Annotated in this window: 52 protein-coding genes and 2 pseudogenes (1 of these 54 running past the window's edge); 10 read left to right on the top strand and 44 right to left on the bottom strand. The window is 41.8% G+C overall.

Annotated elements, in window-relative coordinates:
• A protein-coding gene (locus HFM85_RS00260; protein WP_129974721.1) for a carbohydrate ABC transporter permease crosses the window boundary here: on the bottom strand, positions 1-447 show its start. Its footprint begins 507 nt before the window's first position; only the first 447 of its 954 coding nucleotides appear in the window; the start codon lies at positions 445-447; the stop codon falls past the left edge of the window.
• Between the two features lie 72 nt (positions 448-519).
• Positions 520-1887 carry an ABC transporter substrate-binding protein gene (locus HFM85_RS00255; RefSeq protein ID WP_173736754.1) on the bottom strand — a complete coding sequence of 456 codons (1368 nt, stop codon included), beginning with the start codon at positions 1885-1887 and terminating at the stop codon, positions 520-522.
• Between the two features lie 173 nt (positions 1888-2060).
• Between HFM85_RS00255 and HFM85_RS00250 the strand changes: the two genes are divergently transcribed.
• The gene (locus HFM85_RS00250; protein ID WP_118061871.1) at positions 2061-2801 is read left to right on the top strand and encodes an AraC family transcriptional regulator; all 741 of its coding nucleotides are present in this window, start codon (positions 2061-2063) and stop codon (positions 2799-2801) included.
• A gap of 136 nt (positions 2802-2937) precedes the next feature.
• On the opposite strand, the gene HFM85_RS00245 is transcribed toward HFM85_RS00250, so the two are convergent.
• The 9 genes and pseudogenes from HFM85_RS00245 to HFM85_RS00210 form a co-directional block, all read right to left on the bottom strand.
• Complete coding sequence (locus tag HFM85_RS00245; RefSeq protein ID WP_173736753.1) at positions 2938-5637, bottom strand: GH36-type glycosyl hydrolase domain-containing protein; 2700 nt, start codon at positions 5635-5637, stop codon at positions 2938-2940.
• Between the two features lie 96 nt (positions 5638-5733).
• Positions 5734-8148, bottom strand: a complete 2415-nt coding sequence (locus tag HFM85_RS00240; protein WP_173736752.1) for a GH36-type glycosyl hydrolase domain-containing protein — start codon at positions 8146-8148, stop codon at positions 5734-5736.
• A gap of 145 nt (positions 8149-8293) precedes the next feature.
• A complete protein-coding gene (locus HFM85_RS00235) occupies positions 8294-9604 on the bottom strand; it encodes a vWA domain-containing protein (protein WP_243873777.1) in 1311 nt (436 codons plus the stop codon).
• A 247-nt stretch (positions 9605-9851) separates the two neighbouring features.
• The gene (locus tag HFM85_RS00230) at positions 9852-10862 is read right to left on the bottom strand and encodes a leucine-rich repeat protein (protein WP_173736751.1); all 1011 of its coding nucleotides are present in this window, start codon (positions 10860-10862) and stop codon (positions 9852-9854) included.
• A gap of 383 nt (positions 10863-11245) precedes the next feature.
• Positions 11246-11638 (bottom strand): VOC family protein, encoded by a 393-nt coding sequence (locus HFM85_RS00225; protein ID WP_118623640.1) that lies wholly within the window; start codon positions 11636-11638, stop codon positions 11246-11248.
• Positions 11639-11719: 81 nt separating this feature from the next.
• Positions 11720-12688 (bottom strand): carbohydrate kinase family protein, encoded by a 969-nt coding sequence (locus HFM85_RS00220; protein ID WP_456298178.1) that lies wholly within the window; start codon positions 12686-12688, stop codon positions 11720-11722.
• Between the two features lie 78 nt (positions 12689-12766).
• Positions 12767-12925 (bottom strand): annotated as a pseudogene (locus tag HFM85_RS16820) (HPr family phosphocarrier protein); the annotation flags it as partial.
• Positions 12926-12966: 41 nt separating this feature from the next.
• Positions 12967-14325, bottom strand: coding sequence for a GntP family permease (locus tag HFM85_RS00215; protein WP_173736749.1), 1359 nt, complete (start codon positions 14323-14325; stop codon positions 12967-12969).
• A gap of 63 nt (positions 14326-14388) precedes the next feature.
• Positions 14389-16005 (bottom strand): mannitol dehydrogenase family protein, encoded by a 1617-nt coding sequence (locus HFM85_RS00210; protein WP_173736748.1) that lies wholly within the window; start codon positions 16003-16005, stop codon positions 14389-14391.
• 325 nt (positions 16006-16330) lie between these two features.
• On the opposite strand from HFM85_RS00210, the gene HFM85_RS00205 reads away from it, so the two are divergent.
• Positions 16331-17464, top strand: coding sequence for an ROK family transcriptional regulator (locus HFM85_RS00205; RefSeq protein WP_173736747.1), 1134 nt, complete (start codon positions 16331-16333; stop codon positions 17462-17464).
• Positions 17465-17576: 112 nt separating this feature from the next.
• Here the strand turns inward: HFM85_RS00205 and udk are convergent, their stop codons facing one another.
• The 18 genes from udk to HFM85_RS00115 all read right to left on the bottom strand — a co-directional run bounded on the left by udk (position 17577) and on the right by HFM85_RS00115 (position 38213).
• The gene (udk, locus tag HFM85_RS00200; protein WP_173736746.1) at positions 17577-18197 is read right to left on the bottom strand and encodes a uridine kinase; all 621 of its coding nucleotides are present in this window, start codon (positions 18195-18197) and stop codon (positions 17577-17579) included.
• A gap of 159 nt (positions 18198-18356) precedes the next feature.
• Positions 18357-19235, bottom strand: coding sequence for a methylenetetrahydrofolate reductase (locus HFM85_RS00195; protein WP_015526188.1), 879 nt, complete (start codon positions 19233-19235; stop codon positions 18357-18359).
• Between the two features lie 124 nt (positions 19236-19359).
• Positions 19360-19980: a methylenetetrahydrofolate reductase C-terminal domain-containing protein gene (locus HFM85_RS00190; protein ID WP_119241058.1), complete on the bottom strand. Its 621-nt coding sequence runs from the start codon at positions 19978-19980 to the stop codon at positions 19360-19362.
• Between the two features lies 1 nt (position 19981).
• Entirely contained in the window at positions 19982-21946 is a 1965-nt protein-coding gene (gene rsxC / locus HFM85_RS00185; protein WP_173736745.1) for an electron transport complex subunit RsxC, read from the bottom strand.
• Positions 21947-22299: 353 nt separating this feature from the next.
• Positions 22300-22824 carry a hypothetical protein gene (locus HFM85_RS00180; RefSeq protein ID WP_173736744.1) on the bottom strand — a complete coding sequence of 175 codons (525 nt, stop codon included), beginning with the start codon at positions 22822-22824 and terminating at the stop codon, positions 22300-22302.
• Between the two features lie 82 nt (positions 22825-22906).
• The gene (locus tag HFM85_RS00175; protein WP_173736743.1) at positions 22907-23743 is read right to left on the bottom strand and encodes a hypothetical protein; all 837 of its coding nucleotides are present in this window, start codon (positions 23741-23743) and stop codon (positions 22907-22909) included.
• Between the two features lie 54 nt (positions 23744-23797).
• Complete coding sequence (locus HFM85_RS00170; protein ID WP_173736742.1) at positions 23798-24424, bottom strand: response regulator transcription factor; 627 nt, start codon at positions 24422-24424, stop codon at positions 23798-23800.
• The gene (locus HFM85_RS00165) at positions 24372-25715 is read right to left on the bottom strand and encodes a sensor histidine kinase (protein WP_173736741.1); all 1344 of its coding nucleotides are present in this window, start codon (positions 25713-25715) and stop codon (positions 24372-24374) included. Before HFM85_RS00165 ends, HFM85_RS00170 begins: the two co-directional genes overlap by 53 nt.
• A complete protein-coding gene (locus HFM85_RS00160; RefSeq protein WP_243873765.1) occupies positions 25712-27280 on the bottom strand; it encodes a histidine kinase N-terminal 7TM domain-containing protein in 1569 nt (522 codons plus the stop codon). The genes HFM85_RS00165 and HFM85_RS00160 overlap by 4 nt, the downstream gene beginning before the upstream one ends.
• A gap of 210 nt (positions 27281-27490) precedes the next feature.
• On the bottom strand, positions 27491-28255 hold the full coding sequence (locus tag HFM85_RS00155) for a DUF4428 domain-containing protein (protein ID WP_173736739.1): 765 nt from the start codon (positions 28253-28255) through the stop codon (positions 27491-27493).
• 269 nt (positions 28256-28524) lie between these two features.
• On the bottom strand, positions 28525-29307 hold the full coding sequence (locus HFM85_RS00150; RefSeq protein WP_173736738.1) for a hypothetical protein: 783 nt from the start codon (positions 29305-29307) through the stop codon (positions 28525-28527).
• A 36-nt stretch (positions 29308-29343) separates the two neighbouring features.
• The gene (locus HFM85_RS00145; protein ID WP_202020359.1) at positions 29344-30741 is read right to left on the bottom strand and encodes a DUF1254 domain-containing protein; all 1398 of its coding nucleotides are present in this window, start codon (positions 30739-30741) and stop codon (positions 29344-29346) included.
• A gap of 72 nt (positions 30742-30813) precedes the next feature.
• Positions 30814-32640, bottom strand: coding sequence for an alkyl/aryl-sulfatase (locus HFM85_RS00140; protein ID WP_243873764.1), 1827 nt, complete (start codon positions 32638-32640; stop codon positions 30814-30816).
• Between the two features lie 321 nt (positions 32641-32961).
• Positions 32962-33744, bottom strand: a complete 783-nt coding sequence (locus HFM85_RS00135; RefSeq protein WP_173736737.1) for a LytTR family transcriptional regulator DNA-binding domain-containing protein — start codon at positions 33742-33744, stop codon at positions 32962-32964.
• A gap of 87 nt (positions 33745-33831) precedes the next feature.
• Positions 33832-34683: a S8 family serine peptidase gene (locus HFM85_RS00130; RefSeq protein ID WP_330594650.1), complete on the bottom strand. Its 852-nt coding sequence runs from the start codon at positions 34681-34683 to the stop codon at positions 33832-33834.
• A gap of 107 nt (positions 34684-34790) precedes the next feature.
• Positions 34791-36383, bottom strand: coding sequence for a recombinase family protein (locus tag HFM85_RS00125; protein ID WP_005428244.1), 1593 nt, complete (start codon positions 36381-36383; stop codon positions 34791-34793).
• Positions 36380-37969: a recombinase family protein gene (locus tag HFM85_RS00120; protein ID WP_009245397.1), complete on the bottom strand. Its 1590-nt coding sequence runs from the start codon at positions 37967-37969 to the stop codon at positions 36380-36382. The genes HFM85_RS00125 and HFM85_RS00120 overlap by 4 nt, the downstream gene beginning before the upstream one ends.
• A 76-nt stretch (positions 37970-38045) precedes the next feature.
• Positions 38046-38213 carry a hypothetical protein gene (locus HFM85_RS00115; RefSeq protein WP_009245398.1) on the bottom strand — a complete coding sequence of 56 codons (168 nt, stop codon included), beginning with the start codon at positions 38211-38213 and terminating at the stop codon, positions 38046-38048.
• A gap of 343 nt (positions 38214-38556) precedes the next feature.
• On the opposite strand from HFM85_RS00115, the gene HFM85_RS00110 reads away from it, so the two are divergent.
• Positions 38557-40800, top strand: a complete 2244-nt coding sequence (locus HFM85_RS00110; protein ID WP_005428247.1) for a tetratricopeptide repeat protein — start codon at positions 38557-38559, stop codon at positions 40798-40800.
• Positions 40801-41345: 545 nt separating this feature from the next.
• Here the strand turns inward: HFM85_RS00110 and HFM85_RS00105 are convergent.
• The 5 genes from HFM85_RS00105 to HFM85_RS00085 all read right to left on the bottom strand — a co-directional run bounded on the left by HFM85_RS00105 (position 41346) and on the right by HFM85_RS00085 (position 46564).
• Complete coding sequence (locus HFM85_RS00105) at positions 41346-42440, bottom strand: S8 family serine peptidase (protein WP_009245400.1); 1095 nt, start codon at positions 42438-42440, stop codon at positions 41346-41348.
• 115 nt (positions 42441-42555) lie between these two features.
• Positions 42556-44076 (bottom strand): DUF6034 family protein, encoded by a 1521-nt coding sequence (locus HFM85_RS00100; protein ID WP_005428257.1) that lies wholly within the window; start codon positions 44074-44076, stop codon positions 42556-42558.
• A gap of 192 nt (positions 44077-44268) precedes the next feature.
• Positions 44269-44910, bottom strand: a complete 642-nt coding sequence (locus tag HFM85_RS00095) for an ABC transporter ATP-binding protein (protein WP_009245407.1) — start codon at positions 44908-44910, stop codon at positions 44269-44271.
• Positions 44911-44922: 12 nt separating this feature from the next.
• A complete protein-coding gene (locus HFM85_RS00090; RefSeq protein ID WP_005428264.1) occupies positions 44923-45816 on the bottom strand; it encodes a hypothetical protein in 894 nt (297 codons plus the stop codon).
• Positions 45809-46564, bottom strand: coding sequence for a hypothetical protein (locus HFM85_RS00085; protein ID WP_005428267.1), 756 nt, complete (start codon positions 46562-46564; stop codon positions 45809-45811). Before HFM85_RS00085 ends, HFM85_RS00090 begins: the two co-directional genes overlap by 8 nt.
• A gap of 537 nt (positions 46565-47101) precedes the next feature.
• On the opposite strand from HFM85_RS00085, the gene HFM85_RS00080 reads away from it, so the two are divergent.
• From HFM85_RS00080 to mobQ, 6 genes are all read left to right on the top strand, one after another.
• Positions 47102-48019: a ParM/StbA family protein gene (locus tag HFM85_RS00080; protein WP_009245410.1), complete on the top strand. Its 918-nt coding sequence runs from the start codon at positions 47102-47104 to the stop codon at positions 48017-48019.
• Between the two features lie 3 nt (positions 48020-48022).
• Positions 48023-48406: a hypothetical protein gene (locus HFM85_RS00075; RefSeq protein ID WP_005428271.1), complete on the top strand. Its 384-nt coding sequence runs from the start codon at positions 48023-48025 to the stop codon at positions 48404-48406.
• A gap of 24 nt (positions 48407-48430) precedes the next feature.
• On the top strand, positions 48431-49147 hold the full coding sequence (locus HFM85_RS00070; RefSeq protein WP_005428274.1) for a replication initiator protein A: 717 nt from the start codon (positions 48431-48433) through the stop codon (positions 49145-49147).
• Positions 49144-50001 (top strand): ATP-binding protein, encoded by an 858-nt coding sequence (locus HFM85_RS00065; RefSeq protein WP_005428275.1) that lies wholly within the window; start codon positions 49144-49146, stop codon positions 49999-50001. Before HFM85_RS00070 ends, HFM85_RS00065 begins: the two co-directional genes overlap by 4 nt.
• Positions 50002-50170: 169 nt before the next feature.
• The gene (locus HFM85_RS00060; protein WP_005428277.1) at positions 50171-50392 is read left to right on the top strand and encodes a hypothetical protein; all 222 of its coding nucleotides are present in this window, start codon (positions 50171-50173) and stop codon (positions 50390-50392) included.
• 135 nt (positions 50393-50527) lie between these two features.
• Positions 50528-52237 (top strand): MobQ family relaxase, encoded by a 1710-nt coding sequence (gene mobQ, locus HFM85_RS00055; RefSeq protein ID WP_173736736.1) that lies wholly within the window; start codon positions 50528-50530, stop codon positions 52235-52237.
• Positions 52238-52648: 411 nt separating this feature from the next.
• Here mobQ and HFM85_RS00050 read toward each other — a convergent pair whose 3' ends face one another.
• Positions 52649-53314, bottom strand: coding sequence for a PBECR4 domain-containing protein (locus HFM85_RS00050; RefSeq protein ID WP_005428282.1), 666 nt, complete (start codon positions 53312-53314; stop codon positions 52649-52651).
• A 309-nt stretch (positions 53315-53623) separates the two neighbouring features.
• Positions 53624-54004 (bottom strand): TnpV protein, encoded by a 381-nt coding sequence (locus HFM85_RS00045; protein WP_005428283.1) that lies wholly within the window; start codon positions 54002-54004, stop codon positions 53624-53626.
• A 156-nt stretch (positions 54005-54160) separates the two neighbouring features.
• Between HFM85_RS00045 and HFM85_RS00040 the strand changes: the two genes are divergently transcribed.
• Positions 54161-54331 carry a hypothetical protein gene (locus HFM85_RS00040; protein ID WP_005428285.1) on the top strand — a complete coding sequence of 57 codons (171 nt, stop codon included), beginning with the start codon at positions 54161-54163 and terminating at the stop codon, positions 54329-54331.
• Between the two features lie 54 nt (positions 54332-54385).
• On the opposite strand, the gene HFM85_RS00035 is transcribed toward HFM85_RS00040, so the two are convergent.
• The 8 genes and pseudogenes from HFM85_RS00035 to HFM85_RS00005 form a co-directional block, all read right to left on the bottom strand.
• Positions 54386-55222, bottom strand: a complete 837-nt coding sequence (locus tag HFM85_RS00035) for a S8 family serine peptidase (protein WP_173736735.1) — start codon at positions 55220-55222, stop codon at positions 54386-54388.
• A 198-nt stretch (positions 55223-55420) separates the two neighbouring features.
• Positions 55421-55627, bottom strand: a complete 207-nt coding sequence (locus HFM85_RS00030; RefSeq protein WP_244092487.1) for a type 2 periplasmic-binding domain-containing protein — start codon at positions 55625-55627, stop codon at positions 55421-55423.
• Between the two features lie 102 nt (positions 55628-55729).
• Positions 55730-56065 carry a group II intron maturase-specific domain-containing protein gene (locus HFM85_RS00025; RefSeq protein WP_072522116.1) on the bottom strand — a complete coding sequence of 112 codons (336 nt, stop codon included), beginning with the start codon at positions 56063-56065 and terminating at the stop codon, positions 55730-55732.
• Positions 56066-56092: 27 nt separating this feature from the next.
• The gene (locus HFM85_RS00020; protein ID WP_019162843.1) at positions 56093-56527 is read right to left on the bottom strand and encodes a DUF2383 domain-containing protein; all 435 of its coding nucleotides are present in this window, start codon (positions 56525-56527) and stop codon (positions 56093-56095) included.
• 182 nt (positions 56528-56709) lie between these two features.
• Positions 56710-56886, bottom strand: a complete 177-nt coding sequence (locus HFM85_RS16605) for a hypothetical protein (protein WP_243873772.1) — start codon at positions 56884-56886, stop codon at positions 56710-56712.
• A 174-nt stretch (positions 56887-57060) separates the two neighbouring features.
• Positions 57061-57147 (bottom strand): hypothetical protein, encoded by an 87-nt coding sequence (locus HFM85_RS16760; RefSeq protein ID WP_235816146.1) that lies wholly within the window; start codon positions 57145-57147, stop codon positions 57061-57063.
• Positions 57144-57455: an RNA polymerase sigma factor gene (locus tag HFM85_RS00010; RefSeq protein ID WP_243873762.1), complete on the bottom strand. Its 312-nt coding sequence runs from the start codon at positions 57453-57455 to the stop codon at positions 57144-57146. The genes HFM85_RS16760 and HFM85_RS00010 overlap by 4 nt, the downstream gene beginning before the upstream one ends.
• Positions 57445-57671, bottom strand: a pseudogene (locus HFM85_RS00005) (hypothetical protein); the annotation flags it as partial. The pseudogene HFM85_RS00005 and the gene HFM85_RS00010, both read right to left, overlap by 11 nt.

Below are 57671 nucleotides of genomic sequence, written 5' to 3'. Positions count from 1 at the left end.
TATCCAGCCCAGTGAACACAAAATGGAGTTTACAGGTCCGTTTGTGGAAAACATGGTAAAAAACAGAAGTGCAAATGCTGATGCCATGATCAGGTTCGGCAGATAAATTACAACCTTAAAAAACTGCTTACCATGAAGCTTCAGCCTGGCATCAGTAAACCAGCATGCAAGCACCAGTGCAACAACAATCTGCGGAACAAATCCGATCACCCAAAGGATCAGTGTATTCAGTCCGTATTTCAGCATGTCAGAATGCAGAAGACTGACATAATTGGCAAGTCCTATAAAATTAGGACCAATCTGCTTGATTCCAGAACGGAAATATTCAAAAAAGCTGTATCTCACTGTATCAAACAGCGGAATCAGCGAAAAGATAAAATAGATCACAAAAAACGGAAGAATAAATATGTATCCCCATTTTCCGTAATTAACGCTCTTTTTCTTCATAATGCTCTTCCTTTCCAGCAAACTGCAGGATCCAAAGATCCTGCAGCATCAACAATTATCCTCATGTGGTATTTATTCCGGCCACTGGATCTCTGTGATCTCCGGATAACGCTCCTGAATAGCTGTCTCAAAGTTGGCTTTTGCTTTGTCAAAGTCTACTTTACCCTGGAAGTAATCACTGAAAGCGTTCTGGATCAACTCTACACAACCCTGGTCATATGCGGAAAGCGGTGCGATCTTGATATTCTCTGCAACCGGTGCAAAATACTCAAACGGGTTCTGTCCACCAAGGAAATCAGATGCGAAATCTGCATTTGTAGCTGCATCTTTCATACCGGATTTTGTATTTGTAAAATCAGAGTATTCTTTGGAAATCTTAAGAAGATTATCCTGATTTCCCGTCATTGCCAGAATAATATCTTTGACATGTTCCGGATTATCTGTTCCTGTTGCAGCCTGAATGTAAGAGCCACCCCAGTTGTATTCCTGCGGAGGATTTGTAACAGCCCAGTCACCTTCTGCTCCATCCCAGTTTGGTTTCAGAGTAAAGTCGATACCCCATGCCGGGAAGAGGAATGCGAATACCTTGGACCCAGAACTCATTGCCTTGTTCCAGTCATCGTTCCACTGACCTTTTACAGTTTTGTTAAGATAACCTGCATCCAGCCACTCTTTGGAATCTTTTACCCAGTCCATGATCTTTGAATCTACTTTGATCACAGAATCACCGGACTCTACCCACGGATTCTCAATGCTGTTTCCATATAAACGAAAAGTGTCTGCATAAGAAGCAAATGTATAATATCCTTTTTCTTTCAGCTGAGCTGCTGATTCTTTAGCTGTATCCCAGTCTTTCATCTTCTCGCCAACTTCTTTCGGGTCATCAGTACCGAAAACATCTTTCGCAATGTCACGACGATATACAAGGACACCCGGGCAGCACTGCCATGTGGCGCCTCTCTGTACTCCATCCGCATCAGAAGCTGTTGTTTTCGTGAAATCATACTGATCTGCAAGATCCTTGTCCGGATCAATGCCAAGATCAGTAAGAGGCATTGCAACATCTGCATCTTTGTCTGTATATTTGAACACATAATCTGTCTCAGAAAGGAACATGTCTACCTTATCATCTGCACTTGCATCAGCCTGGTTGAGAAGTGCCTCATCCAGTTTCTGCTGATATACGCCATCCTGGTTCGGATTTACGATCCAGTGGATCTCTGTACCATCTTTCAGTTTTGTAACTGTACCATCTTTGGAAGTGGACTCTACTTCCGGATAAATAGCTTCCAGTCTCTGACGGAACTCATCATTCCAGGAATAAATATTGATCACTTTTCCCTCATCCGATCCTTTTGCAGATACACAGCTTACATTTGCTGCCATCATTCCACAAACCATTGCTGCTGCAAGGATCATAGATACCGCTCTTTTTTTCATAGTATAAATCCTCCTTTTTCTGTAGCATCCCCGATGCTTTACCTTTGATGATGAAAATATACCATTTTTTTATCTGCGATTATATTATTAATCTTAACAAAATGTCAGATTCATGTCATAATATAAAAAACCAACACATTCCTTAAACATCAACATATAAGGAGGATATCAATATGTCCATTTCCCAAGACTGGATTACTAATGAGCTGAAAGATACAGAACCGGAAGCTCTTCATCGCTCTCCCTCTGTGGAATATTCTTTTTACAATGCCGTAAGAGCCGGTGATATGGAAACTGTAAACAAAAACTGCGAGGAAGACTCTTTTCTTCATCTGAAGGGAACCGGTATCCTCTCCAAAAATCCTCTGACCAACCTGAAGTATCATTTCGTTGTCACTACTGCCATGCTCACCCGTTACTGTATTGACGGTGGACTGGAGCCTGAACAGGCATATCGTCTCAGCGATTTTTACATTCTGAAAATGGATTCCTGCACCACTGTACGCCAGATTGCAGATCTGCATCATATTATGGCCAGAGATTTTACCGGAAAAATGATCCTCCAGAAAAAAAGCTCTATTCTTTCCAGACCGGTCATGCAATGCGTGGACTATATTTACGGTCACATTAAAGAGCGTATCACCATTCAGGATCTGTCAGAACATACCGGACTCTCTCCCAGTTATCTGTCCAGAGTATTCAAACAGAATCTTGGAGTATCCATAAGTGATTACATCCGCGAGAAAAAAATCGAAAAAGCCACTCACCTGCTCCGATACTCTGATAAAGCAGTAGTTGATATCGCCAATTATCTGAATTTCTCTTCACAGAGTCATTTTATCCAGATCTTTGAAAACTTCACCGGCCTTACCCCAAAGAAGTACCGTGACAAATATTACAAATCCATGTGGTAAACATCTTTATTATTATGGCTGATATTTTTATCAGCATCAAAAACGACATCCCGCAGCTTTTTACAACTGTGGGATGCCGTTTTCCTATTGATACTTCTGTTTCTGTAATTTAACAATTATGTATAACCGATTTCGGTTACATCAGTTCCACTTTGATCCTGTGTGTTTCTTTTACAGAAAGCTTTTCGAGCAGTTCCCGATCTATACGTACACAGGTACTCTGTTTGTTTTTCATTTCCTGTTCATCGCACCATACTGTTTTTATTTTATATTCTGAAGGAAGTTTTTTCTCCGGATTGCAGATACAGATTTCCAGCTTTCTTCCGGCAAATTCCATAGTAAGAGATGCCTGTCCATTCTCATTATACTGCTCCGGCATCAGTGCCGGCGCGATCACCAGATCTCCAAGATCTCCTCTGACGCCAAATACCTCTGTGATCATAGTCAGCATATACCAGCTTGCAGCACCGGTAAGATATGCATACAATCCTCTTCCCTGATTATCAAAATATTCCGGAATTCCAGGATACATCCTGCTGTTCTCAAAATCCATGGCAGCGTCCAGAAGCGTTTCCAGAACCTTATGTCCTTCTTTTGCATAGCCGTTTTTATACAGTGCATTGCCATACATAACAGCCATATGGGAAAATACCGCTCCGTTTTCCTTTTCTCCATAAGCAAATCCGAACATTCTTCCCAGATCAAATTTTTCTTCATGGAAATTGGTATTCAGGCGATATCCTCCTGCCTGACGGTCAAAAAGATATTTATCCGCACTTTTACAGATAGACTCAATCTGATCTTTCTGTGCAGTTTTACTCATGATTGCAAATACCTGACTGGTAAGCATCATACGTACCTGGCTGTTTTCTGCCCTTTCCACAGGACGTTTATGATCATCATAATATCCGTTGAACCAGCCGTTTTCTCCGTCTTTTACCCATTCTCTTCTGCGGATGTTTTCCATCATCCAGTCTGCCTTTTCATCCAGATTCCGGCTAAGCTGGTCCAGACGGATCACAATAGTATTTCCGCTGATATCATGTGCACATTTTTCTGTGTACTGTCTCAGAAGCTGCTGTTTTTTCTCCGGGCTTTCATAAAGCTCACGGTCTCCGGTAAACAGGATTTCCATTTCTTCCGCAACTTCAATCCTGTCAAACATTTCCTTTTCCTGAAGTTTTCTCAGATATTCTGCGATGTTCTTCATATTTCCAGCATATGCACAGGTAAATGCCACACTCTCACCATTTTCCCATGCCATATCCATGGCATCGTTCCAGTCTGCCCCGTGAAGTTTCATCTCGTTGTGCTCTCCTACATCATAAAAAGCACAGATATTTTCCAGCAAAATGTGTTCCAGAACCGTTCCGTAATAAATCTCACCGGATTCTGTTTTCTGATTTTCTCCATAGGCACTGCTCCATTTTTCATCATGCGCAGTTCCTCTTTTTGTCTGAAGATCCTTGAAATATGGAATCTTCTCAAAAAGGACATTCATATCCCCGGTCTGATCCATATAAAGCTGCGTTGTCACAAATGGCCAGAAAGCATGATCCATCCACACACGGGCAATGTTGTTACGGTCTGCGATAAATTCACCCTGTCTGTTTCCGATGATCGTGGCATTGGTTCCATCGATGCGTACTCCACCGTAATTATCGACGATCATCTGACGTACAACAGAAGGCTCCATGATCAGAAGTGCCAGACAGTCCTGCCAGAGATCACGCCAGCCTCTTCCACCTTTTCCATAATCATGATACGGGAGGAATGAACAACCGTAAATTCTTCTTAATATCGGCTGGAAACAGATCCATTTCAGATAATTATCTCTGTCCTCATCACCTGTCTCAAAAGAAACATTCACTTTTTCTGTCCAGTGTTTTTTTACATGTTCAAATTCTCTTGCAACCTGTTTTTCAGTTCTGTAAAACCGTGCAGTCTCCTCCGGCAGCTGATTTCTTTCAGATATTCCCGCTGTCACAACATATACAGCTGTTTCATGTGGTCTCAGAACCCTGGATGCAAAACGAATACCACCGACAGCTTCCTTTCCTTCAATTTCTGTTCCTGCCGGAACACCTTTTTTCTCTTCTCTGACCACCTCCGGAATCAGGAAAGAACCGCCTTCTCCGATAAACATTTCCACATCAGGATAAAAGCTTTCCGGTTCCGTTCCCTCGCCTTCAGATCCATATACAAAATATGCAGTATTATTCTTCTGATGACCTCTTTCATCAAAAGAAAGCACCGGTTTTACTTCAACACCGTACTCCGTTGTTCTTATCCTGTGCAAAAGGGAAGTCACATGCCTGTGATCTCTGAGATTGTCTGCACTTCTTCCATATACAGGTATTACAGCAACCGGTGTGATCTCCTGTTCTTCCTCTTCAATATTGGTAATCTTTACAAGATGGACCTCCGCATCACCTTTCACTGTCACAAAAGACAAAATCTCTGACTGAAGTCCGTATTTCTCAGAAGTTCTGTGCAGCTTCTGCCACATAAATCCGGCTTCCAGGCTGCTTTTATCCTGTTTATCAGTATATTTCTGAAATTCCTGTTCTGCCGAAACTCCGCATGCTGACCAGTAACCTTTTCCTTTTATCTTGCACCAGAAATTTCTGGTGTTTCGATTATTATGAAGATTCTCAATGCTTACCGGTTCCAGCAGAAAATGATTCTGATCCAGTTTGCTGTCTCCTCCCAGAGAAGGGGTGATCGCGGATTTCAATCCGTTTTCTCCGGCCAGAGGTATATATAAACCGTTGTAATTCTCCGGATTTTCTATGGAAAAGCTTCCATTTTTATCCTGAAATTTTATATATTTCATTCTGTGATCTCCTTCCTGCCAAAATAAAACGGTATTTATATTCCATTTTACTTTGTATTCATAAATGTGATCTCCTCGCAATTTATATCCATTATGTCATGACATATAGAATTCAATTTCTGTCTCACCGGTAAGTTTCTCCTGCGGAATATAATTACCCGGAAGTTCTTCTCCATTTACATAGAGTTTTTTACATCCGGCTTCCACATGTCCCGGATTCTTCACAGTGATATGGAGATGACATCCACGGAAATCCTTGCTTATCTCAAACTTCTCCCATTCTTTTGGAATCGATGGTGCTATACGTAAGCCATAGAAATCCGGACGCATGCCAAGAATTCCTTCTACACATCCTACCATCACAGTAGATGCTGTTCCTGTCAGCCAGTGCACATGAGATCGTCCGAAATTCGGGCTTGCTTTTCCTTCTGTAAACTGTCCATAGCAGTATGGCTCCAGCTGTCTGATCTCAGCCCTGTCATTCTGCGCTGCCGGAGCATTCTCCAGGAAATAATTAAATGCACGCTCACCATGTCCGCAAAGTGCTTCTGCCAGAATGAGCCATCCCTGTGACTGTGAAAAGATTCCCGCATTTTCCTTTGTTCCTGCATTGTAGATAACCGCAAGTGCTCCGTCAAAAGCATTTGCATGATATGGAGGATCCATAAGGATTGCACCGTATTCTGTATTCAATCTTTCATAAACCATTTGAAGAGCCAGATCTGCCTGCCGCTCTGTTGCAAGGCCGCTGATCACAGCCCAGCTCTGTGGATTCAGCCACATATTTGCCTCCGGGTCAGTTCTCTTTCCGATAACCTCTCCCCGCTCCGTAAACCCACGGATAAAACGATCTTCATTCCAACAGAGTTCCTGGATCAATTTTCCAAGCTGCTCTTGTTTTTCTTCCAGGTATTTTATATATTTTTCATCTTTTTTGTACTTTGCAAACTCTTTCAGGATAGTCATTGCATAATAGAACTGTAATGCAACGAAAGTAGATTCCCCATCCTTTCCAAGTCTCAGACAATCATTCCAGTCTGCATAAAGTCCGGCCGGCATTCCATGTCTGCCAAGATGGTTCATGGAGAAGTCAATAGCTCTTTTCAGATGCTCATATACAGTTCCTTCATCCCTGTTTGCAAACGGGATCACTTCATCGATGAATGCAAAATTTCCTGTCTCTGAAATATATTTGTATACAGTAGGGAACAGCCAGAGTGCATCATCTGCGCGGTATGCCGGATGACCGGTTTCCTGTACATAGGACGCATCATCCGGTGTATCCTCATGTCCCGGATTATGTGTGAATTTCACAAGTGGAAGACCGCCGCCGTTATCTACCTGTGCTGACAGCATGAAACGGATCTTATCCAGTGCCATTTGGGGTGCAAGATGGATCACACCCTGGATATCCTGTACAGTATCACGGTATCCATATCCGTTACGAAGTCCGCAATAAGTAAAAGATGCTGCACGTGACCAGATAAATGTCATAAAACAGTTATATGCGTTCCATGTATTGATCATGGTATCGAATTCCGGACTTGGTGTTCTGATCTGAAAATGTGCAAGCTGTCCGTGCCAGTAACTGATCAGTTCTTCAAGCTCCACCGCGCATGTTTTTTCACAGTCTGCATAATGTGCTATAATCTCCGCTGCTTCATTATCCTCCTTCATTCCTGCCAGAAAAGCCATTTCCCGACTTTCTCCCGGTTCCAGAGTAATTACAGCTGAAAGAGCTCCACAGCTGTTTTCATTATAATTTCCCTCATTACATAATACACCGGCTTCAACCCCTGCCGGATTGTTGTATCCGTGATATCTTCCAAGGAATTTTTCCCTGTCACCACACCAGGAAGAAACCTTCTCTCCAGCCAGGCCGAAGAATCGGTTGAACACGTTCTTGTTATCAACCTCTTCCCCATCCTTAAGGCCGTCCAGATTCGCATGGATCATCTGACGTACACGATCTCCACAGAATACTGTTCTTGTAATATACTGGGAATACTGCAGATTCACCTGATCCTGTTCATAATTGCTGTTATTTGTAAACTCTGCATATCCGGTCACACTGATCTCACGTTTTTTGTCTGAGCAGTTGGTAACTTTCAGATTCCATACCTCGTAGGACTGCCCAAGCGGTACATAGTATCTCACCTCTGAATGTATCTCGCTGTAATCTGCCATCATTTTAGTATAGGCTGTGCCATGATGACATTCACTTTTATACTCACTGAGATCTTTGCCAACCGGCTGCCAGGATGCTGACCAATAATCTTTTGTGTCATTATCCCTGAGATAAATATATCTTCCCGGCTGATCAAACTGATTAAAAATATATCTCAGGATTCTGCCGTTCGCCCCGGATTTTGCAAAGCTGTATCCCCCTGCATTATTGGAAACGATTGCTCCGTATTCCGGCGATCCCAAATAATTCACCCACGGAGCAGGTGTGTCCGGCCTGGTAATCACATATTCCTTTTTTTCTTCATCAAAATACCCATATCTCATGCCATACAATCTCCTGTTCTGTATATTTTCCGTAACATTGTCTGTTGTTACCTATTTTCTACACTATAACTGATATGCAGATAGCAATATACAAAATAAAAGATTAAAATATCAGATTCATGACATAAGATATGGACATAATTGTTTACAATTCTTCCTCCGTGATCACCAGCTTCATGGCCCAGGCCGGGATATCCACATCCTCAGGCTCCTGCTCCATAAATACAAATGCTGTCCGGTATGGCGGCATCTTTGCCGGAAAAATCCCGTATCCGTCTGTAAAATACACCAGGCCCTTAAGATTTTCAAACTCACGTTTTTCCATCAGCTCTTCCACATAAGCAAAAGCCGGACGGAAATCTGTACCTCCATCACCGTAAAGTTCCAGGCTGTTCATATACTCCTGCAATTCCTCTGCACCGGTGATCTTTACATCCGAATGCACCTTCTCATCACACTGGATAATATGTATATTTACCTTCTGGAAAAAATTCCCGCTGTCGCTTAAGATCCCATAGGTTTCCTCCAGAAATCTCTGTACCAGTTCTCCTGAACAGGACATGGAGGTATCGATCACAATGACAAATTCCGAAACTTTTTTCACTTCTCTGGTTTCCAGGGGTTCGATCAGCGGCATATTCCCGTAAAGGGAAAGCCCGTAGGTATAAAAATTATAATCAAAGCTGTCCGGGTCTACAGTCAGTTCTTCCCGAAATACTGCAAATTTCCGCAGAAATTCCCGATAATCGTATTGTTCCCGGTTCTCTATTTTCAGCTGGTCCAGAAAATCTCCGTCCTGCTCTCCCGCCTCTCTGGAAAAAGTCCCAAGATCTGTCTCGATCCCATCGCTGATATCTCCCCATTTTTTACTCATCAGGGGATTGGGTTTCCGGTCGGGCTGCTGGTTTGCCCAGTATTTATGGTCGTCCACGTAGAATTCTTTTTCCAGCTGTGCCAGTTCTTTTTCCTTTAGAAATTTTTCTTTCAGAATCTTGTAGATTCTTTCTGCATTCAGCGTTTTCTTTTCCTTTTCCAGAATACGGTAGGTTTCCCTCCGGAGAAGACTTCTGGAATATCGGACTGAGCGGTGATAGATCCCGTCGATCATATGCTCCACTGCTATATCACAGCTTAAATTCCACAGACGCTTCTCTATTCCCGGCTTCCCGAAGTGCCGGAAAATGCAGTGAAATACCATGTGGAGATATCCTCGGTTCACAAGAATCCTGTTTTCTTTATAAAGCCCGCCAAGCTGCGCCGGATGGAAGTATATCACAGCCCCGTCTGTTCCAAATGGACTGACCGAGCCATCCATCCGATAAATAAAACTGCTCAGCGCCACGTCCAGAAAACGCATGCCAAGATACAGCTCGTCTCTTGCTGCCTGAAGAATGCTGCTGCCGATGTCCTGGAGACGCTGGGCTGCCTCCTGGGAGTTGGATCCCTGACCGGGCAGGAAGTTATTTTTATTTTTTTCAGTTGTTTCTATGCCTTTCAGGATTTCCACCTCCTCTGATCTGCTGTTGCAGTTCTTTTTTCATTAATTTACCATTATTGTTTACACATAATCTCATAATTCACTTGTAGCTTATTTTTCTCATATTCTCTCTGACACTCTATAAACTTAATTTTTCTGCATAAAGCAAATGTTCGCATGCCATTCTACGCAAGATCTCCTCAATTTGTCATCAGGCTCTTCCAACTTACAGCTGAAATTTCTTCCTCCGTCTCGCTGGCCGCCCATCATTTTCTGTCTCCCCGGCATCCTTCTGCTCTTCCTTCAGCATCCAGCTGCGTTCATTCATCAGAAATGCGGAAATCTCCATATCCTTCTTCCCGGCCGCCACATCAATACTATGTTCCAGGCCCTCTCTGTTCCAGAGTTTTTCCCGAGAAAGCAGCTCCAGACCATTTAAGCTTCCGCTTTCCACCAGAAATCCCCCGATATCCTTAAGATTTCCCCGGATATAATCCTCATACTGCTTCTTCGCCTTTTCGCTCAGCTGCCACGGATAACGAAGCCGCCCGAAGCTCATATCCACCAGGACCTCCAGCTTATCCATCACCACTGCCATATCAAACAGGCTGTCATACTCCGCGAAATCCAGTTCTTTATTATAGAAGCATTGCCGGTAATTGGTCCCTGAGCCATGATACTCCGTAAACAAAATTCTCGCAGGCGTGTTCTCCACCGCCTCATCGTAATGCTCCGGAAAAACCATATGCGCACGTTTTTCACCTGTCTCGCCATTTTCATACAGAAAATCCACATCGATCTTCTGCCACAGCTCACCGAGGATCTCCTTTGCACAGGACTTGAACCCTTTTTTCTGATGGATCACAAGCTCCTTCAGCCCGCTGCAGCCCGTAAACGCCCCGGTTCCCACCTGCATCAGCGTATCCGAAAATTCCAGCCGTTCCAGTTTTTTGCATCCATAAAAAATATATCTTCCGATTTCCTTCAGCGTATCTGGAAAAACGATTTCCTGCACTTCTTCTCCGGCAAGAAGTCTCTCTTCTCCGAACGAAACTACATCTTCGCTCTCCCAGGTTTCTGCATCTTCTTCTCCATCCTTGTGTGCGGAAAATGCATACGGCGCCGCACTGACTACCGGAAGACCATTGATCTCTTCCGGCAGCACCACCCGGCTGTCTGTTCCGTAACAACGGATAATTTCTATTGTATTATTTTTGACTCTGTAATGTATTTTCATAATTCTCCATCATACCAAGAAACAGATACCCGAAATCCATTTCCCGTTTTTATTCTTCAGAAATCATCTCATCTACTGCTGATCCTGATCTTCTATAGCACATCTGCATTTCATTGTAGTCTCATTATCCATTTCATGCAAGAAATTTTCCCATGTCCCTATAGCAATCCTCTAAAATAATGCATCTTAATCCAGCCCATCAGAATGTGAAATCCTGCGTCAGATATCTTTGCCGTGCGTAAATTCTTTCTGATACATAAAACAGCCCGTCAGACATACGATGATCTTTAATTCATCTGATATCTGACAGGCTGTATGCAACACAAAATGAACATCTGCATTATACTCTGTTTCACACCCATGAGCACAACTTTATTTACTTCTTATAAGTACTGGCTAAACTCCACTTTCTCCTTATTCGGGCCTTCAATGGTAAAGAACTTCACGCCATTCTCCCAGAACGGCAGGAAATGGACTTCATCATTGGTAGTATTCAGTCCGGCTGCTGTTACCAGCTCGTGGACTTTCTCCACATCCTTCACATCAATGGCAACATGGTCAATGGCGCCGGATTCCATTTTTGCAGCTTTGTTCTCGTACGTCTCGATCACAAGATTTCCAAGCTTCAGGAAAGCAACCTTCTCATTGGCAGCCTCGTTCACTGTCTGAAAAGCGATCTCAAATCCCAGTGCTTCATAAAATTTAATGGTTGTCTCAATGTCATTGGTCGGCACACCTACGTGCTGAATTCCGTTCATCTGATCTTTTAAATTCATTTCAAAACCCCATCCTTTCATAAATCTGACATGCTCATAAACACAATCGCTTCGCAATTTAGATATAACTCTGCTACAGGTTTATGAATACGATTCCTCTGCAATTCTGCGTTCCACCTGTGCAAGTTCCGGCATTGCCGGGATCGCACCTTTTTTCTCCACGCATAGACTGGCCACTGCATTACCGAAACGGGCAAATCCCTTCAGTTCCTCCTGTGTCAGCTCGTCCGGCTGTTTCTCTGATGTGCTGACCTTATACAGGAATCCTCCCCAGAAGGAATCACCGGCTCCGTTTGTATCCGCAATCTGTTTCACTGAAAATCCCGGCACCATACAGCCTCCATCTTTGCTGTAAATATAAGCTCCTTCACCGCCAAGAGTAACTGCCACAACCTTCACGCCCTGCTCATACAGTATCTTCGCTGCTTCCCGGACATCCTTATGATCTGTCAGAAGCTCGGTTTCCTCATCTGAAATCTTCATGAGATCCACATAGGGTACCAGACTTCTCATATGTTTTTTGGCAATTTTTTCATCCGGCCACAGAGATGCACGGTAATTGGGATCGTAAGAAATCACGCTGCCCTTGTTTTTCGCTCTTTTTACCGCATAAAACGTGGTATCTCTTGCAGGCTGATCAGTCAGGGACAGTGATCCAACATGAAAAATATGGGTATGATCCAGCACATCCACGTCCACTTCTTCCTTCTGGATCTTCGTATCCGCTCCCGGTTTTCTTGCAAAAGAGAAAGTCCTCTCTCCGGTCTCGCTGACTTCCACAAAAGCCAGTGTAGTAAAATAATTTTCGTCCAGAAGCATACCCTTGGTATCCACGCTTTCTTTCTCAAGAACAGATTTCAGGAACTTTCCGTGCATGTCTTTTCCTGCTTTACCGATAAATGCCGTATGAGCTCCCAGTCTGCTGGCTGCAACTGCAACATTGGCTGGTGCACCGCCCGGATTTCTGGCATACAGCATCTGTCCGTCCTCATTAATATCCCGAGAAGTAAAATCGATCAGGATCTCACCAAAGGTTGTGATATCATAGATGGATCTTTTCACAGCATCTCCTGTGTCCACAAGAAGGTTCTGATCAAGCAGCTGAAAAAGGATCTTCTCACATTCTTTCTCATTATCTGTATGTACATGAAGCTCTCCCCCGTCAAACTCAGGCATACTTAAGACCCCAAGCATAGACTTTGCATTTACAACATAACGGCCATAACATAATTCTACATCACATGGGATGGATTCTGCAATACTTACCAACTTTCTTGCATTCTGCATTGTGCCTAAAATTACTTTTACTATCATTTTTGTCCACTCTCCTATGCAAACAGGCTGATCACAACAGCACAAACCAGGCCTGTTACTCCTACGATAGTTTCCATCATTGTCCAGGATTTTAAGGTTGTTTTTTCATCAATCTCCAGAAGAGAGCTTACCAGCCAGAATCCGGAATCATTTACATGGCTGAATGCGGTTGCACCACCGTTGATAGCACAGACCATTGCTGCCAGATAAACCGGTGACAGGTCTGCAACTCCGGGCATAGCGGCCATAATTCCTGCTGCCATTGTCATAGCCACAACTGCCGCACCAACAGATGCACGGATCAGAGCTGCAATAAGAAATGCGACCAGTACAAGCGGAAGTCCGCTTTTTTCCAGGGCAGGTCCTATAATGTTTCCCATACCGCAGTCCTGCAGCACCCAGCGGATGATACCTCCACCTGTGATAACCAGAAGAATCTGTCCTGTAGGCTTCAGAGAACGATCCAGGATTTTCTTAAGCTGCTCTCCATTATAGCCCTGCTTCTTTCCAAGAAAATACATGGCAAGCAATACTGCTATGATCAGTGCCACAAATGGTGTTCCCAGAAATTCCAGAACAGGACGTGCCGCGTCGATTCCCGGAATGTATTCAGAAACTGTATTGCACAGGATCAGTACCAGCGGAACAAGAATGATACATAATACTGTAGAAAATTTCGGCAGATTGGCTTCTTCCTCCTCACGTACCTCCTGGATATTGGAGGGCAGCCCTGTATTGATCTTTTTGCCGATAAATTTGGACCATAAGATTCCTGCAAAGATCAGGGATAAAATACCCACAGGCACACCCACCGCGATCATCACTCCGAGATCCACATTCAGCATATTTGCCACCAAAACAGATCCTGCTGATGGCGGAATGAATGCAAAACCGGTGGCAAGGCCCGCAAGAAGCGGGATCACATAATATAAAGTAGATTTCTTTGTTTTCTTCGCAAGTCCGAATGCCAGAGGAATCAGGATCACAACGCCAGCCTCAAAAAACACGGTGGTTCCAACCACAAGCCCTGTGATTCCAAGAGCGATTCCTGCCTTTTTTTCACCAAATTTGCTTACCAGTGTCTGGGCAACGCACTGTGCGCCGCCGGACACTTCCAATATCCCACCGAACAGAGAGCCCAGTCCGATCAGGAGTATGATTCCCTGTAAGGTTTCTCCTGCGCCGTTTTCCACAGTGCTTACCAGCGTTGGAACCGGCATTCCGGCACCAAGCCCGATAACCAGTGCAGCGATCAGCAGGGATAAAACCGGGTGGATCTTAAATTTTATGATAAGTAACAATAATAATAAAATCCCTGCTGCTGCCGCGATCAACAGTCTTAACGGATCTGCCGCAAATACCGGTTCTGTCATCTTTCCATTTACCTCATTTCTCTTTATTCAATACTTACATAGACTATTTTCGTAACCCTGGTTTTATTTTACGTATTTATGAATAGTTGCCTTTACAGCTCCTGGGCCTGCGATCATCTCACGGAACATATCCTCGATCTTCTCTCCGACACCATCTTTATAAAGATCTGTGAAGAACAGTCTCTCATTGGAAAGGATCGGCTTCAGCTGATCCTTAAAGGTCTCCGGTTTTCCGATCACGATATCGCCAAGCTGCTCTGTGATCTCCTCATTCATCGGGTCCGGTGCAAGCTCAAATTTATTTCCTTCATCATCTACAGCCAGCATGTATCTCAGCCATCCTGCGATTCCAAGCGGGATTGCTGTCAGCCTGGAAGCATCTCCAAATTTCTTCACATATGCTTTTACAGTCTCACCGAAACGGATACCTACCATCTGGGACACATCTACAGCCAGACGGAGGTTGGTGTCTCCAAGATACTCATTCGGGAAACGGTCATTGAAAAGCTCATCCACAAATGCCTGTGGGGAAAGGATTCCTGGATCTGCAACTACCGGAAGTCCCTCGTCATAAGCAACCATACGGGCCATTTTCATCATATCTTCGTTGGTGTTCAGCATATGTGCAAAGAGATCATATCCAAGTACCACACCAAGAGGGCCGGTTGCGGAATGTACCGGATTCAGGCAGACGGTTACTTTCATTCTTTCAGAGAGATTGACGGTATTTCTGTCCGCCATGTATACGCCGAAGCCCTTTTCCAGAGCAGGGCGTTCGTTGGGGAAGCTGTCCTCAATAACAAGATACTGTGGCTTCTCAGCATTAACAAATGGTGCGATGTATGTTTTCTTTCCTGTGATCACCGGCTGCATATCTTCAACTCCAAGGTTCTCAAGGTCTGCTGCGATCTGTTCGCTTGGACGAGGTGTGATTTTGTCGATCATGGTCCACGGGAATGCAACCACCTTCTCATCCGTTACATAATCTACGAAGCCATCATCTACAAAGCCCGCTTTATGCCATTCTTCTGTCATAGTCAGCACAGACTCACGAAGCTTGGCACCGTTCTGTGAGCAGTTGTCCATGGATACCAGGGCGATCGGATATTTCCCTGCTTTATATCTCTCATTCAGCATAGCCACAAGGACTGCCATTGCTCCCGTTGCCTTATCCGGACCGTTTTTAATATCCGCTTCCACAAATGGGAACCATGTTCCGTCTGCTTTCCGGAGTGCATAACCCTTTTCTGTGATAGTGAAGGAAACCAGCTGCAGGGATTTAGCTGTGAAGATCTCCTTCAGACGATTCCACTGTACTGCATCAGAAGACTGTGCTTTCACTGCTTCTGCAAGTGCCCCAAGAACTTTGTACTCACGGGTTCCGTCACCGTGAAGGATAACATTTAAACCAAGATTGTCGTATGGATCGTAAATCTTGTCTACTACATCATAATCAAAGGTTTCTACACATGTGATCCCTCTGTCAAGAACTCCCTCTTCCAGAAGACCATCTGCGATGCCGCCGATAAATACACGGAAAATATTTCCGATTCCGAAATGTACCCAGCCTGGCTCCTTCTTCGCTTTCTCAGTAACTGCCTCTACATCGTATCCCGGAAGATTGATGCCTGCCTTTGTCCAGGCTTCACGTTCTTTGATTCCATTTCTTGTTAATTTCATAATCTTGAACCTCCCTGTTTTCTTCTATTTCGTCATCGTTTGAGTTTTTACTTATGCTTATGTCTTAACTGTAAGTAGAGTATAGAACTATTTTTTCAAAAAATCCATTGACAAAACACCTAATTTTGTTCTTATATTTTTGTTTACTTTTACTTATGCACAAGACATATATCCTTTGCCAATCCATATACTGTTACTTATTATTCCTCGAAAAAACTTTTGTTCTGCTCTGCTTCATGCGCTGACATTGCATTTCCTGCAAATTTATACTAAAATACATTTAAAACTTAAACATATCTATAATTACTTTTATCAGGAGAATCTCATGAGTGAAAAAGGATTAACCACCATCAATTTAAAGAAAATAAACCGCTCCAAGGTTTACCAATATATATACCAAACACACCAGACTTCCAAAATGCAGATCGTCCAGGACCTTCAGATGGGGCTTTCCACAGTAAGCCAGAACCTGAACCTGCTGGAAAAAGAAGGGCTTATTGACAGAAACGGATATTTTGATTCCACGGGCGGAAGGAAGGCACAGGCCATCCAGATTGCCTCGGATTTTCGAATTTCCATTGGCATCGGGATCCTGAAAAACATGTTCCATATCACAGCCATCGACTTATATGGAAATGCTTTTTATACAGAAACCATTGCTCTTCCCTATTCCAACACAGAAGAGTATTACAGACAGCTGACCAATAAAGTACGGGAATTCATCGCAGAGAATCACTATCCGGAAGAAAAGATTCTAGGCGTTTCCATCGCCACACAGGGGATCACTTCTCCGGATAATTCCACTGTGATCTATGGAAACATCATGAACAATACCGGCATGAAGCTGGAGGATTTTTCCCGGCATCTTCCTTACCCCTGCCATCTGGAACACGATTCCAAATCCGCCGCTTTTCTGGAGCTGTGGAATCACCCGGAGCTTGACAGTGCTGTCGTGTTCCTTCTGAACCGAAACCTGGGCGGTGCCATTATCACCAACCATCAGATCCATCAGGGAAGCTCCATGCACAGCGGAACACTTGAGCATATGTGCGTGAACCCGGACGGTCCTTTATGTTACTGTGGAAACCGTGGCTGTCTGGAGACCTACTGCTCTGCCAATGCTCTGGAACAGTCTGCGGGGATGCCTGTGAAGGAATTTTTCACGCTGCTCCGCGAAAAAAAATCTCCCCGGCTTGCTGAGCACTGGGAAGATTACCTGAACCATCTGGCCTTTGCCATGAAAAATCTGAACCTGATCATCGATGCGCCGATCATCATCAGCGGATATCTGGCACCTTATTTTACGGAAGAAGACATCACTTATTTGCTGGAACACATCAACACAGGCGCACCCTTTACCTTGAATAAAGATCAGATCCTGGTCGGTACCCACGGGCAATATACACCTGCCATTGGTGCAGCTTTATATTATGTGGAGAAATTTATACAGAGCGTATGAATACAGGCAGCTTCACCTAAACCGCCCAAAAAAAGCATGTCATACACAGCCAGACGGATATAACTTGATCCGCTTTGTAGTAAAGTATAACATGCTTTTTTTATTTTACTTATTATTTTTTCAGGTCTTTCAGCAGCTGCCCGATCTTTGACACAAACAGATCAAAGGCCACATTATTCTTACCGCTGTTGATCACAATATCTGCTTTCGCCCGTGTAGGCTCCACATACAGATAATGCATCGGTTTTACTGTGGTAAGATACTGATCGATGATTCCGTTTAAATCCCGTCCACGTTCCTCCACATCTCTGGAGATCCGTCTTAAGATCCTCTCATCTGCATCTGCTTCCACATAAACCTTGATATCCAGAAGATCTCGGATACGGGGATCTGCAAGAAGCAGGATTCCCTCTACCAGAATGACCGGTCTTGGTTCGATCTTCAGCACTTTGTCGGAGCGGTTGTGCTGACTGTAATCGTATACCGGACATTGGATGGTTTTGCCCGCTTTGAGTTCTTTCAGCTGCTCTACCAGAAGATCGGTTTCCAGTGAATCCGGATGATCGTAATTCACCTTCACACGTTCCTCAAAAGGAATTCCGTCCTGTCTGCGGTAGTAATTATCATGATAGATCACCACCACATCATCTCCGAAATGCTTCTTAAGTCTGTTTGTAAATGTAGATTTACCGGAGCCTGATCCTCCGGCGATTCCGATAATAATACTTTCCATCGTCTTTTTACCTCTTAAGCTCAAATTCTTCCGGCTTGAATCCCGGGCTATGATACAGAGAAACTTTTTCTTACACAAAAGCTGCCCGGTCGGTGTGCATCTCCTGCATCCGGTTCCGGACAGCTTTTCTGATTATTTTTTATAAAGCAATCGTTCTGATCAGATCTCAGCCTGCTCCAGAAGTGCCGGGATCTTGGACTCCCATCCAAGTGCCATGATATGTACACCCTGACAGTATGGCTTACACTCTTTGATGATACGTGCAGCGATCTCAACACCTGTGATACCGGCTTTTGTTTTCTCTTTGTCTGCTTTCAGCTCCTCGATCATCTCATCCGGAACATGGATGCCGGCTACGTTGTTGTTCATGAACTTAGCCATTCCGGCAGATTTCGGAATGATGATACCAACCTGTACAGGTTTTCCGAACTGTTTTGCTTTTTCCATAAATTTGATGAATTTCTCCGGCTCAAATACAGCCTGTGTCTGGAAGTAGTCTGCACCTGCAGCAACCTTTCTTTCCATCTTTGCAAGCTGAGCGTCAACGGAATCGCTGCATGGAGATACAACGGCACCCTTGGAGAATTTCGGAGGCTCTCCAACCAGCTGGTTTCCTCCAAGATCTACACCGGACTCAAGAAGCTGTACTGTATGAAGAAGAGATACAGAATCAAGATCGAATACCGGTTTTGCCTGCGGATGATCGCCCATCTTCGTATGGTCACCTGTCAGACAGAGGATGTTCTCAATACCAAGCATAGCAGCACTTAAAAGGTCAGATTCCAGTGCGATACGATTTCTGTCACGGCATGCAAGCTGGAAGATCGGGTCCATACCGGCATCTTTGAGCACTTTACACATTGCAAGAGATCCAAGACGCATAACAGAAGACTGGTTATCTGTTACATTTACTGCATGAACGCCTTTCAGGTAAGTTTTGGCTTCTTCTACCAGTTCATCTACATGGATTCCTTTTGGCGGTCCTACTTCTGCAGAAACTACAAATTCACCACGGTCAAATAATTCTTTCATTTTCATATTATATTTGCTCCAATCATTTAAAATTTGGGGTACGGTCCACCAGCTCTGCTGTACACATCGCGGAATACTTCCGGTGAACCGTATCATAATTTAATTTGGCTTCTTAATAAATCTTTGCTTATTATTTCACTTCATCATCTGTAGCAAAATTATGAACCTGTGTCGGACATTTCAGCACATCAAGGCGTCCGATTTCTTTCAGACGTCTGTAGATACGCTCCCATCCGCACTCCATGTCACTGTCCACTTCGCATTTACCATTCTTGGAACCGCCGCACTGGCCGTTAACAAGGCTCTTGGAACATGCTGTGATCGGACAGATTCCGCCGGTAAGATTCAGATAACACTCACCGCACTGATCACATTTATATTCCAGTGGTGTTACACCCTGGAAACCAGGTACCGGGTATGTATCGCAGGCTGCGCATACCATCTTGTCTTCCAGATATTCTGCGATAGTCTGTACACCAACGCCACAGGAGAATACCAGAACCAGATCTGCTTCCCTGATCTTATCCATATGTTTCTGAAGACGTAACTGCATATTTTCCGGATTACAGATATAATCCGTTGTCATGATCCCTGTCACATTTCCTTCAGCGGAAAGCTCCTTCTGAAGTTCAACAGCTTCTTTTTCCGGAAAACGAACTTCCTTGCATCCATGGCAGTTAATGATAAAAACTTTCTTTCCGGCTGCCAGTGATACGATAGTTTCTTTTGCTTTTAACTGGGTAATCAACATATCACTTCATCCCCCTTACTGCATTTTTTCCGGCTTTGATACTGTTAATGATCGGAATCTTGGAAGAACAGATATACTGACAGCATCTGCACTCAACACAGTCCATGATATTCATGTCTTTCATGCCCTGCCAGTTTTCTTCTTTCGCATATTTCACGAAATACAGAGGAGAAAGTTCCATCGGACATACATCCACGCAGCGTCCGCACTTGATACATGGCTGCTCTTTGGTCTCATCTGTATCAATGGCGATGATACCGTTGGAGCCCTTCATCATAGGTACTTCCAGGGTATTCAGAGGGAATCCCATCATCGGTCCGCCCATCTTGACCAGAACATCGTCATCTGTAAATCCACCGCAGTAATCGATCAGCTCTTTTACGCTGGTACCGATCTTGATGATAAAGTTGCCAGGATTCTTGATCTTCTCGCCTGTTACGGTTGCAACACGCTCGATCAATGGCATACCCTTCTGGATCGCATCGGAAATTGCCTTTACGGTACTGATATTATCTACAATAACGCCAACATCTGCCGGAAGGCCGCCGCTTGGAACCTTTCTGCCCATGACGCGCTTGATGAGAGTTTTCTCAGCACCCTGCGGGTATTTGGTTCTTGCAACAAAAACTTCCATATTTCCGATATCGGCAACTTTTTCCTGCATTAATTCGATCGCATCCTGCTTGTTATCCTCGATGACAATGATGCCCTTCTCAGCACCTGTTGTCTTGAGGATCGCTTTCAGACCGAAAATAATGTCATCTGCAAACTCAAGGAGAACCTTGTGGTCTGCTGTTAAATATGGCTCACATTCGCATCCATTGAGTAGAATGGTATCAACTGGTTTGGCTGGTTTCAGTTTGACACAGGTCGGGAAGCCTGCACCACCCATACCAACGATTCCTGCTTCTTTTACAATCTCAATGATCTCATCCGGAGTCAGATTATCAAGGTCACCATGTGGCTGTACGGATTCGTGCAGAGTATTTTTTCCATCCGATTCAATGACAACAGCCATGACTTCACTGCCTCTTGTGCCATGCATACGTGGCTCAACGGCAACTACGGTTCCGCTTACGCTGGAGTGTACCGGTGCGCTGATAAATCCGGCAGCTTCGCCGATCTTCTGTCCAACCTTTACAGTGTCGCCTACTTCTACGATCGGGTTGGCAGGTGCACCGAGATGCTGGGACATGGAGATCACAACAGTCTTCGGATCCGGGAATTTCTTCAGATCGATATGCTCGCTGAATTCCTTGTGCTCTGACGGATGAACGCCGCCATAATATCCGTTCAGTCTGTCTTCTCTGATAGACTTCACGTAATCGTTGATCACCTTGAAGTTAACCTTGGAGTAATCACGTACCTGTACCGGCTGATTCAGGAACTCTTCCAGACGACCCTGTTTTGCCAGTCTCTGGTAGATCTTTTCCCATGCACAGTCCTTATTAGGGTCTACTTCGCATTTACCGTTCTTTGCTCCGCCGCACTGTCCGTTAACAAGACTCTTGGAACAGTCGACGATAGGACAGACGCCTCCGGTAACGTTCAGATAGCACTGCGCACATGCATCACAGCTCTTTTTGGTAAGTGCCATGCCGTGATGGCCTCTGTAGTTAAGTGTGTTACTTGCTGCGATCACCGGCTTGCCGGCCAGATCCGCAACAGTCTGGATACCAAGACCACAGGAGATCACAACTACATTCTCTGTACCTTCCGGCAGCAGATCCTGTAATTTTCTTTCTGTGTGCATCTTGTTACACAGAAAATCAAATTTCGCACTGCCTGTGACGGTTTTTCCCTGCTCCGCAGCAAATTTCAGGAACTCTCCGCAATCTGGTTCGTCAACAGTTTCAAATTCTTTGAAACACTTGTTGCAGGCGATCACAAACAGATTGTCTCTGCCACTCAGCACTGAGGTAAGTTCATCGCTGCTTTTCAGCTTGTACTTAGTATAGTTTTCCAATTGCTCACCTTCCTTATGAAATATTTGAACCTGTATACTTATCACTTTTATCCTTTCTTTCCCCTCTGCACTGTTAAGAAAAAAACAATAAATTTTCGATAATCTGGTTCTATAATTACTGTCTATATAAATGTAGCACAAAGCACTCATTTTATCCAGATATTATTGTATATTTTCATCAAAAAAAATGGCTTTTTTATAAAATATAGTTTTTATAAAGCGAAAAAAAAATGTTATTTTTTAAACATTATTGTTATTTTTTTAGCATAACCAACAATTTAAATCCTTCCCATTACAACCTCATTCATGAGCAATCTACTATTCTTTTTCTTCTTTCCCTCACAAAGCTTTTGTCATTGAATAAGACGCTGTCCGCAATACTCACAATTACTCAGACGGCCTTTTATTACCTGATTCTTTGCGCCACAGCCCGGACAGGTAACTGTTATATAAATCTTTTCATTTACGCGTCTGTTTGGTGCGGTAATCATAATAAATTTTCCTTCTCTGTCTACCTGGATATTTCTGATATATCCCCCGGCAATAAATTTTTCAAGTTTTTTTACTGCCCCTTTTCCCATCTCCTGCTCAAGCTTCTCAAATGAAACTGTATTCTGGGCATAAGATTCAAACCAGATAGCGATTTCTCCGGCTTTTTTCTTTTTCAATGCTTTCTGGATTCCCCTGAAAGTCGGATACAGAAACAACAGGCCAAGTATAACCTCTGTTGCTGCCATTCCCCATCGTCCCTCACCAATATACTTCTCCGATGCCCCAATGGCTCCCAGGGAAAAAAGTATACAGAAGCCACAAAGAACCCATTTCAGTTTTCCCAGTATTCCTGCTTTTTTATTCTTTTCTGTCAAAAAATCATTCATGCTTACTTCCTCTTTCTCTGATCGATCAAACTTCTGTGATATATTGGTGATTCTTCCGTCATCTCACACCAAACTCCTTCTTTCAGCCGGCTCCCAGCAGAAGCCATGCATCACCTGACGGATCATAGTAATAGACCACATTGTCTCCTACTGCATAATAATTTTCTTTTGTAAAATGATCCTCATGATCTGTTCCCAGAACAAATACCGGACAGTTTTTCCCCTCAATATACTCCTCAGTGCCTGTATACCACAAAGACATTCCAAGACCGAGATAATAGCTGACTTCATCTGTTTGCGAAAGCTGTTCCCGGGCAATCCTTATATCTAATTCCGTATCGTACTCTTCCTGAGCATACATGGAAAAGTCATAACAATAGGCTTCCTTTGCAAGATGTCCATCCTTTAATGACACCATTGGATGGTATTGCACATTCATATTCTGTTTCTGCACAGAAACCATCACAGTGGAATGAATCTCACTCATATTGCATCGCAGGATGATGACTTCATTCTCCTGTCCCATATACCATGGAGCATTCAGATCATCCGAATATTCCCCTTCTTCCGCAGCCTGAGCCGGATAGATACTGATCCTGCAATCATCCCCCGGAACAACGGCATAAATTTCAAAGCCTCCTGCATCAACAACTGTCCCATCCTGTAAAAACGGATATGCCGCTGCCAGTTCTTCCTGTCTGGTATATTCAAGTATCTCTGAAGCATCTGCAGCTTCATTTGTATATCCAAGAAATGCTATTCCGACCTGACATTCATTTTCCCTGATGATGTCCTGCAGAATTGCCAGGTTTTCTTCTGCCCCGGGCGTTTTGGCAGACACTTCTCTCATACCTTCACCATGCATGCCAAAAGAAAACAATACTACACAAACACATGCAGCAACAGAAATTTTTTTCATACTCTTATCTCCTCCTTTCTGTCAGGATATGTCTCTCTGCATTCTGCAGTTTTTCTATTTCAGTGTGGTTACAATCAATTTACTTTCCAGTGCAGCTGCTATCAGATCTTCTTTACAGCTGTATCCTGCCTTGGCAATCATTTCCTGGAAATTCCACCTTACCCCGGAAGTAGAGCAATCCATTCTTTTCGCGATCTCTGAATATGACATTCCCTGGATGTACAGGCGCAGCATCTCCAGCTGTCTCGGACTGATATCACCACTTGTGATCCAGTTAAGCTCTACCTTCGGTGTTACATCAGGAAATACGCGCTCGCCATTTAAGGTTCTGTAAATCACACTCTTTATTTCCTCTTCACTGTGATCCTTATACCAGAGACTGTCTGCACATCCGCTTTTTGCTCTTTCCAGCACCTTTGGATCGATCAGGGAGGTGACAACCAGCACCTTTGTATACGGATACTTCTCCCTGATCATTTTTCCTGCACTCAGCCCATCATGATTATGAAACGTCTGCACATCCATAATCACAAGATCAATTACCGCATAATCACAGATTTTTACAGCTTCACGGGCATCCGTGACTGTCTGGACATGTCGAAATTCCGGTTCCTGCATAATAATATATTCAAAATATTTCTGCATGATCTTCTGATCTTCTACTATCAATACCCGTACCATCGAATCTCATCCTTTCCGCCAGCGGCATCTTCAATATCAGACAAAACTCAGGGGAAAAAGAAACCTGCATCCTGCATTTCTCTGCTTCAACCGCTTTTCTCAGTGCAGACAAGCCACCGCCTTCTTCTGAATTTTTTTCAGGTACATCTCCATCATTGGTGATCCGTATATTATATTCATTTGCACATTTGTCTATCTTCACAAAAACAACACTGCCATGGGCATGCCTGGCACAGTTTGTCACACATTCACGGATTGCTCTGTCTGCCAGAAGCCTGTAAGCTGGATACATAGGAACGTTTCCACTGATCTGAACCGAAATTCCAATTTCTTCTGCATGTTTAATCGTATCCTCATACAGCTTTTCCATACTCTCAACTGCAGAACCGGTAAGAATATAAACCAGATGTTTCAATGCAGACAACTGTTTATCCATTTTATCCTGATTTTCTTTTCTTTCCAGTATTCTGCGTATTAGCAGAAGACTTCGGCCGAAGCTGTCATGAACCTGCATTTTCATGGCAAGTGTCTCCTGCTCTCTGATTTTATCTCCGATTTTTTCGTACATTTCCTCCAGCTTATGGTTCAGAATCGCCAGCTTTTCATTATTTGCCCTGATTTTTTCACCATTATAATATATTTCTGATACATTAACTGCAATTGTCTGACGGTATCCCGCAAAATCCGGCTCCTGCAGACGATATTCCTGGAACATCCAGACAGAAGCATCCGGAAAATAAAACACGTCACTGTCTCTGCTCAGTCTGAAAAAACCTTCCGCTGCCGGCTCATCATCAATCGCTTTTCGCAGTGTATCATAATCCTGCAGATAAGAACCCGTCATTACTTTGCACAATTCCTGCATCTTGGTATTGCATAAAATGATCCTTCCGAATGAATCCGAAAAACATACTCCGCAGGGAACGTCATCCACAGCTTCATTTACAGACCAATATGACAAGGAATGACTATATCTGCGTCTCTCGCTCCAGATTGCCCGGCAAAGATAAAATGTCAATGCAATAATCACTGCCGTTAAAAGACTAACCGGATAATCCTGAAGCATTGGATGATATGCACTTTCTCCCAGGCAATATCTGTGATCATTCATTAAAAGAAACATAAGGAAAAAGGAAACCAAAAAAACAGTCATTGCCGTTATAATTTTCTTTTTTCCGGAAAAACCGGTAATTCTTGTCAGCAGGAGAATAAATTCCAGAATCAGGCAGATTTCAAGAAGAATCATCAGGAAATTCTGCATTGCCATGCCACATTCCACAAAACTTTTCATCTGATGTCTTCCTTTCTTAATACGATACAACTAACAAACCATTCGTTTTCATCTTCCTGCTGCACTTTTAATTCCGGTCTTTCTGACATTAAAACACCCAGATCTGTTTCTGATACAATATGAACGGAAATCCGAAGAGCATCATCGATCTGTGACACCCGGTAAAATACAGACTGCATAACATCAGATAACCGTTCCACAAGCCATTCAAAGGTATCATAGCATTTTAGTATATCCTCTGCATTCAGCTGCACATTCCCTTTTTCCACGTAATACGCAGCCCGGATCCTACATAATTTTAAACTATCACAGGATTCCGCCAGACTTTGTCTTAGGTCTTCCATTGTAAGCAGATTTCTATCTGACGTATATTGTGTCAATACCAGATTTTTTCTCCGCTTCAAATAAGTACCAACCACTACAATTTTGCCGAGGATCCAATCATATTGTTCCCTTGATTCCGTCCTTTCCAGTTCATCCATCAGCTGTGACAGCAATTCCAGCTGTCCGGCAGTCTGATTCTGTATCATATTTAACAGGCGATTCTGTTCTTCTGCCTTTCTCCGTTCAGCCTCTTTCTGATAGGTTTTCTGCAGCAGTCTGTTTCTGGTCGTCAGTTCTTCCTGCTGTTCCCGAATATCCTGATATTGGTCCAACAATACTGAAATATCTTCCGACCAAAACAGATGTCCTCCTCTTATAGGAATGTGATTGATCCGGATTCCCTCTTCCTGCACAAATGATCTGTCAATAATAATTGCTCGCAGTTCAGGCGTAAGCTCAGGAAAATTCCCGGAATGATAATAACGCTGAAAAGAATAATCTGTGATTTCTGCATCCAGGCCTCCGGAAGTCTGGAATAATTCAAAATATCGACTGTTCGTCTGTATCAATCCGCACAATATACAGCCCTGATAAATTGCAGCCATTAAAAGGCAGCATACTGCCGTCATATCTCCTGCAATGACTTTGATAAAAGGCAGACGGAAAATGTTTCCGATATTCCATCCCAGAAGTAATATTCCCGGAATAAGCGGCATCCAGAACTGTTTCTTTCCCGGAATTCTGCTTTTTCTGATCAGAATAATTTCCATCCCTGTCAGACAGAGCAACATCCATGCCTGAATCACCATAAAAAGAATTCCATAGCTATAATCCATATCCGAAAACGGGGGCTGTTTGGAAAAGCGAAACACCAGCTGATGCAAATCGTTTGTAAAAACACTTACAATTAATACTGCCGCCACAATCAACAGCATTATGATTTTTCTGACTGTTTTCTCTTCATCCTTTTCAACAAAAAACAGTGCTGCTGACAAACCCAAAACCGGAATCAGAATCATCGGAACATAATACAGATACCAACAGATATGTTCTCCCAGAGGTTCATAAAAAATATGAAACTTTACTGTTCTTATGAAAAACCAGAACACCATCAGGCAGCCAATTCCAGTCAGACACCTGCGCATTTTTTTATGTACTACATGCTTTTCCAGATAAATCACCCAGGCACAGTACATGCCCTGATAAATACAGTTACGACACTGGTCTGCAAGATTTCTCATAAAAACATTTTCCGATTTCACCAGTCTGCAGATATAAGCCAGCAACACGCTTATCAGAATTACCCCATATGACAGCGTCCTCTTTTTGCTGTATTTCATAAAAATTCCTTTCTTGTCAATGCACTTTTGTAAATATTATACTGTAAAAGCTTTTACTGTCATATAGTTTTCATTAAATTTATTTATTTTCAGCAAGAAACAAGATCTTTCTTAAAATGGTCTCTGCATACCACAGTATTCACAAAACCTTCCCGTATTTTCTGCACCACACTGACATTTCCATGAACTGCCTTCCGACTGCCTTCCCACATTCATATTCATCCCTGTCATTCCCGGCTGCATTCCTTCGTTCATATTCATCCCTGCCATTCCCGGCTGCATTCCGGCTGCATTTGGTGTCAGTGCAGCAATTATCTGGTATCCTGTCTGCTCCACTTCCATCAGTTCGGCTCTTCTTTCACTGCTTATGGAGAAAGTATTCAATCGAAAATCCATATCATCAAACCAGGGTGTATTGACCCGGATACGCATGGTATAATCAAACTCATAGTTATATACCGGTGGCTGATAGCTTACGGTCTTTCCATCCTTTGTATATGTTTCCTCATTCTGCTGTCGATCCACCTCTACTCTGCACTGTACAACAGCTGATAAAGGAACTATATCCGGATTTTCACTGATATCCAGTTTTCGTGCAACAGTAAAGTTGTTCTTATGATCATCAATAAAAACAGTATAGTTTCTGGTATTGATCTGACGGGTTATGCAAAAGTCCATTACCGCCTTTTTGTTTTTTTCGCGATATTCCAACTGACGTTTTATATCCTCTACCGTACTGTTACGCCGCTCCTCAAACCATGGCGATAATTTTCTGGCACAATTTTTACACAGATTTCCGTCATCTAATTTTCTATTTCCCAGTAAACCTATTTTTTCTCCGCAGATATCACAGATCTTCTTATCAAATAATCCCATACCATACCTCTCTCTCCTTGACATAATTGTGTTCTTGTTTATCTTCATAATACGTGTATACTCAAATATTTACACTAGCATTTCTGACAGTAACTGAGCCCATATCGTTATCCGTGTTACTATTGGTAGTGTCTCTCCATGTATATGCTCCATACCAGGTGGTGAAAGATCCTGACCGTATCATAGCGACAAAAAAAACAGCCTGTATTTCTACAAGCTGTTCTTTGTCTATCTCACACTGCTTTCGCACTTTTTCCTCAGCATTTATTTTATTTACAGTCCGCAGGATTCCAGGAATCATTATCCAGTTTGTTCAGCATTTCCTTCAGCTCAACTGTATATGCCACCTTTACATCGCTGTCTTTTTTGACGATAAATTCAGATAGTCCATATTCTGAGCCGTTGTCTGCCCAGTCATATGTATATCCCAGTCTCGTCCATGGATATTTCCCGTCAAAATAACTGGAGATAATATTTGAATCAAACCATTCTTTATAGTCCTCATCAACTTCTTCTGAAAATGCATCTGTCATTTCTATTGTTCCGATATCTGAGACATATGCCGGGCGGAAAACGTCTTCCGGTTTTACCCACATAGCCGTAAAATAATCGGATTCATTATCCGGGCGCAGACCGATGAGTTCTTTTATTCTTGTCTGCCAGTCTGTCACATTCTCTTTATTTTTCTGATACCAATCTTCCAGTTCGCCGCCTGTAAACGTCCATACATTTCCCCATTCCAGTTTTACATCTGCGCCATCCGGATAACTGTCAGGATATTTATGAAATGTATAAAGAAGGATTCTGCCATCCTGATCGTAAACAGCATATGGTTGTCCCTCCTCCAGACTTACTACGGGAAGGATTTCATCCTTATCAATGATCATTGCATCTTCAACCGCATCATCGAAGAGAATCTGCTGATCCGTTTCACTTTCTGCTGAAATATCTGTTTCTTCTGCATGAACGCTTACCGTTGTTTTGCCTGACAATATAATTGCAGAAATCAGGATGCTGTTCACGATCATTATTTTCCATAATTTATTTTTCATATATTATCTTTCCTTTCTGTATAAATATGAAAATATTTAGTTCACATTTGATGGATAAATCTCAGTAATGGTCGGTGCCATCCACGTCTCCAGGGCGTCCATATCGGGCGTATAGATACGCATAAACAGATGGAAGCCTCCAGCACCCACAGGAAGCCAGTTTGTGGTGTCCTTTGGGGCATCTTCAGACAAAATAATATCAACGGAACCATCATCATTTGCCTGTAAACCGGAACGGTCATTTATGCAGTAACGATCAATAGGATTATCGATCAGGAAATCATCGTCCCCATATGCAGTCACAGACCAGAATCCCCCTTCAAGAACCTGCGGATAGCTTTCGAAATGAAGAATATATGATTTTTCTCCTGTGAGAGTATTTCCATCCGCATCCTGCTCTATCTTTGGATACAGCGCAACTTCAACTGTATTGGCACCAAGCCCTGCAAGAGCTACCAGTGCACGATAAGCATATTCTGTATTGAAATCTCCGATCGGTTCACCAAAATAGTCCCACTGACCAAGCTTTTTTGAGAATTTCTGGCCCTCTTTGATAAGCTTTAGCCGAACTTCTGTCAGCATTGTCTTCCAGTTTTCTGCAACATCACCGGTAAGAACAGAAGTGTCAAATTCCATACCAGGACCTATATTCACAGCTGCTATTTTTTCAAGCATTTCCTTATCTGCAGCTGCCGGAGGATTTTTTACCATCAACTCATTGGCCTTATTAAAAAATGTGATCGGATCCATGGAAAGAACCTTATCAACAGGAATATAATCATTCTCTTCGCTGTAGCTTCCCCTCGGAGGTTCATAAGTGTCTCCGGATATATAATCGGAAAGCGGCATAAGTTTCATTTTTTCCTGGATGGCATACACATTTGGAAGATCCTCTTCTCCTGATAAAACGATTCTGGTGATGGACCATGCCATAGATGTAGGAACATCTATACGGGTAACTCCCTCAGGCAGTTCCCCTTCCCACGTAGAAAGAGTAATTGCATATGCACCAGCCTTATCAAGAACCGCGGCAGTATTTGTCCATCCATCCAGTACCTGAACCTTACAAAAACGATCTGTTTCCGGAAGCTCATAGACCATCGGTTCCTCGCTCAGATCATACCATACCTGTGAATAAATCGTATCCACATTAGGAGTTACCACATTCCTGAATTGTGCATTTGCCAGTGCAACACTGTGTATAAACTGATTTACAGGTGCTTTTCCGGTAACAGCCTCCTCTGTGTTTGTTGCCGAAGTCTCAGTCGCATCCATAAGCACCAGTGGAAATGCATAAACATAAGCATCTTCCACAGTCTCCCATATATTTTCATCTGTCTCACTGTCAGCAACTGCTGCAAATACCTGCACATTGCTGGAATAGCCTGACAGCACCAATGCTGCGCTGGCTATAAGGGCTGCAAATCTTTTCATATCCATATCCTCCTGTAACCATTTATGATTTTTCGAAAATTCTCTAGCCACTCGCTTTACTCCATAAAAATTTTATGGCTCGATAATATTAAAATATTTATACTCTGAGGTAACAGTAACCGCATCCATCAATCGTGTCAGGCAGGTCTCATCACCCTCCTGCTGTATCAAAGCTGCAACATTCTCCGCGTTTTTCTGAACAATAGACAGCAATCCGGCACGTTTGGTAGTCCATGTCACATCAGCATCCGCATCCTGTGTATCTTTCTGATAAAGAAGTACGCCATTTTTCACACGGAGTACATAATTACCTTCCGGTAATATAAGATTTGCTGTAAATGTCAGATCCGGAACCTTCGTTGTATCTACAAGAATTCCCAGATAATCCAAAATCATTTCAGGTGTCATATGTGAAACAACATCACCGGTACCCTTACCTCGCGTTGCATCATCGGTATTTGTACCATTTCGCAGCTCCTGTGCAGCACAAAGGTAAGCACTGCGCCATGGACCTGATTCTGCCTGATATCCCAATTGCTCCAATGCATCCGCACACAGATAACGTGCATCCGTATTTTCCGGATCAGCAAAAACCAGCGTGTTGGTAATCTGGGCTACCCACTGATATTCTCCCTTGGCAAAATCTTCTTTTGCTTTTTCAAGAACCGCATCTGTATCACCGAAATATTCTACCAGCTTTTGGGCATAATCCGATGGTGTAAGTTCAGCAAGATGGACAGGATTACCATCATACCAGCCCATGTATTTCTCATATACTGCCTTCGAATTATGAGAAACTGTGCCATAATACTGACGGGTATACCAGACTTTCTCCAGTTCCTCGGGAAGCTGGATCATATTGGCAATCTCTGTTTCCGTATAACCTTCATTAATATAAAGCAATGTCTGGTCGTTAATAAACTTATATACAGCTGCAGTATTGGTCATATATTCCTGAATAGTATCATTTCCCCAATGTGGCCAGTTATGGGACTGGAATACCACCTCTGCCTTATCACCATAAAGAGCCAGAGATTCCATGATGTACTCTGCCCATGCGTTTCCGTCACGCACCTGGGCTCCACGGAGTGTATACAGATTATGGAGTGTTCCTGTACAGTTTTCAGCCATCCACAAAGCATTTTTCGATCCAATCCAGAAGTTCATCTCTGCCGGTGCTTCGGTTCCCGGAGTAAGCTGGAATTCAATTTCCACTCCATCAATAGTATGCTTCTCACCAGTTTGTGTGATTTCAAGTGTAGGAGAAATATAACTTGTGTTGCCCTTGGACTGTCCCATACCAATACCAATGGCAAGGGATCCTGTTTCACCACCCTCAAGCATTGTTCCATACTGGTAACTTGCCCTTCGTCCCATAGCAGTACCTGCATAAATATTCTCGCTGACAGCATACTTCTCAAAGCCTTCCGGTGCGATTACCTGCACATTGCCGGCTTGTACCTCTTCTTCTGAAACAATTCCCTTGACTCCACCGAAATGATCAACATGGGAATGGCTGTAAATCACTGCCTTTACAGGAAAAGTGCCTAGATTCTCTTCTACCAGAGCAAAGGCCGCTTGTGCACACTCTACACTCATCAACGGATCTACTACAATCCATCCTGTATCACCTTTTATGAATGTGACATTGGACATATCATAGCCACGCACCTGATAAATTCCATCAGTTACTTCAAAAAGGCCATAAATATGGTTCAACTGTGTGTCTCTCCAAAGGCTGGGATTCGCTGTATCCGGAGCGTCCTGATCCAGAAAAGCATATGCCGTCTGACTCCATACAACCTTCCCGTTTTCATCACAAATATCCAGAGTATCCGAAGAAGCAAGCAGACCTTTGGTCGCATTCTCAAACTCTGTAGTATCTTCAAAATCCAGCAATGCCTAGACTTCCTGATTTGCATCAATTGTATACTGGGTAGCCGGTTTGCTTTCCGCTGTTAATTCTGATGCTGCAATTGCGGTTGAACTGCCACAGACAGTCATGGTAAATGCCAATGCGGCGGTAATTAAGGCTGTTACTTTTTTCTTTTCATGATATCTTCCCCCTTTATCTTATAAAAATTTCAAATATTCTCTGCTGTCTGATATTTCCTTCAGTGCTTGCTTAGTAATTTGTTTATATAATAAAATGTCGCTTTATTCCAGTAATAGACATGGAACCAAACGACATCCAAGTGGCTTAAAGCAACATGTTTTTAGTTATTTTGTACAACTTCCCAGGTATGTATTCCATATTTCATGGACATTGTTGCTAGTATCAACTGCCTTAATCGTATCCAGATCAAACAAGATACAGACACAATGCCCCTTAAATGTAGGAAAACAAATTACCTTCAGGGTTCTGTCCACTTCCGGGCTATAATCCATAAGTTCCAATACTTCTCCATAAAGTGCCGAACGTTCATAACTTCGCAGCCATTTCGAATCCATATTGGCAAACAGACTTCTAAAAGATTTTCCCAACAGCTGATCCAGTGGAAGCTTTTCTAATCTGGCAAGTTCCTGATTTGCATAACGGAAAATCCAGTCTACCGCATGTCTTTCTTCATTAAACATTATTTCTATATCCGTAAATGCAATAGGCAGATATTCAAAAGAACTATAATGGCGGCAATATTCTTCTTCTGTAGCCGGAATACCTTTTTTTCCAAAAGCGTGAATCATTTTTTTCTGCTTTTCCTGAATCTCAAACACTATTTGTTTTTTCTTACGAACAGTATATAACAATTCTTCTCCATCGCTGAGATTTACCGTATCCGTCACATCATGGACAGCCTTTACAGACACAATACAGCCTCTGTGTATTTTTACAAATTCTTCCTTTAATAATCCTTCCAGATTTTTCAAGGTAACCCGCGTCTCGTATACTCTTCCCCCAACTATATGAATCTCCGCAATTTTTCCGTGCATTATAATATAAAGAATCATATCCGAATCCAAAGTTACATTTTTTCTATCTGAAGTTATATTAATAAGTCCCATTCTCGTTATCCTCACATCCCGTTCTGGCATTACTGCACTTATTATATCAGCTTCCCTCTGATAATGGTTATAAAAATTTTATATTTCTCATATTTCAGGAATACTCCCTGAAACGCAGAGTATCCCCCATCCCACCTCCACATTCGGATACTCCTCATACCCGCCCACTCTCTGCGCACCTTTCCGCAGGTAGGCCTTTACCTTTTCCCCATAAAGAAACGGATCATTTCCTTTCACGATTCCCCACTCCATAAGCAGTGCTGCGCTTCCGCTGACAAAGGGTGCCGCAAAGGAGGTTCCGGTAACAGTGGCGTAGCCTCCACCGGGAACCGGGGCGGAGACGGATACGCCGGGAGCTGCGAGGTCAGGCTTCCGGATCGGCAGGAACTGACTTCCCCTTCCGGAAAAATCTGCGTAGGCATTCAGTCTGGAATCATAAGCTCCAACAGAAATAACTTTTCCGGCAGTGGAAGGAATCGTCAGGGTTCCCACTGCCCGAGGAAAATAAAATCCGGTTCCGCGGTTCAGTACATTTCCGCCCGGCAGCCATAGAAAATACTGACCGGAACGCACATGTTTTCCACTTAAAAGAACTTTCCAGACACCGCTGTCCACATAATTACCCACAGGAATGAAATCTATGTAGATCTCCTGAGACAGCTGATAGGGACCAGGTTTTCCATAATAGATCAGAAGCTCTGTATTTTCCAGCAGATGTCGCTGTGGGCCCAGCCTTTCATATAATGGACCGATCCGTTCTCTGGACGGACTTTCCAGATAAATTTCCATCTCATCTTCATAATCCTTCCATAACTGTACATTCAATGTGGGCTCAAAAGCTCCCACCGCCAACTGGATTTCTTCTGTTTTCCCCTGCTGCAGGATTCCGCCTGCATGCCAAGGCTGGCTGCCGTTATTCCCGGTTCCTGTAACGATCACAGTCCGCCCTATGGCCGCAACAGTATCAATGTAATTTTCCAGAAGGGAATCCCCTCTGTGTGTTCATTATAACTAGGGGAAAATTACTGTAAAAAAATTTGCAGTCTTTACACTGCCTGTTTTTCTACCGGATAAGGCGACTGATACTTAAATACAATATCAATGCTCTTATCTCCATTCACAACAATTTTTTCAATCAATTCTGTCACAATTTCTCTTGTCACTTCGGATAATGTTCCATACTTGATAAATTTCTCTATCCAGTTTTCATAAGATTCTTCTGCCTCTCCAAAGCTGTCTTTCTCTTGTTCTGCCAACTGAATCTTCGCCCTGATATCTTTATCCTGCTTTTCATATTCTGCCTTATAGGAGAGATATTCTTCTTTATCCAGAACACCATCTACATAATTTTCGTAAGTTTTCTTTTTATACTTTTGGACAGCCGCAAGTTCTTTTTGTAACCGTTCAATCTGCTGGTCTGCTTCTGCACATCGTCTCTGCACCTCCTTCTTCCTATCTGCTACTTTTAATATTTCATCCTTATCACTTTCTTTCAGTGCCAGTTCCGCTTGTCTTTGGATTTCATTTTTTACAATAGAATCCAATACTTCTTTTTTAATGAAATGAGAATAACAAACTGTGTTTCCTTTTTTGTGATAGGTACCGCACTCATAACCGTCCCGACAAGTAACCCTCTGGAAATTATATCCGCAATCTCCACAAACAATAATTCCTGCGTATGGATTTACCTTTCTCACTTCGCTATTAAATCCCGGTGTCCGTGTTCTTTTCTTCATAAGTTCCTGTACCTGCTCAAAAGTATCTTTGCTAATAATTGCTTCGTGCATTCCTTCCACAATATACTGCTGTTCCTCTGGAATATATTGATACTTTTCCACTTTATAGGATATCTTTTCTGATTTATGCTGTACCATAGCCCCTGTATAAACTCTGTTTCGCAAAATTACATTGATCGTAGGATATGCCCAGCCCTTTGCACCCGCTTTTTCTAATGCATTGGCATATTTCAATCCCTGCACCTTTCTCTTATACTCTGACGGTGTCAGAATTCCTTCCTGATTCAGTTTCTTTGCAATACCATCCCTGGAATATCCTTCCAAACTCATATAAAAGATTCTCCGTACCACTTTAGCTGCTTCTTCATCTACAAGAAAATGATGCTTATCTGCCGGATCTTTTACATATCCATATGGGGCAAACCCAGACATAAACTGTCCCCGTTTCTTCTGGGCGGTCAATGCACCTCTGATTTTCTTAGATATATCACGACTATACATATCATTAAACAACGTCTTAAACTGTGCCAATTCTTCATTACTGTGATGAACAGAATCCACGCCATCCAAAATTGCAATATAACGCACACCCAAAGATGGAAAAACACGCTCAATATAGTTACTGGTTTCAATATGTTCACGCCCAAGCCGGGAAATATCTTTCGTAATAACGCCTTGAATTTTCCCTTTGTAGATATCCTCCATCATCCGCTGAAATTCCGGTCTATTCGCAAAATAAAGCCCCGAATAACCGTCATCAATATAAATATCTGCGATTTCCAGATCCTCTGATTTAGTCACATACTCACGAATCAGTTTCATCTGATTTTCAATACTCTCACTAACTTTATTCTCTCCATCATCCTTCGACAGACGACAATATACACCCATCTGATACATCATATCACCCCATCTTTCTCAAGTATTCTATCTGGTGAACTCTCTACTGAAGCAAACTTAAAATATATATCTATTTTCTGCTCTGGATATACATAAATTTTATCAACTAACTCCACAAGCGCTTCTCTGGTAAGCTGCTTTACCGTTATTCTTCTGCGATTAAAGTGCTCCAACCATATCTTTGTTTCATTGACCGCCGCCCGCTGCCTTTGCTCTTCATGGTTCAGTTCTGATAATTCTTTTTGATATTTCTGATTCTCTGTTTCATACATCTGTTTTAATTCCAGATATTCCTCTTTGGAAAGTACTTCATCCATAAACTGTTCATATGCTCGTTTCCGGTATTCCAGATTTCTTTCTATTTTTGCCTGCAATTTTGCAATTTTACCATCCAGTTCCGGCTGTTTCTGTCTGATCTGAGTTTCCAGATTCTTCATATCCATCTTCATCTGTTTCAATTGCTGGTTGATTGCAAATACAACCAGTTCATCCAGCTTTTCAAATGTAATATGATTCAGCTCACAGTAATTCTGCCCCTGCTTCTGATGAAAACCACACATATATCCGTCATAGTCTTTATGAGATGCCAGATAACGTTTTCGCATGGCTGTTTTACATTTCCCACAAAAGAGCAGTCCCACATATTTATGTGGTTCATTGTTTTTATCAAAATAGGAAACTCTGCGCCCCTTTCTTATTTGCTGAACCCTATCAAACTCTTCTTTAGAAATGATTGCCTCATGTGCATCCGGCACCAGCTCCATTTCTTCCAGGGGAATTGCCTTTTTGTATTTCAGCTTATAAGACGGTCTTTCATGTTTCCGAATCACAACCGCCCCAGTATAGACCGGATTCTTTAAAATTCCACTTACAGTAGACGATGTCCACAGACCTTTTCCCGAATCCCATACATAATTGGTTTTTAAAACTTCCTTTTTATATTTTGCGGGACAAGGGATTTCATCTTCATTCAAAGTCCTGCAAATAACCGTACAGCCAAATCCATTTTGATACATTCTGTAAATTCTTCGAACAACCTCGGCTGCATAAGGATCAATTTCCAGATGATTATGAATTGTTTTACTTTTCACATATCCAAAGGGGGGCTGTTTCGGAGTATATTCGCCCATACTTCTTTTGGTCTGAATCGTTGTCTTAATCTTTCTGGATGTATCTCTCAAATACATATCATTCAGCAAAGTTTTTATTTCTAACATTTCATCATAAGTTCCAACGGCTGAATCATAATTATCCAGAATCGAAACAATCCGAATCTGTTTCTCCGGGAAATATTTGCCTAGATAATAGTTGGTATCAATATGTTCTCTTCCAAGTCGAGATACGTCCTTAAAAATCACCATATTGATAACACCAAGCTCAATATCTGCCAGCATCCTCCGAAATTCAGTTCTTTCAAAATTACTTCCAGAAGCCCCATCGTCTACATAAACTTTTTTCTCTGCAATATCTTTATTCTCTGCAATATAATCTCTTGCCATCTGAATCTGAGAGTGAATACTATTGCTGTATTCACCCTCTTTATTTTGCTCTTCAATGGAAATTCGGCAATAAATTCCTGCCTGATACATTCTATCCCTCTTTTCATCGGTCTTGCGTAGTCATTGTCTTTAATTGTCTTTATTTTACAACAAGAACTTAAGAAAATCAACCTGCAATTTTTCGTTCAGTAAGATTCTGAATGCACTGGATCAATGTCTTTTCCCCATTAAAATGCACTCGAATCTGATATCCTGCATGTTCATAGCTTACATTCTCTTTTTGGATTTCTTTTTTTGTATCCAGAACTTCTACAGAATCAAATAACGTATTCATGCTATATGCCTCCTTCAGCATACAGTTCTCTCTACATCCTATGCCGGCAGGATTGTACAAAAGTTCTGTATGAATTGAATTCGGCTTTCGAAAGCCTGATTACATTCTAAAATTATTCTGCACCAATCACATTGAATTGAAATTGACCGCAGATTGAGTTTTTAAGATTCATTTTCTTCCTATACAGTATCAATTCCTATTGTCCGGAACATTTGTTCGTGTTATAATAAAAAGACTTTAAGAATATAAAACACGAAAACCAAAGGAGGGATTTCTGTTGGAACGATGTGATTTTTCTTCTATTAGCACATGCCTAAAAAATCAAATCAGTGAAAGCAATCAGATGAACCAACCTGATTTTTTATACGAATTATTTGAAGATTTTATGAATGATCCGATAAATGAAGATTTTTCTATGGATAATGGTCTAATTTGCCGCTGGATAACCGGACAAGCAAAAATCAGTCCCAAAATAACCTCATATTATGCAAAACCCAGCAATCAGAAAAAACTGGCAACAACCATTCAGCGGAACTTACTTCCCTTAATGGCAGACTGCAACATGGTTATACAGGACATTTACACGTTATTCATACAGGACGATACGATTTCGGATACAAAAAAGCAGGAACTTGTATCTCTATATAAACCTTCTGATTCAAGGCTGTTGTTTTTAGCAAAAGTACTTTCTTTTGGTATGGAACGGCAATTTATTAAACGTGATACAAGAAATCAAAAACTGATTGCAGGAGGTGTTCTATCTCCGATTGTTCTGGATTACATTATGGACAGCGAAGTCCCAAAACCATGCCGTCATTTTCTAGGAAGAGAAGAAGAACTGGATGAACTCCATACTTTGTTTGAAGAGAACCGACATATATTTCTTTATGGAATTGCCGGAATTGGAAAAAGCGAGCTTGCTAAAGCCTATGCAAAGCAATACAGAAAACAGTACACCAATATTCTCTATATGGAATACACCGGTAATCTATATCAAGATATTGTAGACATGGATTTTATTGATGATCCACCAGAAATCAGTGAGCAGGAACGTTTTCAAAGACATAACCGTTTCTTACGCTCTTTGAAATCTGATACACTGCTGATCATAGACAATTTTAATGTCACATCCACACAGGACAGTTGCCTGTCAGTCGTATTAAAATACCGTTGCCGGGTTTTATTTACAACCAGAAGCCAACTGTCTGAATACTGTAGTTTTCAATTAAAAGAACTGAAAGATATACCCACTCTTTTTCAACTGACATCTGTATTTTATTCAGAAGCAGAGGAAAACCGGGCAATCGTAGAAAAAATCATAGAAACTGTACACTACCATACTTTTGCTGTCGAACTGGCAGCCAAACTTCTGGAAAATGGAATTTTAACTCCAGAGCAATTATTGATAAAACTTCAAGAGGAAAAGGCTTCTCTTCATAATGAAGATAAGATTAAAGTAATGAAAGATGGTCAGAGCAAAAAAGCCACCTATTACAACCATATCCATACCCTGTTTTCGTTATACTCCTTATCACGGAAACAGCAGGATATTATGTGCAATATGTGTTTTATGCCTTCATCTGGTATTTCTGCCCGTATATTTTCCAAATGGCTGGAGCTGCCTACTTTAAATGACGTGAATGATCTGATCGAGACAGGTTTTGTACAGTCAAGTCTCCGGCATACTATTTCTCTGCATCCAATGATTCAGGAAATTGCAGTTTCCGAGACCGCACCTTCTGTTACAAGCTGCCACACGTTATTGGATTCTCTGCAAAAAATATGTTTGATGCATGGCATTGAAGTTAGCTATTATAAAAAATTATTTCAAACAGTAGAAAACATCATGCTTTTCATTGAAAAGGACGATATTCCCCAATACCTGTTATTTTTAGAAGATGTTTTTCCATATATGGAGAAGTACCACTATCAAAAGGGTATGAAAAAAATCATCCAGGAACTACAGCATTTTATAAAAGCAAATACTTACGGGACTGCATCTGACCGTGCCTTACTATTGGATTATCAGGCAACTCTGGAACCCAAAACAGAAAAAGCGATAAAATTAGAAAAAGAAGCACTTGCTCAAATAAAAGAAACCACAAAAGAAAATGCCCACCTGGTTTCCAACCTCCATTCCAATCTTGGAGGGCTTTACCGAATCAACGGACAACTTGATCTCGCTAAAAGGCACATGAAAATGGGTATCTCTCTTTTACAACAATACCAGCTTCTTTATACTAATGACAGTATTCCTCAGATTAATAATTATGCTGTCCTCTTAATTGAAATACAAGAACCTGACCTTGCCCTGTCTGCTCTTCAGAAATTAGCACAGATTATCAAAGAATATAATTCAAACCACTGTTTGGATTATGCCCAGGTACAGGAATCCCTTGGAAGTATCTGCCTGATCACTGCAAATATTTCGCAAGCGAAAACCCATTTTAAAAAAGCCTTGAAAATTTATGAGGATATATGGGCAGACGAACCCGAATTGATTGAAGAAAAATATCAAGCAATTCAAGAATTGTATCCACAAGCTGGAATTGCTCTGGCAAAAAGTATTCTTCTCACCAAGCACTAACGGTTCCTACAAACACTTGTAAAATATATTGCCTCAATAATGTAAACGCCTAGTTTTGAGATACACTCCAAGACTAGGCGCTTGTCCATTTCCATTTTTTCTTAGACATGGAGCGTTTACATAAGGATCACTTTTCTTTTTTTGACACTTTTCGCTCCTCCTATCTCAAATTTTTTATAGTCTAGGTATATTGCCTTCATCAATGCCTGAGAACTTGTAAATATGCTCCTCTGCTTGTTCAATCTGCGATACATTACAATCATCTCGTCATCAACCTACTGTTTGATACAATATGTCAAATGCATAGTGGCTCAGTTCTATTAGAAATTTATATCTCTAACTCCGCACCAATTCTAAAATTCCTTTTGAAAGGCGATATACTTATTTGTCTTATAAGCAGTGGGTGTATAAACGTTATGAATGATGAACCCAAAAGGCAACAGATAATCCCTGGAAAATACTTTTTATATTCACACAACATTTTACAAATTCGATACCATGTTTTCCCATTTTCTCTCATATCCAATTGCCATCCTCACTATTCGTTAAGCAAAATATTGACAAACAAGCTCATATATATCCTCTATATTGTAAGTTATTCCTATTCGATCTTCTGCATACAATTCATACATATTATTTTTACGCACAATATACATATCTATATCTGATGCCTTACTACTTTCAAATATTTCTTCCTCTTGATTCAAAAGAATAATATCAGGTTCATAAGCTATATATACTGTATAAAGGATATCGTTCAATGACTCATTGGAATCGTCATAATATTCTAAAGGAATTACATTTTCATCTAAAGGATTTTTCTGCAGATTTATTGCGTAATAACCGTTCTGACTAAACATCACTTTTAGCTGTATCATTTCCTCGTAATCTAAATCAATACCGGCAATTACCGGTATCTCTATATTGGTTTTATCCCTTATTACATTTTCTAGTATATCCGGATAATCAGATTTATGCGTTGCTATAGTCATCAAAAAGTCCATAACATCATCAAATCCTGCTGTGGGCTTTCTGTTTAAATATGTAGCAATATGTCCAGTGACAACAGGAGCCGCATAACTATTGGCTTGATTTACGATCCCATTCCACGAAAAATTTGCTATAATAGAATTCTCAATATTATAACCTTTTTGTTCTTGAAACAGAATTTGACCATTTCCCAAAAGACCATAACGATCCTGCCTGACACCAAAAACACCTGGATATGCAGCTGGATAAGTCTTTATATTTCTGTTATGATATGCTGCTACTATAATCGCATCAGCATCAAGTAATCTTTTTATTTGAATCCATAAGGGTTTAATATCAAAATAATTGATTGTTCCAAGACTCATGTGAATTAACTTTATTTTATTTTGAATACACCATTCCAAAGCTTCCAGCAAAACTGTGATCTGTGTTGTTCCTGCAGAGTCAGTCACATTCAAGTCCCATAATTCTATATCACTACATATGCTTGTGATAATTCCGACGCATACAGCGCCATGGAATGATTTATCGTCTTTATACTCACTTGGATCGCATTTAGAAGCCAAAAAAGATTTATGAACAATCCTTTGATTCCTGTTATTTCTCATATGATAAGGTATACCGTTATCAATCAATGCGAGCTTAATCATTTGCACTATTCCTATTCTTACCTGTTATATATCCAAGCCAAATATCGCATATTTATTATTCTCATGATAAACCTTGTAATTCTATGGTCAATAAAAATTCAAGTGTCGCTGAACCCTAATATGCTTCTCCAATCACACTGCCATCATAAGCATTGATCACATAAGAAAGCTCCTGTAGAGAATTTCCACCAATACTTTCCCTGACAGTAAAAATCCATGCTGGAACCAACCATGCGTGTTTCGGCTCCTGATAGGCTGTGGTATAAGTATACTGCAATTTTGCGTTTACCACATCATACTCCAGTGCGGTAGTGTCGTTGGCAGACTGGCCTTTTCCGGAATACCAATAAAAAATCTGATCTGTCAGCTTTGCCTGTATTTTTTCAAAAGGCAGAAGCTTTGTATTTTCCGTCACCGTACAGACTTCTTCCGATATCCCATCCCATTTAAAATATTTAATTCCTTCCTCTGTTATCAGAATAGAGATTGTTTCTACCTGGAACGGAGGCACATAACTATCCACTGTTTCTTCCGCAACCACGCCATCAGGAACTGAAGTAATACCCTCTACACTTTTCGAAAAACAATACAGATATCCCGGTAATCCTCTATCCAGATCTCCCTGCCACAAAGCATCACTACCAAGTCCCAGACCATTGCGCTCTGAACATGCGCCATTCGGGAACCACACGGTACGATCAGAATCTACAAGGCCCATTCCATCGATACCTAAATCCTCTAAAACTTGTTCTGCCTGTTCCTTTCCATCTTCCTCTGTAAAGGTGATCTTGTCCATGCACTTTCGATACGCATCTGCCAGTTCATGAAATTTCTCTGTATAGCCGTTGGTATCCATGCCAAAGCTACTGTAATACTCACTCTGCATTTCCTCAGTTTCTATTGTTTCTTCTTCTATAAAATTAGAACCCTCCATCCAGAGAAAACTACTGTCATTGTCAATTTCCTGATTATACCGCTCTGCTTCTATATATGCCTTCCTGTCCTCGCCCACATCTGCAGTAAAATAATCCTCTGTATCTGTGTTTTCCAATTCAGTACTCATCCAACTCCGTGCCGCTTCCACACCGTGATCCTCTGTTTTTTTTTGAAATTTTATCTCCATCTTTTCCGGTGCAGACGCTTCATCCGGTGCAAGCTCCATCCCCTCTCGGGTTGCGTTTTGAATCCCTGCAATCGATGTAGAATATGCTGATTGCAAGTAACTTCCTTCCTTGCTGGAAATCCTGTCTAACACTTCCTGATACGCATCCTTTGTCACCATCTGTGGCATATATAGTTCCTCACCGTCCGTAAAATAATCAATCAATCCATTCAGTTCTTCCTGCGTTAACTCGTGATTTTGCATCTCTATGACTGGAAGATTGCCAATGCTTTGTTCGCCCAACTTAATATCTGCCTGGATAACCACACGGTCGTTGCTTTTCTTTTCTTCAAATTTCCAATGCGTTGGAACATTTGTCTCTCTCTTTTCTCCTTTTTTAAGAGGTTCACAGACAGCCGCCTCGCTAATCCCATCCACTTTGCTGACTACCGAACTCTCCTCTGGTGTTTCCTGACAGCTGGAAAGAATAATACACAACGCACCTACCATAATTGCTAGAACACTTTTTTTCATTTTTCCTCCATATATCTTATAGAATTGTCGCTTTTTCACGAAACTTCAATTATAAACTCTTTAACTTATAAATACCTTCCTGACACTATTAACGTTTTCGTATATTTTTTAGAAACAGACTACCTTATTTATTTTAATGTATAAGGCAGTCTGTTCTATGTACTAGTAACTATAACTTGTTCCCCCGTATTTTTATTTTATCTGCGTCAGGACACCTGCATCCATCTCACAGATCGTATCGCAGAGCCATTCGATCTCCAGCATGTTATGTGCTGCGATAAGAATAGTCTTCCCTCGTTCCTTTAATCCCCGCAAAAGCTCGCAGACCTCTCCTGCCCCCTGCTTGTCCAGACCATTAAAAGGCTCGTCCAATATCAAAAGCTCCGGATCTTCCATGATTGCCTGTGCGATACCAAGACGTTCACGCATTCCAAGAGAATACTGTCCTACCTTCTTTTTAGACAGAGGATCAAGCCCTAGGGCACGCATCGTCGCCCTCACATCGTCATCGGAAATACGGTGTTTCAGAGACGCCAGTCTCTTTAAATTCGCAAAACCGCTGAGATCCAGAAAGAAGCCAGGGTTTTCAATGATAATGCCTACGGAATCTGGAAAGTCCAGCTCCTTCCCGATCTGTTTTCCCCCTACGAGCACTGTGCCGCTCTCAGGTTGTAAAAATCCACAGATGCATTTAAACATTACGGTTTTCCCTGAACCGTTAAACCCCATAATCCCATGAATCTTCCCTTTTTCAAAATCATGGGTAATGTTCTTTAATACTTTTTCTTTTTGAAAGGATTTTGTCAGTCCCTTCAACCTGATTGCATATTCCATTTTGCCCTCCATTTATTCGTTTGTCTGCGTAAAAGAGAAATTATAGCCCTTAATTCGGACGGCTGACAAGCCGATCAGCGCTATGATTAATATTGCAAATATGAACATGCTCATCCCGATCCCTGGCAGGTAATCATAACCAAAGCTGTGCATGGGAAAGGTAGCTTGGTTCAACGGAGACAGCCAGCCGCAGAACACGTTCGCCCTATATTCCTGACTTTCTGTAAAATGAAACAGTTTCCGGAAAACATCTGGGTTCAGCAGGAGCCCATACAGACTGACTGCAAAAGCACCGATCACCCCTGCCATATTTCCCGCAGCCAGATTTAAAAACAACATGAGAACTGCGATAAAAAGAGTATATAAAAGTACAAGTCCAAACACTATTGCTGCGCACATATAAGGAGTTGAGCTTTCCATTGTTTTTATGGAAACAGGAACGGTTATGCTCTCCCCACCGCCATAGCCCAACATTGCCGCTGTTTCGCTCCACACATTTCCCGTAAAGGAAAAGGGAGCTCCCATAATTCCAAGCATCACAGCCAAAAAAATATTATAGATCACAGTCGCCAGGATCACATAGATAATCTGACCCGCAAGCCATATCTTCCGTTTTGTGCGTACAAGCCAATACGGAGTTGCCTGACTGATAAATGGCATGTCCGCAAAGAGCAGGATTAAAAGCAGGGAGGACAGCATAACAGAGGATGCATCCCCATATGTCCAAATAAACGGCTCGAATACCTGAAGGATTGTCTCATATTTTATCGCATGGGAAATAATCTGATCCGACAGCATCAGACATAATATAGCTGCCAAAATAAAGGTCATCCAGATCCTCGGACTTTTTTTCCATCCATAGAAATTCTGGCCTGCAATCCAAAAAGCCTGTTTAATATCACGCATACCGCAACCTTCTTTCTATTGCGCACATAAAGATCAGTGCCGTTAAAAAACTTCCAACCGCTAATATAGCAATGCAGAAGATATCATTGTAGTAAATAGACGCCGCCCAATAGCGGGGACTCAGAAAGAATGCTTTTTGATAGTAACGCTCCTGAAATACGGTCAGGACATAATAAAGAATAAAAGGAACGGCATAGGACATATAGCGATTTTTTGTTATGACAGCCGACGTACCGCCAATTAGCGCCCAAAAAGCGCCATTTAAAAACAATCTCAGAAAGCTTACCGCCGTTCTGCCCACAAGCACTGCCATCTCATAATTTCCGTCAATCAGAGAAGGATACTGACCGAACCTCAGTATACAGATTACAAGAAGGAACACCATGGCTAAAAAAGCTGTCAAACCTCCGGAGACCAACAATCCTGCTGCTTTTCCTACGAGATACTGTTTTCTCCCTGAACGGATATAACTGAACAGAAAAAAACGACTGTGCAGCTCAGCCTCCGTATTCTCTCCACCCGCAAAAGCAACGGCAATGGGAACAAACAGAAGCATATTAACGCTGTTCATACAATAGGTGTATGCTACGAACCAGCCTGGTCCTTCTGCAGATCCGCCTGCATTTATGATCTTCTGCAACATCTCATGCTCAGACATCAGGGTAGCCGAAACGATTAGAAAAATCCCCAAAATAAAGCGAATGCTTCGAATATTGTTTTTTATGTCCGTTGCCAACACATTTCTCATACGCTTTTCTCCTCACTTCAAACAGCTATAGACTTGATTTTTTTATTTTTATAAAATCCTAGTTTTTTGCAATAATATCACTATTTGTATAAAACTACACTCCTTATCAAACAACAGTTAAGGACTTGCAAAAACTGTTGTTCCTACTGAAAGCATTGCAACAGCTGTAAAAATTGATAATATTTTAAATTTTCTATTATTCTAAGTTCTACAAATACATAAGCCGCCAGTTAAGTACGATTAGTTTTATTATAATTCAATAAATTCCATCCAACTTTCCACATTTTATTGTATAATTTTACTATTTATATAATAACATGTCAACATTTAATGAACGTTTATAACAAAAAAATGCAGGGCTATAAAAAACTAAAGAAATTGCTCTATTTTACAAAATTATATCCTATTTTTCAATTCCAACTCAATTTTCCCTCAATGTCTTTTTCCTCCAACTTTCGTATGCTTATCTCACAGCAAAGCAGTACCACACCGGTACAGCCTGCTGAATTAATCAATACGAAAATGGAGGTGTTTTTTATGCGAGAACTCAGAAACACAAAAATCATTGCTGTAGATCACGGCTACGGCAACATGAAAACAGCAAATACCGTCACACCAACCGGAATCAAAGCCTATGAAACAGAACCCATCTTCACCGGGAATATTCTGGAATATAACGGCATTTACTACCGGATTGGCGAAGGACACAAAGAATTTATCCCAGATAAAGCTATGGACGAAGAATATTATCTTCTAACTCTCATGGCGATTGCAAGGGAACTGAATGTCTTTTCCATCCGTGAAGCAGACGTTCATCTGGCTGCCGGGCTTCCTCTGACATGGATCAGAAACCAGAGAGAAGATTTCCGTTCCTATCTGCTCCAGAATCCAGAAGTCCATTACCGATTTAACAGCAAAGAGTATCATCTCCGTTTTGTGGGATGCAGCCTTTACCCGCAGGGATATCCGGCTATCGTAAACCGACTTGGAGATTTCAAGGGGACAAATCTTCTTGCAGATATCGGCAACGGAACCATGAACATTCTGTATATCAATAATAAGAAAGCACAGGAAAGCCGGTGCTGGACAGAAAAGTTTGGCGTAAACCAATGCATGATTGCCGCTAAAAACGCTGTTCTGGACAACTTCGGAGTAAAGATTGAAGAATCTACCGTAGAGCAGATTCTGCGGTTTGGAACCGCTGACATTTCAGCGTCTTATCTGGATTGTATTACTGCTGTTGCCAGACAGTATGTCACAGATATTTTTGCCACGCTCCGCAAATATGAATACAATCCTGGCCTGATGCGCCTGTATGTGGTCGGAGGCGGTGGATGCCTGATCCGTAACTTTGGAGCGTATGACAAATCACGAGTTACCATCCTTGATGATATCTGTGCCACTGCCAAAGGTTATGAATCTCTGGCTTATATGAGCCTGAAAAGGAGGGGATAAGCCATGCAGAACCATATCCGCAACACAAACCTGCGATTTAATCTGGACAAAGACCAGCAGCGGAGAGCCTGGGAATATTTACAGACGATGGACAGACAGAATTTTAAATCTTACAGCCAGGTAATCTCCCTTGCACTGGTCGATTATTTTGACCGCTACTACCGCACTCAGGCTGATCCCTATCTGGAAACAAGGGAACGGGAAGAACTTTTTGTGAAACAGATTGTAGAAGCAGTAGAACACAGCCTGAAACAGTCATTGCCGATTTTTCTGTCCGGGCTGACTGCAGGCATGTTGGAAAGGGAATCCCCCATCAGGATGCCCTTTCCAGCTCCTGAAAAAGAACAGCCGGATCGTGATATAGACTGGGATTTTCTTGGAGAATAAACCATTGTGATTGGAGGTGAACACATGACGGACTTTCTGACAGCAGACACAAGCCTGCCATCTTATATGATGTTTCCCCGTTTTCTTCTGGACATGGAAATAAACGAAACTGCCAAAATGCTTTATATGATCCTGCTCGACCGTGCAAGGCTTTCCCAGAAAAATGAGGGCTGGTCAGATACAAATGGTCATGTGTTCCTCTACTTTACGATTGAAGCACTGGCAGAAGTTCTCCACAAAAGCCAGATGACGGTGAAAACTGCTCTGGCAGTACTGGAAAAACAAGAGCTTATCTTCCGAAAACGGCAGGGACCCGGACACCCTAATCGGATCTATGTAAAAATCCCGAAAGAAACCCTCAGCAATACAGACAGAATTCTTTCCTCAAGACAGACAGAAAACTGTCCTATTGACAGACAGGATTCTTTCCCTGATACAGACAGAAAACTGTCCAGTAATAAGAAAGAGATAAAAAAGAACCATTTAACAATAAGAGGGAGTAAAGAGCCACGCTCACCCTATGGAACATTTCAAAATGTTTTTCTGTCAGAGACGGAGCTGGAAAATATCCGGCAGACAATCCCTGACTGGCAGGACTATATGGAACGCTTATCCGGTTATATGGCTTCTACCGGAAAGCAATACCAAAACCATGCAGCTACCATCATCCGTTGGGCAAGACAGGATCATCCTGTTTCCCGGCAACGAAATTATGAAAGTGAGGAATACGAAACATTATGACAACATTTACAGAAAAACCAACAGCTATCACACCAAACAGAGAGCTTCAGTCTGATGAATATTTTAACGAAACAAATCACCTGATCTACTGTTCCAAATGCAATACGCCAAGACAGTGCAGGCATGAATTACAGGGAAAGGTTCTTATTCCTTCCATCCGCTGTAAGTGCCAGCAGGAGATCTTTGAACAGGAGGAAGCCCAGAGAAAACTTCATGAAAAGCAAATGGAAATAGAGCATCTCAAAACCAGCGGCTTACAGGACAAATCACTTTATGACTACACCTTTGCCAAAGATAACGGCAGCAATCCGGAAATGAAACTTGCACACAATTATGTAAGTAACTGGGAAGAGATGAAAGCAAACGCTTCCGGACTTCTCATCTGGGGCGATGTCGGTACTGGAAAATCTTTCTTTGCAGGCTGCATTGCCAATGCCCTTCTGGAAAAAGGCGTCCCGGTACTGATGACCAACTTTTCCCGGATTCTGAATACCCTTACCGGAATGCATTTTGAAGACAGGAATCAGTTCATCCACAGCTTAAACCGCTACAGCCTTCTGATCATTGATGACCTCGGAATTGAACGGAACTCTGACTTTGCACTGGAACAGGTATTCAATGTGATTGACAGCCGTTACCGCAGTAAAAAGCCCCTGATCATAACAACCAATCTCACTTTATCAGAGCTGAATAACGCCGCTGATATCGCACACAAGCGAATTTATGACCGGATTCTGGAGAGATGTGTTCCCATCCGTATCAATAACCGGAATATCCGTCAGGACAATGCAACAGCTAATTTAAAAAAAACGAAAAAAATTCTGTTAGATAATCACACTTCAAACCAGAGTTGAAACAAAGCAGCATCGCACAATAACTATTTTTCACTGACAGTAGTACTACTTTCTTTTCTTATTTATCACCAGAGACATGCCACTGTCAGTTATCTAAAACTATAGTACTAAACCACAAGATTTTAAAACTAAATCGCCCGGATACGGGCATAAAAAGGAGGTGCCAGATATGGCAAATAAAAGAATTATGACACCAGAAGAAAAAGTGCTTTTACAGGCAAAACACAGACTGGAAGAAATCGAAGCAAGAAACCGTAAAAAGGAACGTAATGCCAGAACACGCAGATTGATTCAAGAAGGAGCGATTCTGGAAAGCATTGCTCCACATATTAAAGAAATGGATTTAGATACCCTAAAGCGGGAGCTGATGCTCCGGCTAAGAGGAATGTAAATACACAAGTTCTACTCCCGAAGGGCGCACTTACTCACCACCCGATAAATCGGGCGGTGGTATCCCCTACGGGGCTCGTGCGCTCTGCCGAGGGCTATCCGCTGTTGCAGGCAACATCGAAAGGAGGTGCCAGATATGGCAATTTATCATATGCAAGCCAAGGTCGTCAGCCGTGGTTCCGGGCGGTCTGCTGTCGCTGCATCTGCTTATATGAGCTGTAGCCGCATATACAATGATTACGATGGCATCCAGCATGACTACACCCGAAAACATGGACTGATCTATCAGGAAGTAATGCTTCCCCCTATGGCTCCGCCTAAATGGAAAAACCGGGAGCAACTCTGGAATGCTGTAGAAGCTGCTGAAAAAACAAAAGACAGCCGACTGGCAAGAGAATTTGTTGTCGCACTCCCTATTGAGTTGGATAAAGACAGCAATATTTCTCTTCTTCAGAATTTTATTCAAAAGAATTTTGTAGATATGGGAATGTGTGCCGATTTCGCCATTCACGATACAGATGGTCACAATCCCCATGCACACATTCTACTTACTGTCCGTCCATTAAACGAAAACGGAACATGGCAGTATAAAACCGAAAAAGAATATCTATGCATCAAAGATGGAGAGGAAAAGGGATTTACTGCTTCTGAATTTAAGGATGCTCAGAAAGAGGGCTGGGAAAAACAGTATCGTTATAAAGCTGGGAAAAAGAAAGTATATCTGACTCCCTCGGCAGCACAGGAGAAAGGTTATGAACGTATCGACAAACATCCAAAAAGCACCCGGTATGGCAGACAAAACCCGATTTCCGAACAATGGAACAGTGAGGAACAGCTCTGCCTCTGGAGAGCAAACTGGGCAGATGCCGTAAATAAAATGCTTGCCCTTAATCAGATAAATGCCGCCATTGATCACCGCAGTTTTGCAGCTCAGGGAATCACTGAACAGCCAACCATCCACGAAGGCTACATTGCCCAGAATATGGAAAAGAAAGGCATGATAGCAGACCGGTGTGAAATCAACCGTCGGGTTCGTGCGGATAACAGAATACTACGGGAATTAAAAACACAGATAAAAAAATTGGTTCAAGCTGTCGAAAAATCTATTCCGGTAATTGCAGAAACATTAGAAGCAATCCGCAATCATATGATTTTTACACAATATCATTTACTTCATAATGAAATGCAAAAAGAAGTGGTCCATGACTGGATGCAGCATTTTCGTCCTATCCTAAATAAATATGATACCATTAAGAAAAAGCTCAAAGCGAAAGTTACTGAAAAGAAAGAACTAAATGTGCAAAAAAGTAAAACCAGTATTCTAAATCCTTTCCAGCATATAAAGTTAAACCAGCAGCTTACAACCGTAACAGAAGAAATCGAGGAACTGAAATCTGCCAAAGAACAGCTGCTGTTTCAGGCTGAATGCTCCACAGAGAAAGATATGGCGAGCCTTTCCAGAAAATACGACCAGATGGATAAGAATCTGGATATTCTCGATTCTCAGGATATGGCTCTCAAAGAGCAGCTTGAAAAAGATGCTGTCGCTTTCCAAGAGGAAAAACTCCGGCCTAAACCAGAGCAATATACAGAATTACTGGATGCCAGAATCCAGATACGACCTACTTTCCGAGAGAAACTGATTGAGCAGCTCAAAGGTACTTTTGGTGAATATTATGACTATCACTATCGTGATATCGCAACCCATGAAGTGGATGATCTCAATATGGAAGATCCCTATAGCTTCTCTCATCGTACCTGGGAACTTGAATATCAGAGGAAACAGGAATTGCAAAAAAAACATCCTGTTCAATCCAGGCAAAAATCGCACAACACAGAACTATAATGTTTAAACTACTAATATAAAAAATATCCCGTTTTCTCAAAACAGTTATATTGCTTCATCCCAATAATTCACAAACTGCTAACCACCGAGCAAAAGTGAGGCACAAAGTGCGTAAGCATAATTTGATTTCTTTCCGCTTACGCACTCTCTTTTTATCTTGAGCAAAAAATTCCTACTTTGTAAAGCCAACAAATGGGGTTTGGGGGGCTCCCAAAGTGCGTTTGGATATCCAAACGCTATGCTTGCAAAACCAGTTCCACTAATTTCCCTCGATACTCCCTTCTTCTAAAATCAATGATAATTATAACATTGCCAATTTTGTAAAGTAATAATCAACTTAAAATATAGACGACAAACAATAAAACCATGATACTGTTACAAAAAGCAGTAGCATGGTTTCTTTATATTTCATTATAGATTTTCTCTATCTATCATATTTTCTATTGTTTCTGAGAAACAACACTCTTTCAAATCAATACTTTTGTCCATCTTCACAAGATTTGTATATTTCTCATCTGTATAGTGTTTTGATATTACAGCAAATACTTTATATGTAGGCTGTGCTGTTACATCTCTGATGTCCTTTTTCAGCAATGTGTTCGGTACATTTAATTTCGTATTTTTATCTTTTACGAAGCCAATACAACCACATATATTCCCGGCAGCTTTTTCTGTATATAATTTCGGTCCTCGATCTGTAAATTCTCCTATCATTGTTACGTTTTTCTTAATAAGCATCATACGTTCCAATATATCCAATTTTTGCCCCGTAGAGCCATCTTTTGCAAAAACAAAATCATTTTCTGTTAATCGCTTATCCAGGCATTTCTGGTAAAAATGAATTGCAGAAGCTGTCTCTTTTTTATTCAATCGAACTCCTGTCAAATGTAAAAAATTGTATCTATGGAAAACAACTTCATATCCCTGTACAGATGACAAAATCTTATTACTTTCCTGTAATTGCTTATTCACCTCTTTCGGTAAGCCATATAGGAACAAAACCTTCTGATCCTCAAGATGTTCTTTATATAGTTGTGCCGCTTTTGTCATAATCTGAATTGCACGTCTTTTGTCCATAACTTAATCCTTATCCCATAAAATTTAGAGAAGGGAATGTTCACGCCGCAGCACTAAACATTCCCTTCTCATGGTTGATTTTTCCGTTGTCTGCCAACCTCCAGCACCTTCGTCTGGAAAATATCAGGTTTTTCCGTTGCCTGCCAACCTCCGACACCTTCGTTCGGAAAACGTATCAGATTTTAGGTGTCAACCCACCGCTGATGCACAGCTTTTCTAATTACATTTTACACGAACTATGTGGAAAATGCAATTACAATTTTATCTTATGATGCCCTGCTACATTTTATACACTATTTATCTTACATTTCATTCTTGATAAATTATCTCTTTATCCACAATCTCCCTCGCACATACTTGTATATTGTTCATTCTTCCTATCCATTCCAAGACATTTTCCACCTTTAGCTGTTCTGTAATGCCTTGTGCCTGTTTCATCTGTTCTACAAGTCTTTCAAAGCGTTCCTGTGCCTGTTCTTCTATATCAGCCAAATAACCATTCAGCCTGCCGCTTGTAAGCATATTCAGATATAGCAATCTGCGGTATTCCTTCAAATACCGCAAATGTCTTTGTCCCCATACACCGACAACCCTTTGTTCTTCTTCCTTCGGTAAGGTAAGAGCAGGGATAAGATAATCCCCATGTCTGATATAAGTACCGCCCATCTCTTCAAAAATTGTTTTCTTCATTGTCTGTTCTACCTTTCTTATCGTTCTCTATTCATAGATTTTCTTTACGACCGTTCCAATTTTACAGTAACAATAATTCTTCAATTTTCAGTTCACATTGCCCCTCCCGAAGAAGTATGATAGAATAATTCTATTAAATTGAATCGGAGGTGCCACATGGCTATCAGTTCCAACAATATTCAGGTCTATACTACTTTGTCCAAAGAACTGGTTGCTGAGATTGATAAGGATGCAAAAGCGAACTATCGTACACGTTCCCAGCAGATTAACATGATCCTGACCGAGTATTATAAGACTCAAACAACAACCAAACATGAATCCGAGTAAAACACTGAATTGCCTGAAAACACAGGAAATATCAGTGTTTTCTTATGTTTTCCCTTAATTATAAGGTTCATGTGACCCATAATTATTCCCAAAACTGATATTGATAGCAATCGGCCGCCCCAAAGACAATGACTGACGCACCAAATAATCAATTCCCTGTATCAGTTCGGTTGTTCTTGGGAAAGAATTTTCTCTGGGAATCCCCATTTTTACCACTATCAGGTCACTCTCATAAGCTACTCCCTGATTGACTCCATCGGAAGCTCTCCCATTTCCTGCCGCGATTCCCAGCACAGAGGTTCCATGTCCACTGTAATCCCCAGATGGAACAAGGCGCCTGCCCTGGTTTTCTCCAAGTGCAAGCGCCTCATCTATTTCTTCTTTCGTATATTCTGTTCCTGTCACATATCCCTGCGGTGGTTTTCCCGGGATACTCTGGTCCCACAGCCGCAAAATCCTGCTGCTTCCATCTGCATTTCTGAAATCCGTGTGATAATAATCAACTCCGGAATCGACTATACCTATCAGAATTCCTTTTCCTGTCAGCCCGTCTCTGCCAGTCTGCACTGTTCGGATACAGCTGGCACCCTTTGCCTGAAACAATTCAAAATACAACCGTTTTGGCTTCTCCATAAATTCCACCTGCGCTCTGTGGGAATACTTATCAATCTCACTTTCCGGCAAAGTTACCACTGCATAGCCGCCTAACAGTGGCACTACCTGAATTCCATTTCCAGCCAGGCCACTTTCCGGTCCGCTGTACTTTATGATCACATCCCATAGCCTGGTTGCAGGATCATATCCTACATTAAGATTTCCCGACTTTCTACGCTCCTGTGGGGTTGCATCCATTGCAAGATTTAAAAGGTTATCTATTTTCTGGTCTGCCATAAATGATTCCTTTTCATTGCACACTTACTTATATTATATGTATTCTATGCGAATTGCGAGAGCTACTTCATGGCAAAGCAACTTCTTAAAGGCGCAACTATTATTTTAGGATCTTCACTTCTATCAGCATTCCAAAATCCATAGCAATCCTCGTAAATAATGCATTTAAGACAGTTCAGCAGAGTGCGAAAGACGCGGTCATAAAAACCATTCCATCTTCTCCCTCACATCCGCATGCTTCAGATAACTAACATTAAATTCTCTGACTATGGACTCACCCTTCAGTGTAAAGATTCCAAGCTCCGGGTCGCTTTTGGCAAGTACTTCATATACAAATGAGATTCCATACCCGGACTTGATCAGATCGATGATCATCTTAAAGCTGGAAATACATAGGTATTTCATGGGTTGAGTAGACGCACCCCTTGCGGTCGTACGCCCCTCGCAGAATCCGGACTTGCGGCTTTCCCGCATCCGGCTCTTTACGAAACGAATCGTTCACATTTATCAATCGTATATACTGACATATATTCTTGCTCTTACTAACGGGTAACTGTTATCAATCATATTCAGAAACTCTACCCAGTTGTAGCTTTTCTTCTGGCTTCTTCTGTTCAGCCAGTAGAAAAGGCTTTTCATAACATTATAACGAAATGCTGTGATTCTCTCTGAATTGTCAGTGATGCCATAGTAATGGAAATAACCAGTCAGTATCTCATTAAGCTTGGAAATGATTTCTTTTACTCTCAAAGTCCGCATGCTGCCTATCAGCCTGTGAACCTCTTTACATTTCTTTGCAAATTTCTTCTTGCTGGTTGTCGGGCATACCTTCCTTTTACACACTACGGAAGGAAAATGCAGGTTCTCAGCTTACAAATATTTCTGCATATCATCCCGCAGATTCTCTTCCATTCCAATAAGCTTCTTTGCAATGGAAATACTTTCGGACGACGCATCTTTGCATTGGTGCATGGCTTCTGTGATAGACTGGGTTCCCATGTTGCAGCCATTCATGATGATCTTAACCGCCTGTTTATTCTCATCTTCTCCGGTCATCATTTTTACACCTGTCGTCATCCACGAAAATGTGGATACCATAACACCCGGTTCTTTCTCCGGCTGGCCTGCGCGAAGAAGTATTTTGGAAATTTCCTCTTCCAGTTCCTTGTGTTTTGAACAGGATTTTTCAATCGTTGCTGCGATTTTGGCATCTGTCACATGATGCTGTACCTGTTCCATGCTCTCAATTCCCATCTTGCATCCGACACTGCATTCTTCTAACAGTTTCTTTGTGCTGTTGTCCATGTCTGTCCTCCTGTATAAAAATTTACTTTCTACATGGAAGATAGTATACGTACTTTTTGACTATTTATGTATCTTTCCCGTTACTGGGTACGGAGTGTATAGTGGTTCAGTTGTCAAGACAAAAATCTAAGCTTTTTATAATGAACTGATATATGTAACTGAGTAGGGGAGAAAATCCCCCCTTAGGCCGCATGATTATCCAGTAACAGAATCGGATAATAGCAGGATGCCGGTGTCTGATTATTGAGTGCAGAATGACAACGTTCAAAATTGTAAATGTGCACATATTTACCCTGTGTTAAATACTGATATGGTCCGGCAAAGAATATATTAACCAACCCGAATGTTATAATTCCCAGAAGGCTCCATCCTATAAAAGACAGATCTAATACAAATGCAGCCCACTTATTTCCCTCCTCATCAAACTGCCCTATGCAAATATCTCATATCTGAAATATGTCATCCGGCTTTCATAATCTATTACAATGCATTATCCCCAGTCAGTTCAGGCAGAGTCTCTGTAGCCTGAACGCCTATTCCCCCTGTTTTTCCATAATCATTCGCAACTTCTCCAGAGCACGTTTCTGTATCATCCTTACATTTCCCGGTGATAAATTCATCTGCCTGCCAAGCTCTGTGGAACTTTTCTGATAATAAAATCTTCCGTCTGCTGCTTCAGGATTTCCAGAGAATAATGAGTCTTTTTATCCCTATAATAGTTTTTCAGGCGGTTTGCTGTGATTGCATACAACCAGGTAGCTATACTACCTTTTTCTTCATCATAACTGTCCATATTTCTGTAAAAAGACAGAAATACATCTCCAGTCAGTTCTTCCGCTTCATACAGATCAGGAACTCTTTTATGTATAAATGTCAAAATTTTCAGATAATATTCCTGATAAATACGCTCAAACTCCTCATACTTCATCCTCCGCCTCTTCATAAGACTCAATCTCTGCATAGAGATGTGTATCTTCTTTCACATCTTCCTCTGGCTCGTACAGTTCTTTACACTCCTTATCTGTATACATAATGTAATAAGAATTATCGTCATGAAGCATGATCCATACATAATTATCTGATGGAACCGTGATTGCATAATCCTTTTCCTGCTCTGTACCAGGAGCTGCAGTAACTGTCACAT

The organism is Blautia schinkii (assembly GCF_013304825.1).
Classification (GTDB): Bacteria; Bacillota; Clostridia; order Lachnospirales; family Lachnospiraceae; genus Blautia_A; species Blautia_A schinkii_B.
The sequence above is the reverse complement of the archived record's forward strand: the minus strand, read 5'-3'. Positions and strand labels throughout refer to the sequence as shown.

Excerpts from the sequence above, each read along its gene's own strand:
- HFM85_RS00080 (WP_009245410.1), top strand. The coding sequence starts at position 47,102 with ATGCGAGAACTCAGAAACACAAAAATCATTGCTGTAGATCACGGCTAC.
- HFM85_RS00070 (WP_005428274.1), top strand. The coding sequence starts at position 48,431 with ATGACGGACTTTCTGACAGCAGACACAAGCCTGCCATCTTATATGATG.
- HFM85_RS00210 (WP_173736748.1), bottom strand. The coding sequence starts at position 16,005 with ATGAAATTAACAAGAAATGGAATCAAAGAACGTGAAGCCTGGACAAAG.
- HFM85_RS00255 (WP_173736754.1), bottom strand. The coding sequence starts at position 1,887 with ATGAAAAAAAGAGCGGTATCTATGATCCTTGCAGCAGCAATGGTTTGT.
- HFM85_RS00230 (WP_173736751.1), bottom strand. The coding sequence starts at position 10,862 with ATGAAAATACATTACAGAGTCAAAAATAATACAATAGAAATTATCCGT.
- HFM85_RS16760 (WP_235816146.1), bottom strand. The coding sequence starts at position 57,147 with ATGAATTTATCACCGGGAAATGTAAGGATGATACAGAAACGTGCTCTG.
- HFM85_RS00190 (WP_119241058.1), bottom strand. The coding sequence starts at position 19,980 with ATGTTGATTACCCAGTTAAAAGCAAAAGAAACTATCGTATCACTGGCA.
- mobQ (WP_173736736.1), top strand. The coding sequence starts at position 50,528 with ATGGCAATTTATCATATGCAAGCCAAGGTCGTCAGCCGTGGTTCCGGG.
- HFM85_RS00030 (WP_244092487.1), bottom strand. The coding sequence starts at position 55,627 with ATGAAATACCTATGTATTTCCAGCTTTAAGATGATCATCGATCTGATC.
- HFM85_RS00125 (WP_005428244.1), bottom strand. The coding sequence starts at position 36,383 with ATGATGTATCAGATGGGTGTATATTGTCGTCTGTCGAAGGATGATGGA.
- udk (WP_173736746.1), bottom strand. The coding sequence starts at position 18,197 with ATGGAAAGTATTATTATCGGAATCGCCGGAGGATCAGGCTCCGGTAAA.
- HFM85_RS00165 (WP_173736741.1), bottom strand. The coding sequence starts at position 25,715 with ATGAAAAGTTTTGTGGAATGTGGCATGGCAATGCAGAATTTCCTGATG.
- HFM85_RS00075 (WP_005428271.1), top strand. The coding sequence starts at position 48,023 with ATGCAGAACCATATCCGCAACACAAACCTGCGATTTAATCTGGACAAA.
- HFM85_RS00110 (WP_005428247.1), top strand. The coding sequence starts at position 38,557 with ATGAACCAACCTGATTTTTTATACGAATTATTTGAAGATTTTATGAAT.
- HFM85_RS00105 (WP_009245400.1), bottom strand. The coding sequence starts at position 42,440 with ATGATTAAGCTCGCATTGATTGATAACGGTATACCTTATCATATGAGA.
- HFM85_RS00115 (WP_009245398.1), bottom strand. The coding sequence starts at position 38,213 with ATGAATACGTTATTTGATTCTGTAGAAGTTCTGGATACAAAAAAAGAA.
- HFM85_RS00100 (WP_005428257.1), bottom strand. The coding sequence starts at position 44,076 with ATGAAAAAAAGTGTTCTAGCAATTATGGTAGGTGCGTTGTGTATTATT.
- HFM85_RS00035 (WP_173736735.1), bottom strand. The coding sequence starts at position 55,222 with ATGGCAGACCAGAAAATAGATAACCTTTTAAATCTTGCAATGGATGCA.
- HFM85_RS00250 (WP_118061871.1), top strand. The coding sequence starts at position 2,061 with ATGTCCATTTCCCAAGACTGGATTACTAATGAGCTGAAAGATACAGAA.
- HFM85_RS00120 (WP_009245397.1), bottom strand. The coding sequence starts at position 37,969 with ATGTATCAGGCAGGAATTTATTGCCGAATTTCCATTGAAGAGCAAAAT.
- HFM85_RS00195 (WP_015526188.1), bottom strand. The coding sequence starts at position 19,235 with ATGAAAATGAAAGAATTATTTGACCGTGGTGAATTTGTAGTTTCTGCA.
- HFM85_RS00175 (WP_173736743.1), bottom strand. The coding sequence starts at position 23,743 with ATGAAAAAAATTTCTGTTGCTGCATGTGTTTGTGTAGTATTGTTTTCT.
- HFM85_RS00085 (WP_005428267.1), bottom strand. The coding sequence starts at position 46,564 with ATGAGAAATGTGTTGGCAACGGACATAAAAAACAATATTCGAAGCATT.
- HFM85_RS00240 (WP_173736752.1), bottom strand. The coding sequence starts at position 8,148 with ATGAGATATGGGTATTTTGATGAAGAAAAAAAGGAATATGTGATTACC.
- HFM85_RS00050 (WP_005428282.1), bottom strand. The coding sequence starts at position 53,314 with ATGGACAAAAGACGTGCAATTCAGATTATGACAAAAGCGGCACAACTA.
- HFM85_RS00060 (WP_005428277.1), top strand. The coding sequence starts at position 50,171 with ATGGCAAATAAAAGAATTATGACACCAGAAGAAAAAGTGCTTTTACAG.
- HFM85_RS00135 (WP_173736737.1), bottom strand. The coding sequence starts at position 33,744 with ATGGGACTTATTAATATAACTTCAGATAGAAAAAATGTAACTTTGGAT.
- HFM85_RS00020 (WP_019162843.1), bottom strand. The coding sequence starts at position 56,527 with ATGGACAACAGCACAAAGAAACTGTTAGAAGAATGCAGTGTCGGATGC.
- HFM85_RS00160 (WP_243873765.1), bottom strand. The coding sequence starts at position 27,280 with ATGAGAAATCTTGCAGACCAGTGTCGTAACTGTATTTATCAGGGCATG.
- HFM85_RS00180 (WP_173736744.1), bottom strand. The coding sequence starts at position 22,824 with ATGAATGATTTTTTGACAGAAAAGAATAAAAAAGCAGGAATACTGGGA.
- HFM85_RS00040 (WP_005428285.1), top strand. The coding sequence starts at position 54,161 with ATGGCTATCAGTTCCAACAATATTCAGGTCTATACTACTTTGTCCAAA.
- HFM85_RS00225 (WP_118623640.1), bottom strand. The coding sequence starts at position 11,638 with ATGAATTTAAAAGATCAGATGAACGGAATTCAGCACGTAGGTGTGCCG.
- HFM85_RS00065 (WP_005428275.1), top strand. The coding sequence starts at position 49,144 with ATGACAACATTTACAGAAAAACCAACAGCTATCACACCAAACAGAGAG.
- HFM85_RS00145 (WP_202020359.1), bottom strand. The coding sequence starts at position 30,741 with ATGAAAAGATTTGCAGCCCTTATAGCCAGCGCAGCATTGGTGCTGTCA.
- HFM85_RS00205 (WP_173736747.1), top strand. The coding sequence starts at position 16,331 with ATGAGTGAAAAAGGATTAACCACCATCAATTTAAAGAAAATAAACCGC.
- HFM85_RS00155 (WP_173736739.1), bottom strand. The coding sequence starts at position 28,255 with ATGGGATTATTTGATAAGAAGATCTGTGATATCTGCGGAGAAAAAATA.
- HFM85_RS00150 (WP_173736738.1), bottom strand. The coding sequence starts at position 29,307 with ATGAAAAATAAATTATGGAAAATAATGATCGTGAACAGCATCCTGATT.
- HFM85_RS00090 (WP_005428264.1), bottom strand. The coding sequence starts at position 45,816 with ATGCGTGATATTAAACAGGCTTTTTGGATTGCAGGCCAGAATTTCTAT.
- HFM85_RS00245 (WP_173736753.1), bottom strand. The coding sequence starts at position 5,637 with ATGAAATATATAAAATTTCAGGATAAAAATGGAAGCTTTTCCATAGAA.
- HFM85_RS00215 (WP_173736749.1), bottom strand. The coding sequence starts at position 14,325 with ATGACAGAACCGGTATTTGCGGCAGATCCGTTAAGACTGTTGATCGCG.
- HFM85_RS00045 (WP_005428283.1), bottom strand. The coding sequence starts at position 54,004 with ATGAAGAAAACAATTTTTGAAGAGATGGGCGGTACTTATATCAGACAT.
- HFM85_RS00170 (WP_173736742.1), bottom strand. The coding sequence starts at position 24,424 with ATGGTACGGGTATTGATAGTAGAAGATCAGAAGATCATGCAGAAATAT.
- HFM85_RS00010 (WP_243873762.1), bottom strand. The coding sequence starts at position 57,455 with ATGAAGTATGAGGAGTTTGAGCGTATTTATCAGGAATATTATCTGAAA.
- HFM85_RS00095 (WP_009245407.1), bottom strand. The coding sequence starts at position 44,910 with ATGGAATATGCAATCAGGTTGAAGGGACTGACAAAATCCTTTCAAAAA.